The 56,666-nt window shown below is 71.9% G+C and carries 48 protein-coding genes and 1 pseudogene; 33 read left to right on the top strand and 16 right to left on the bottom strand.

Going from position 1 to position 56,666, the window contains the following annotated elements:
• The first annotated feature begins 989 nt into the window (after positions 1 to 989).
• Positions 990 to 1,733 carry a Sir2 family NAD-dependent protein deacetylase gene (locus AB0J87_RS36235; RefSeq protein WP_363972650.1) on the top strand — a complete coding sequence of 248 codons (744 nt, stop codon included), beginning with the start codon at positions 990 to 992 and terminating at the stop codon, positions 1,731 to 1,733.
• A gap of 98 nt (positions 1,734 to 1,831) precedes the next feature.
• On the opposite strand, the gene AB0J87_RS36230 is transcribed toward AB0J87_RS36235, so the two are convergent.
• Positions 1,832 to 3,217 carry an SPFH domain-containing protein gene (locus tag AB0J87_RS36230; RefSeq protein WP_363972647.1) on the bottom strand — a complete coding sequence of 462 codons (1,386 nt, stop codon included), beginning with the start codon at positions 3,215 to 3,217 and terminating at the stop codon, positions 1,832 to 1,834.
• Positions 3,218 to 3,360: 143 nt separating this feature from the next.
• Positions 3,361 to 4,584 carry an oxygenase MpaB family protein gene (locus AB0J87_RS36225; protein WP_363972644.1) on the bottom strand — a complete coding sequence of 408 codons (1,224 nt, stop codon included), beginning with the start codon at positions 4,582 to 4,584 and terminating at the stop codon, positions 3,361 to 3,363.
• Between the two features lie 166 nt (positions 4,585 to 4,750).
• Between AB0J87_RS36225 and AB0J87_RS36220 the strand changes: the two genes are divergently transcribed.
• Positions 4,751 to 5,413 carry a TetR family transcriptional regulator gene (locus AB0J87_RS36220; protein WP_363972938.1) on the top strand — a complete coding sequence of 221 codons (663 nt, stop codon included), beginning with the start codon at positions 4,751 to 4,753 and terminating at the stop codon, positions 5,411 to 5,413.
• A 187-nt stretch (positions 5,414 to 5,600) separates the two neighbouring features.
• Positions 5,601 to 6,446, top strand: a complete 846-nt coding sequence (locus AB0J87_RS36215) for an SMP-30/gluconolactonase/LRE family protein (RefSeq protein ID WP_363972641.1) — start codon at positions 5,601 to 5,603, stop codon at positions 6,444 to 6,446.
• A 217-nt stretch (positions 6,447 to 6,663) separates the two neighbouring features.
• Here AB0J87_RS36215 and AB0J87_RS36210 read toward each other — a convergent pair whose 3' ends face one another.
• A complete protein-coding gene (locus tag AB0J87_RS36210; protein ID WP_363972638.1) occupies positions 6,664 to 7,176 on the bottom strand; it encodes an NUDIX domain-containing protein in 513 nt (170 codons plus the stop codon).
• Positions 7,177 to 7,246: 70 nt separating this feature from the next.
• On the bottom strand, positions 7,247 to 7,669 hold the full coding sequence (locus tag AB0J87_RS36205) for a hypothetical protein (RefSeq protein ID WP_363972635.1): 423 nt from the start codon (positions 7,667 to 7,669) through the stop codon (positions 7,247 to 7,249).
• A 211-nt stretch (positions 7,670 to 7,880) separates the two neighbouring features.
• Here AB0J87_RS36205 and AB0J87_RS36200 point away from each other — a divergent pair, with 211 nt between their 5' ends.
• The 5 genes and pseudogenes from AB0J87_RS36200 (at position 7,881) to AB0J87_RS36180 (ending at position 11,874) form a co-directional block, all read left to right on the top strand.
• Entirely contained in the window at positions 7,881 to 8,258 is a 378-nt protein-coding gene (locus tag AB0J87_RS36200) for a ketosteroid isomerase family protein (RefSeq protein ID WP_363972632.1), read from the top strand.
• Positions 8,259 to 8,976: 718 nt separating this feature from the next.
• A complete protein-coding gene (locus AB0J87_RS36195) occupies positions 8,977 to 9,624 on the top strand; it encodes a hypothetical protein (protein WP_363972629.1) in 648 nt (215 codons plus the stop codon).
• A 669-nt stretch (positions 9,625 to 10,293) separates the two neighbouring features.
• Positions 10,294 to 10,413, top strand: a pseudogene (locus tag AB0J87_RS36190) (hypothetical protein); the annotation flags it as partial.
• Positions 10,414 to 10,493: 80 nt separating this feature from the next.
• Complete coding sequence (locus AB0J87_RS36185) at positions 10,494 to 10,655, top strand: BBE domain-containing protein (RefSeq protein ID WP_363972935.1); 162 nt, start codon at positions 10,494 to 10,496, stop codon at positions 10,653 to 10,655.
• Positions 10,656 to 10,668: 13 nt separating this feature from the next.
• Positions 10,669 to 11,874 (top strand): SGNH/GDSL hydrolase family protein, encoded by a 1,206-nt coding sequence (locus tag AB0J87_RS36180; protein WP_363972932.1) that lies wholly within the window; start codon positions 10,669 to 10,671, stop codon positions 11,872 to 11,874.
• An 11-nt stretch (positions 11,875 to 11,885) separates the two neighbouring features.
• Here AB0J87_RS36180 and AB0J87_RS36175 read toward each other — a convergent pair whose 3' ends face one another.
• Positions 11,886 to 12,575, bottom strand: a complete 690-nt coding sequence (locus AB0J87_RS36175; protein ID WP_363972626.1) for a hypothetical protein — start codon at positions 12,573 to 12,575, stop codon at positions 11,886 to 11,888.
• Between the two features lie 234 nt (positions 12,576 to 12,809).
• Between AB0J87_RS36175 and AB0J87_RS36170 the strand changes: the two genes are divergently transcribed.
• Both AB0J87_RS36170 and AB0J87_RS36165 read left to right on the top strand, forming a co-directional pair.
• A complete protein-coding gene (locus AB0J87_RS36170) occupies positions 12,810 to 14,009 on the top strand; it encodes a cytochrome P450 (protein ID WP_363972623.1) in 1,200 nt (399 codons plus the stop codon).
• An 81-nt stretch (positions 14,010 to 14,090) separates the two neighbouring features.
• On the top strand, positions 14,091 to 15,077 hold the full coding sequence (locus AB0J87_RS36165; protein ID WP_363972620.1) for an aldo/keto reductase: 987 nt from the start codon (positions 14,091 to 14,093) through the stop codon (positions 15,075 to 15,077).
• Positions 15,078 to 15,095: 18 nt separating this feature from the next.
• Here the strand turns inward: AB0J87_RS36165 and AB0J87_RS36160 are convergent, their stop codons facing one another.
• The 3 genes from AB0J87_RS36160 to AB0J87_RS36150 form a co-directional block, all read right to left on the bottom strand.
• On the bottom strand, positions 15,096 to 15,257 hold the full coding sequence (locus AB0J87_RS36160) for a hypothetical protein (RefSeq protein ID WP_363972618.1): 162 nt from the start codon (positions 15,255 to 15,257) through the stop codon (positions 15,096 to 15,098).
• Between the two features lie 86 nt (positions 15,258 to 15,343).
• Positions 15,344 to 15,748 (bottom strand): hypothetical protein, encoded by a 405-nt coding sequence (locus AB0J87_RS36155; RefSeq protein ID WP_363972615.1) that lies wholly within the window; start codon positions 15,746 to 15,748, stop codon positions 15,344 to 15,346.
• 372 nt (positions 15,749 to 16,120) lie between these two features.
• A complete protein-coding gene (locus AB0J87_RS36150; protein WP_363972612.1) occupies positions 16,121 to 16,837 on the bottom strand; it encodes a GntR family transcriptional regulator in 717 nt (238 codons plus the stop codon).
• Positions 16,838 to 17,145: 308 nt separating this feature from the next.
• Between AB0J87_RS36150 and AB0J87_RS36145 the strand changes: the two genes are divergently transcribed.
• From AB0J87_RS36145 to AB0J87_RS36130, 4 genes are read left to right on the top strand one after another with little or no spacing between them, the layout of a single operon-like run.
• Positions 17,146 to 19,452, top strand: a complete 2,307-nt coding sequence (locus AB0J87_RS36145) for a LuxR C-terminal-related transcriptional regulator (protein ID WP_363972609.1) — start codon at positions 17,146 to 17,148, stop codon at positions 19,450 to 19,452.
• Positions 19,442 to 20,971 (top strand): sugar ABC transporter ATP-binding protein, encoded by a 1,530-nt coding sequence (locus AB0J87_RS36140; RefSeq protein ID WP_363972606.1) that lies wholly within the window; start codon positions 19,442 to 19,444, stop codon positions 20,969 to 20,971. The genes AB0J87_RS36145 and AB0J87_RS36140 overlap by 11 nt, the downstream gene beginning before the upstream one ends.
• Positions 20,965 to 21,978 (top strand): ABC transporter permease, encoded by a 1,014-nt coding sequence (locus AB0J87_RS36135; protein ID WP_363972603.1) that lies wholly within the window; start codon positions 20,965 to 20,967, stop codon positions 21,976 to 21,978. The genes AB0J87_RS36140 and AB0J87_RS36135 overlap by 7 nt, the downstream gene beginning before the upstream one ends.
• Complete coding sequence (locus tag AB0J87_RS36130) at positions 21,975 to 23,078, top strand: substrate-binding domain-containing protein (protein WP_363972600.1); 1,104 nt, start codon at positions 21,975 to 21,977, stop codon at positions 23,076 to 23,078. Before AB0J87_RS36135 ends, AB0J87_RS36130 begins: the two co-directional genes overlap by 4 nt.
• 3 nt (positions 23,079 to 23,081) lie before the next feature.
• Here AB0J87_RS36130 and AB0J87_RS36125 read toward each other — a convergent pair whose 3' ends face one another.
• A complete protein-coding gene (locus AB0J87_RS36125; RefSeq protein WP_350726953.1) occupies positions 23,082 to 23,849 on the bottom strand; it encodes an alpha/beta hydrolase in 768 nt (255 codons plus the stop codon).
• Positions 23,850 to 23,923: 74 nt separating this feature from the next.
• Between AB0J87_RS36125 and AB0J87_RS36120 the strand changes: the two genes are divergently transcribed.
• From AB0J87_RS36120 to AB0J87_RS36105, 4 genes are read left to right on the top strand one after another with little or no spacing between them, the layout of a single operon-like run.
• Entirely contained in the window at positions 23,924 to 25,171 is a 1,248-nt protein-coding gene (locus AB0J87_RS36120) for a CoA transferase (protein WP_363972596.1), read from the top strand.
• On the top strand, positions 25,168 to 26,034 hold the full coding sequence (locus tag AB0J87_RS36115) for a MaoC family dehydratase N-terminal domain-containing protein (protein ID WP_363972593.1): 867 nt from the start codon (positions 25,168 to 25,170) through the stop codon (positions 26,032 to 26,034). The genes AB0J87_RS36120 and AB0J87_RS36115 overlap by 4 nt, the downstream gene beginning before the upstream one ends.
• Position 26,035: 1 nt before the next feature.
• Positions 26,036 to 27,652: an acyl-CoA dehydrogenase family protein gene (locus AB0J87_RS36110; RefSeq protein WP_363972929.1), complete on the top strand. Its 1,617-nt coding sequence runs from the start codon at positions 26,036 to 26,038 to the stop codon at positions 27,650 to 27,652.
• 50 nt (positions 27,653 to 27,702) lie between these two features.
• On the top strand, positions 27,703 to 28,155 hold the full coding sequence (locus tag AB0J87_RS36105) for a GNAT family N-acetyltransferase (protein WP_363972590.1): 453 nt from the start codon (positions 27,703 to 27,705) through the stop codon (positions 28,153 to 28,155).
• Here AB0J87_RS36105 and AB0J87_RS36100 read toward each other — a convergent pair whose 3' ends face one another.
• Positions 28,156 to 31,536, bottom strand: a complete 3,381-nt coding sequence (locus AB0J87_RS36100; protein ID WP_363972587.1) for a BTAD domain-containing putative transcriptional regulator — start codon at positions 31,534 to 31,536, stop codon at positions 28,156 to 28,158. It abuts the gene before it with no gap.
• 35 nt (positions 31,537 to 31,571) lie between these two features.
• Positions 31,572 to 32,240 carry a hypothetical protein gene (locus AB0J87_RS36095; protein WP_363972584.1) on the bottom strand — a complete coding sequence of 223 codons (669 nt, stop codon included), beginning with the start codon at positions 32,238 to 32,240 and terminating at the stop codon, positions 31,572 to 31,574.
• Positions 32,241 to 32,399: 159 nt separating this feature from the next.
• Between AB0J87_RS36095 and AB0J87_RS36090 the strand changes: the two genes are divergently transcribed.
• Both AB0J87_RS36090 and AB0J87_RS36085 read left to right on the top strand, forming a co-directional pair.
• Positions 32,400 to 34,439 (top strand): histidine kinase, encoded by a 2,040-nt coding sequence (locus AB0J87_RS36090; protein ID WP_363972581.1) that lies wholly within the window; start codon positions 32,400 to 32,402, stop codon positions 34,437 to 34,439.
• The gene (locus tag AB0J87_RS36085) at positions 34,429 to 35,076 is read left to right on the top strand and encodes a response regulator transcription factor (protein ID WP_350726960.1); all 648 of its coding nucleotides are present in this window, start codon (positions 34,429 to 34,431) and stop codon (positions 35,074 to 35,076) included. Before AB0J87_RS36090 ends, AB0J87_RS36085 begins: the two co-directional genes overlap by 11 nt.
• A gap of 38 nt (positions 35,077 to 35,114) precedes the next feature.
• On the opposite strand, the gene AB0J87_RS36080 is transcribed toward AB0J87_RS36085, so the two are convergent.
• Positions 35,115 to 35,792, bottom strand: a complete 678-nt coding sequence (locus AB0J87_RS36080; protein ID WP_350726961.1) for a TetR family transcriptional regulator — start codon at positions 35,790 to 35,792, stop codon at positions 35,115 to 35,117.
• Between the two features lie 99 nt (positions 35,793 to 35,891).
• Between AB0J87_RS36080 and AB0J87_RS36075 the strand changes: the two genes are divergently transcribed.
• Genes AB0J87_RS36075 through AB0J87_RS36065 form a run of 3 tightly spaced genes read left to right on the top strand, consistent with a single transcriptional unit; the run spans position 35,892 to position 39,369 of the window.
• Entirely contained in the window at positions 35,892 to 37,430 is a 1,539-nt protein-coding gene (locus AB0J87_RS36075; RefSeq protein ID WP_363972577.1) for an acyl-CoA carboxylase subunit beta, read from the top strand.
• A complete protein-coding gene (locus AB0J87_RS36070) occupies positions 37,427 to 37,615 on the top strand; it encodes an acyl-CoA carboxylase subunit epsilon (RefSeq protein WP_357735408.1) in 189 nt (62 codons plus the stop codon). The genes AB0J87_RS36075 and AB0J87_RS36070 overlap by 4 nt, the downstream gene beginning before the upstream one ends.
• Positions 37,616 to 37,623: 8 nt before the next feature.
• Positions 37,624 to 39,369 (top strand): biotin carboxylase N-terminal domain-containing protein, encoded by a 1,746-nt coding sequence (locus AB0J87_RS36065; RefSeq protein WP_363972926.1) that lies wholly within the window; start codon positions 37,624 to 37,626, stop codon positions 39,367 to 39,369.
• A gap of 21 nt (positions 39,370 to 39,390) precedes the next feature.
• Here the strand turns inward: AB0J87_RS36065 and AB0J87_RS36060 are convergent, their stop codons facing one another.
• Complete coding sequence (locus tag AB0J87_RS36060) at positions 39,391 to 40,749, bottom strand: cytochrome P450 (RefSeq protein WP_363972573.1); 1,359 nt, start codon at positions 40,747 to 40,749, stop codon at positions 39,391 to 39,393.
• 159 nt (positions 40,750 to 40,908) lie between these two features.
• On the opposite strand from AB0J87_RS36060, the gene AB0J87_RS36055 reads away from it, so the two are divergent.
• Both AB0J87_RS36055 and AB0J87_RS36050 read left to right on the top strand, forming a co-directional pair.
• Complete coding sequence (locus AB0J87_RS36055) at positions 40,909 to 42,396, top strand: serine/threonine-protein kinase (RefSeq protein ID WP_363972570.1); 1,488 nt, start codon at positions 40,909 to 40,911, stop codon at positions 42,394 to 42,396.
• 173 nt (positions 42,397 to 42,569) lie between these two features.
• On the top strand, positions 42,570 to 43,622 hold the full coding sequence (locus AB0J87_RS36050) for a TerC/Alx family metal homeostasis membrane protein (RefSeq protein WP_363972567.1): 1,053 nt from the start codon (positions 42,570 to 42,572) through the stop codon (positions 43,620 to 43,622).
• A gap of 9 nt (positions 43,623 to 43,631) precedes the next feature.
• On the opposite strand, the gene AB0J87_RS36045 is transcribed toward AB0J87_RS36050, so the two are convergent.
• A complete protein-coding gene (locus AB0J87_RS36045) occupies positions 43,632 to 44,192 on the bottom strand; it encodes a helix-turn-helix domain-containing protein (RefSeq protein WP_363972564.1) in 561 nt (186 codons plus the stop codon).
• A 77-nt stretch (positions 44,193 to 44,269) separates the two neighbouring features.
• On the opposite strand from AB0J87_RS36045, the gene AB0J87_RS36040 reads away from it, so the two are divergent.
• From AB0J87_RS36040 to AB0J87_RS36030, 3 genes are all read left to right on the top strand, one after another.
• Positions 44,270 to 45,142 carry an NmrA family NAD(P)-binding protein gene (locus AB0J87_RS36040; protein ID WP_363972562.1) on the top strand — a complete coding sequence of 291 codons (873 nt, stop codon included), beginning with the start codon at positions 44,270 to 44,272 and terminating at the stop codon, positions 45,140 to 45,142.
• A gap of 139 nt (positions 45,143 to 45,281) precedes the next feature.
• A complete protein-coding gene (locus tag AB0J87_RS36035; RefSeq protein WP_363972559.1) occupies positions 45,282 to 46,949 on the top strand; it encodes a sigma-70 family RNA polymerase sigma factor in 1,668 nt (555 codons plus the stop codon).
• A gap of 68 nt (positions 46,950 to 47,017) precedes the next feature.
• Positions 47,018 to 48,631 (top strand): AbfB domain-containing protein, encoded by a 1,614-nt coding sequence (locus AB0J87_RS36030; RefSeq protein ID WP_363972556.1) that lies wholly within the window; start codon positions 47,018 to 47,020, stop codon positions 48,629 to 48,631.
• Positions 48,632 to 48,784: 153 nt separating this feature from the next.
• On the opposite strand, the gene AB0J87_RS36025 is transcribed toward AB0J87_RS36030, so the two are convergent.
• Both AB0J87_RS36025 and AB0J87_RS36020 read right to left on the bottom strand, forming a co-directional pair.
• Positions 48,785 to 50,716: an ATP-binding cassette domain-containing protein gene (locus tag AB0J87_RS36025; protein WP_363972553.1), complete on the bottom strand. Its 1,932-nt coding sequence runs from the start codon at positions 50,714 to 50,716 to the stop codon at positions 48,785 to 48,787.
• Positions 50,716 to 51,351 carry a lanthionine synthetase LanC family protein gene (locus AB0J87_RS36020; RefSeq protein ID WP_363972550.1) on the bottom strand — a complete coding sequence of 212 codons (636 nt, stop codon included), beginning with the start codon at positions 51,349 to 51,351 and terminating at the stop codon, positions 50,716 to 50,718. Before AB0J87_RS36020 ends, AB0J87_RS36025 begins: the two co-directional genes overlap by 1 nt.
• A gap of 56 nt (positions 51,352 to 51,407) precedes the next feature.
• Here AB0J87_RS36020 and AB0J87_RS36015 point away from each other — a divergent pair, with 56 nt between their 5' ends.
• The 5 genes from AB0J87_RS36015 (at position 51,408) to AB0J87_RS35995 (ending at position 56,562) form a co-directional block, all read left to right on the top strand.
• Entirely contained in the window at positions 51,408 to 52,574 is a 1,167-nt protein-coding gene (locus AB0J87_RS36015) for a lanthionine synthetase C family protein (protein WP_363972547.1), read from the top strand.
• Positions 52,575 to 52,592: 18 nt separating this feature from the next.
• A complete protein-coding gene (locus AB0J87_RS36010; RefSeq protein WP_363972544.1) occupies positions 52,593 to 53,723 on the top strand; it encodes a cupin domain-containing protein in 1,131 nt (376 codons plus the stop codon).
• Positions 53,724 to 53,849: 126 nt separating this feature from the next.
• Entirely contained in the window at positions 53,850 to 55,061 is a 1,212-nt protein-coding gene (locus AB0J87_RS36005; protein ID WP_363972541.1) for a cytochrome P450, read from the top strand.
• A 75-nt stretch (positions 55,062 to 55,136) separates the two neighbouring features.
• Positions 55,137 to 56,165 (top strand): class I SAM-dependent methyltransferase, encoded by a 1,029-nt coding sequence (locus AB0J87_RS36000; RefSeq protein ID WP_363972538.1) that lies wholly within the window; start codon positions 55,137 to 55,139, stop codon positions 56,163 to 56,165.
• A 52-nt stretch (positions 56,166 to 56,217) separates the two neighbouring features.
• A complete protein-coding gene (locus tag AB0J87_RS35995; RefSeq protein ID WP_363972535.1) occupies positions 56,218 to 56,562 on the top strand; it encodes a hypothetical protein in 345 nt (114 codons plus the stop codon).
• Positions 56,563 to 56,666: the final 104 nt, after the last annotated feature.

Below are 56,666 nucleotides of genomic sequence, written 5' to 3'. Positions count from 1 at the left end.
CTCAATCCCTCATTTCGCCTGCCATTGTTTACTGCTCGGACATGGCAGTCGCGGCCCGGCTGAACCCGACCGCCGCCGGGGAGACCCGGCGCCTGCCAGAGGAAATCGGTGCAGGACGGCGCCGGGGCAGGGAGATCGCGGCGCTCCACGGGAGTCGTGCTCGCCCTCTGGGGGCAGTTCGATGGCACGACGGGGTGGGCCAGAGTGCCACCCGCGGGCCGGCCGTCGGCTGTCACGAAGCGGCCGGAAATCCACCCGAGCACCACGGTGGCCGGAGTCAGAGCCACACAGGCACGGTGCGGCGCGCGTGACCGGTCGCAGCCGAGCAGGACGGGCGGCCCAGAGAGGCGAACACACCGATCAGACGTCCGGTGATTCGGGCCTGACCGGCTCGGGTCGGCCCGACACGATCGAAGCAGCCGCGTCCATCAAGCGCCGCGCGGGCCGGGCACGCCGGGCTACCGCTGCCGGATCGGCAGGATCTCGATCGGAGGCGTTGTACGGGCTACTCGCCGATGGACTGGTCTTCATCGACCACAATCAGCAGCCTTCGCCCGCCAACTGAAGCGGCGGCTCGTGGGAGCAATTAGGCGCGCCAATCCATTATGGCTGGTAGTTGTCGTCGATGGTCGGCTCCTTGCACAGCCTGACTCCACTGTATGCGTCGGCTGTCATCGCCCAGTTTCCCGGGGAGGCGACTCCGGCAATCAGAGCCACTGTATGAAGCGAGTTTGCGAGGACGCCTTTTTCGAAGTCGATGCCACTCGCGGTTGCTGCCATTACCAGGTCATGCTGATCCATCACGGTCGGCCCACCTTCGAGGTAAGCGCTGCCGCAGGCGGCCAGCGTGCGCGACGGTGAGGCTGCTGAGGGTCGGGTTGTTGATGGTGATGGTGGCGCACAGGTGCACCGTACGGAAACCGGATTACTGCGTGCCGTAGGTCGGAAATGCGGTGGTATGAGACATTGCCAAGGCCGACAATGATCGTATGCCTGACGCTGCCATCGCTGAGCGCAAACCTCGGCTTGCGGTCCTCACGGGAGCCGGGATCTCCGCCCCCTCGGGGCTGCCCGTGTACCGAGGTGGCAACGGCATGTGGGATCGCAACCCTGACATCGCGAAGCTCACGACCGCCTCCCGCTGGCACGGCAAGGCCCAGCAGGCATGGGAGCACTGGAACGAACTACGCCGCGCCGCATCCATCGCCCGACCAAACCCGGCGCACGAGGCGTTGGTCGCCGCCGAATCCCACTTCGACGTGCACATCGCCACCCAGAACATCGACGGGCTCCACACCCGGGCCGGATCCGCGAACGTCACCGAACTCCACGGCAACGCATTCGCCACCCGCTGCTCCCGGAAGGCATGCCACGCTCGCAACGGCGCCTGGTTCGACGACGACATCCACGAAACCGTGCCCACCTGCCCGCACTGCGGACGCATCGCGCGCCTCGACGTCGTCCTTTTCGGAGAGCAACTCCCCGCCAAGAAGATGCGTGCCTCGATCGAGGCTTCCCGCCGCGCCGACGTGTGGATCGCCATCGGCACTTCCGGCACGGTGTTCCCTGCCGCCGGGCTCATCGAGTTCTGCCGACCCGGCACGGTCCGGGTGCTCGTCAACGCCCAGCCATGGAGCGACAGCGCTTCGACGTTCGAGAAGGAAGTGCTCGGCGACGCCGCCGCCGTTCTCGGTGATGTGCTCCGCGAACTGCACGTCGCAGCCCTGAGGTGACTGGCTGGTCGGCGTGCGCCCGCTCCCGGCGCCGAGCCGGTGCGGCGGTCGGCGGACCGGGGCCCGCCACAACAGCGAACAGCGGGGAACCTCGCCGATCAGGAAGCCGGCGTGTCCCGGTCGATCGCGGAGCGCAGCACTCCGACCATGGCGGCGAGCTCGGCCAGCAGGCCCGACACGGTGGTCCGGTCGCTGCCGTTGATCGACACCATGCGCAGCTCCTCCGGCTTGGGGAGTTGCGCCATGATCTCGGGCAGCAAGCCGATCAGCTTGGCCTGAAGGCTGGCCGGAGACTGCTGGTTGTCGATGTCGGCCCGCATCCGCAGCCGTTCCACGTCCAGCAGCGCCCGCTCATGGTCGGCCAGCGCCCGGGAACGCGCCAGCTCCAGCTCGCCGGCGAGCTCCAGGCTCTTGAGCTCCTGTTCCCGCTCGATCCGGAGCCTGCCGGTCTCGGCCTCCTCGGTGTGCCGTTCGCGCTCCATCCGCAGCGCGTGCAGGGTCGTCTGGGTCTCCAACTCCGCCACCGCCCTGGAGTCGTCGTGCCGGCGCTGGGTGCGCCGCAGCCGCTCGGCCACCTCGGTGTCGAACTGCCACGCCTCGTTACGGGCCCGCAGCCCGGCGAGCTCCCGCTCGTTCTCCAGGCGCTGGGTCTCCTTGAGGCGGTCGGCCGCCATCTCGCGCTGGGTGATCGCCTCTTCGGACTGCAGCTCGGCCAGGCGGGCGAGCTGCCCCTGCTCGGCCCGGTAGGGCTTCTGTAAGTTCTCCCAGAGCCGCGACGAGCTGACCACGGCCTCCTTGATCTGGACGGTGACGATGCGCAGGCCGAGCCCCTGGTCGCTGTCGTCCTCGCCCTCGGCCACCGCGCGCAGGCGGGCGGTCAGCTCCTCGATGATGGGCTGCTTGTCGCTGAGCACGTCGCGCACGCCCATGGTCGCGACCTTGTCCTTGATGGCCGCCTCCGCCTGCTCCCGCAGCTGGAGGTTGACCAGCCGCATCGGGTCCTGCGGATCGCTGAAGTCCAGCTTGCGGTACGCGACGGGGAAGGTCTGGATGATCCACTGCACGTACCCCTGCACCAGCACACCCTGGAGCTCGCGGCAGACGCAGTAGGCGTTGATCAGGATGGTCTGGGTGGCCCCCGGCACGACCAGGAAAGAGTCGGTGGACGGGTTGAAGCGGAACGACACGCCCAGGCCGACGTGCAGGGGCTTCTCGCGGCCACGCCGGGTGTGCACCACGAAGGCGTTGGGCGGGACGAGCACGTTCTTCCAGCGCCAGAACCCGGTGATCCGTACGTCCACCGGGCCCGCGGCCGCCGTGTCGGGCGCCGCCCCGCCGATGGCCCGCTCGCGCTTGGCCAGCGGCCCCGCCGGCGGCGCCGGCTCGCCGGGGGCGGCGCGGCGTGCCCTGAGGTCGTCCTCGAGCACCGCCTGCTGCGCGACGACCCGTTCCAGATAGGCGTTGCCCTTGTCAGCGGTGCTCATCGTCCCCTCCGCCCACCTCACGACTGCCGCCGAGTCTTGCCTACGCCGCCGAACCACCGCAACCCGCGATCCGCTCGCGATGCCCTACGCCGTTGCGGGCGGTGTGAGACCCGAGGGCCGCGCGGACGCGGCGACGGCCGTGATCAGCTGGGCCGGTTGCCCGTCGGAATCACGATCTTGGTCTGTGCCCCCTTGGTGAGGTAGTACGTGGTCCACTTCTTGACCGCCTCGTCGAGGAGCCAGGCGGCGGCGGGCACCAGCGGCAGCCCGATCAGACCCTCCCGGAACTGCACCAGCAGCGGCCAGGCGGTCTTGACCACCGGGTCCCACAGCGGCTCGCGTCGGATGCCGTTCCAGTCGGCCACCTGGTTGCCGGTGAGGTACCTGGAGAACGCGTTGACGAGAGGCTTGTCGACGCCGCCGGGGCTGGTCAGCTCCGCGAGCATGTCCCGCAGGATGGCGTTGAGTTCCACCCCCTCGGTGGTCGGCCCCATGTTCCTGGGCAGGACCAGGTCCGACTGGGTGTAGGAGGTGTCCCAGGTGGCGGGGAGGAACTCGTCCCTGATACCGAGCATGTGCCCCAGCATCTGCACCGAGTGCAGGTACCCCGCGGCCTCGGTGGAGGAGATGCGCACCTTCCACTCCCGCATCCCGCGCATGGAGTACGTCGCCAGGGTGTGCCACGTGACGAGCATGTCCTCCTGGCTGATCGGGATAGGGCCGGACCAGTGGGGAGACGACTTCAGCAGGTGCCGCACCGCCGCGTGCACCAGCCGGGTCTTCACGGCCTCGACCACGGCCGTGCCGCCGGCGCCCCAGGCGTTCTGGGGTCTGACCGCGTACGCCAGGATGTTCGTCTTGGCGATCCGGTCCTTCAGATCCGCACCACCCGCGGAGTAATAGACGGCGCGTGCCTCCTTGGGGATGGCGGTGGCCAGCATCCCGGCGCCGACGATGGTGAGGACGACGATGTAGTTCCCCTTGAGCGCGTGGAACCGCGCCCCGGCATCCAGCAGGGCGGGGTCGGCCCACGACGGCAGCTGACGCGCCTGCTCGATGAAGGCCCGCAGATCCTCCGGCAGTCCCGCGGGCAGGGGCTGGTCGTTGCGGTTCCAGTCGTACAGCAGCCGGTTGACCTCGGGTATGACGCCGCGGTCGAACAGTGAGGCGAGGAGCGGATCGGCCACGTCGTCCCACACCCATCGGGGGTCGGCGCCGCTGCCGGAGCCCGCGATCGAACCACTGGCCGGCCAGGTCCAGTCGCCGGCCAGGGAGGCCGCCTGGGCCGGGGAGATCATCCCTAACGCGCCGAGCGCTCCCATGGCGGTGCCCGAGATCAGCACCTTGCGCCTGCTCAACTCTGCCATGCTCTGCACTCCTTCGAGGTGGGGGGTTCCGCTCCGGGCATGCGAGAAATGGATGATACTGAGAAACAAATCATGAGTCTGTGTATCATCATCAGAGCACAGTGTGACGAGCATCACAAGACCCGCGTTTGAGGCAGAATCCCTACAGGAGGGGATCGTGGAATCGATGCTGTCCGGATTCATGGCGCTGTCGGACTCGGATTCGTTGCTCCAGCGCGCCTATGTCGATGCCGTCGAGCGCGTCGACGACAGCGACGAGCTACGGACGCGCATCCTTGACGCGGCGTACGAGCAGTTCTGCCGGATGGGCATCAGGCGCTCCACCATGGAGGACGTCGCCCGGCTGGCGAAGGTGTCGCGGATCACGGTCTACCGGCGGTTCGACACAAAGGACACGCTGATCGAACACGTGGTGCGCCGGGAGTTCCGCCGCTATTTCGACCAGTTTCTCATCGACATCGAACAAGCCGGCACCGCTGCCGACAGGGTGGTGCTGGGCTTCGTGAGCTCGTTGCGGGCAATTCGCGGCAACCCGCTGATCGGCGGACTCATCGCCACGGAACCGGACCTACTCGTCCCCTCCATGACGGCTGACGGGGGCCAGACCCTCGCCACCGTGCGGCATTTCGTCGCCGGCCAGCTCCGCAGCGAGCAACGCGCGGGTAACGTGTCGAGCGGTCTCGACGTCGACCTCGTGGCCGAGATGATGGTGCGGATCTCCACCTCTTTCCTGACGATCCCCAGTGCCGTCATCAACCTGGATGACGACGAGCAACTGGCCGCGGTGGCCCGGCGGTTCCTCGTCCCCATGCTGGAGCCATCAGCCTGAGCTTCAGTCCCGCGCCGGCTTCGACGCGACGGCTGGTCCGACGCGGCTGAACGGCCCGCCCGTCGGGCATCTGCCACAAACGTTCGCAGGTTTGAGGTCGTCGTGTCGATCGGGCAGGGGGTCGTTCGTGTAGAGGGCAGGAAAGCCGGGCTGCGGTCGGTGCAGTCGGGCGAAGTGAGGAGGCGTCATGTCCAAGCCGAAGGTTCTGCTGACGGGCCTGGGGATTCCCGAGTCGCCGCGGTGGCACGAGGACCGGCTGTGGTTCTGCAACTGGATCGACAGGGAAGTCGTGGCCGTCGACCTTGACGGCAAGTCGGAGGTCGCCTCCGTACGGGGCCCGGTGCCGATGGGGTACTCCATCGACTGGCTGCCCGACGGCAGGCTGCTGATGACCGGGGACAAGTTGCGCCGCCAGGAGCCGGACGGGTCGACGGTCACCGTCGCCGAACAGGGTGGCAACGAGATCGTCGTGGACGGGCGCGGCAACATCTACATCAATGGGGCGGACTTCGACTTCGCCGGTGGCGGCGCGCCCAAGCCCGGCTACATCAAGCTCGTCACGCCAGACGGCGAACTGCGCCAGGTCGCCGGCGACATCCAGTTTCCCAACGGCATGGTCATCACGCCCGACGGCCGGACGCTGATCGTTTCCGAGTCGTTCGCCGGGCGGCTCACCGCGTTCGACATCGATGCGGACGGAGGTCTGTCCAACCGGCGGATCTTCGCCGACGGCGTCGCCCCGGACGGCATCTGCCTGGACGCCGAAGGCGCGGTGTGGGTCTCCGCCGGCGGGTCCTCGATCGCCCGCGTCGCCGAGGGCGGCCACATCCTCGAGCGCATCGAACTGCCGGAGGAGCGGGCACCGTTCGCGTTGATGCTCGGCGGTCCGGACCGGCGTACGTTGTTCGTCCTGACCGCCGAGTGGCGCCAGTCCGATGGCGTCACGGACAACCTCCAGCGGCTGACCACCGGACCTCGTACCGGACAGATCCTGACCTTCTCCGTTTCTGTGCCTGGCGTCGGCAGGCCCTGATCAAGATCACGGAACGGCTCGAAGCAGCCGGTCTTCGGGTTGTGGTGGGCCGTAACGCCCGCGTTGGCACGCTCAAAGTCGAAGGACGCTGACGGAGCAGCACCGATCGCGCTGGGTCCGGACGGGAGGTAGCTACTCTCTCGCCGGACTCCGGTCCTCGCTCAAGGTGCTCTCCCGGCGTCACACGCGACACCGTCTGCGTTTCCCGCCTTACCGATCATCCCAGCAGGTGCCACGGCAGGACGATCGGCGAGGCCGGGAGGTCCCCGACCGCGAGCCGCGCCACCAGAGGGCCCAGATCCCGGGGCACGACCTCCTCTCCATCCGGGGGCGGCCCGGCCAGCTCGGCCTGGGGCCACCAGTGGAATCGGTCGGTCACCGCCCGCTCCTCCTCATCCATGCCGGAGGTATCCACCTCCAGCCCATTCACGCGCAGCACAAAGTAGAAGTCGCGGGAGAAGAAGCGCCTCCTGCCCTCGGACCACGGGCCCTCGCTCGTCGCCACCACCGGGCCGAGTGCTTCCGGGGCCACGACATGCCCGAGTTCCTCTCGCAGTTCCCTGGCGGCGGCCTGCTGCGCGCTCTCGCCAGGATCCACGCCTCCTCCTGGCGTGAACCAGGCGTAGCGTAGGCCCTCTACCTGCAGAAACCTGCCCCGGTAGAGCAGGATCCGGCCGGCAGGGTCGATCAGCAGAACCCGGGCTGACGCCCGAGAGATCACTTCGCTCATCGCGTCATCTCCATACGGATGCTCAGGATGGTGATATGAGGGAGAGAGAAGACCTCGGTCAGGGTGGGGATCAGCGCATTGCGCTCATGGCGCGTTCGATCTTCTCACTCGGGTACGGCGTTGTCCTGCGGGTGCCGTACAGGTCCCAGTAGAAGTCGTTCATGGCCGCCGCCACGGGTGCGTACCGGCGGATCACTGCGGCTACAGCCGGCGGGGCACCAGCGGGGTCCGTGCCGTCCGCGCACGCGCGGATGTATTCGTTACGTTCTGCCGGTATGCCGTTCTGCGGCACCTTCACCCCGCAGATATTGGTGACGAGCCAGTTGACCAGCCGCATCAGCGCGTAACCGATGTCGTGGGTACGGTTGCGTTCCAGGAACTCGATCTCCTGCGCGGACAGGTCGAACCGAGGGGAGGTCGCCAGCCCGAGGTCGGCGATGTACAGGCGTTCACCGTCGGTGAGGATGTTGCCGAAGTGGCCGTCGAAGTGCATCAACTCCTGGCCGAGTTCCCGACGCCGACCTTGCTGAGATGGTTTCGGGCCGGCGACGCCGGGCTGGTGCCAGGACAGCAGGGGTTGGGATGTCGAAGGTGATCATTACCATCGATAAGGGCGGAGCGACATCCAGCCGAGTCCGTGCTGTCAGAACTCTCCAGCCCTCAAGTATGAGGATCCGTACCGACACGCAATTGAATGGAAGACTGTGGACTACGAAACTCTTCAGGCCGTCCGCTTTTTCATCAAGGATCGCTATTTCCACACGCTTGATAACAACTTACCGGACGCCGGAAGACTGTTCAGGGAGAGCACTGTTATAACCTTTGATGGTGGGACGTTCGTAGGCGAAGACGCTCTCCCGGATTACCTGGCCAGCCTCGCCGAATCCAACTCGGGCTATTCCGCCCGCACTGTGGCCGTCGACGCGCATCTCCTGGCGGACGGCACCATACTCGCTTTGGCGAGAGGACGCTGCATGCAGAATGGCGAGATGGGGCATTTCGTTCAGACGTTCATCCTCGTACAGGATGGCGACTCATACTACGTCGCCCATGGCATCTACCAAGATATTGGTGATGAGTAACGGTGAAACCTGTGGGTCGGCCGGGAAAGAGTGCACCTTCCCGGATCATCCGATGACACTTTCGACATGAGGCGGATCTTGCGGCGTCCGCCTGCTCTTCGCTGATCAATCAGATCGTCGGTGAGGGCGCCCCAGGAAGTGCGTCGACCGCTACCGCGCCGGGTTCTGACTCCGCGACTCCATCCAGTACTACACCGGCGTAGCCGAGGCATACGCACTCTGGGGCAAGACCGACCGCGCAATACGAGCCTTGCTCATCGCCAAAAAATAGCGCCTTCTGAAGTACGACGCTCCGGTACCCGCCAGGTCATCACCGAGCTACTTCGCCGGGATCCCCACAGCAAGCTATCCGGCCTGCGAGGACTCGCCCGGCGCGTCGGCGCGGCGTCACCCTCTAAATTACTCCGGTGACACTTCGCGATCATAGCTCGGACCTGCGCTGGTAGCGGCAGAGCGCGGCCCTTCGCCTTGGGAGGGTTGCACCTTCATCAAGAAGAGTCGCTGGGTCATCGATTGAGCACTCCGTGCGATCCTCGATCAGACTGGACACGATCATGTAAGCCCTTGGGCATAAGAGAGAATGGCTCTTGCCGTTCGCGGAGCCTGGGGTTGGCTTCATCGGCATCGTCAGGCCTGTCTGGCACGGTCCAACGCCAGATGGGCCACTGGATGCCGACCGTAGGACGCGCTTCAGACGATTTCCTGATAGGAGAAACTCATGGCAGAGTCGAACGACCGGCAGAAACGTGTCACCATCACGCTGGAATACGTGGCCACCGAGGACACCGATTACGACTATGGCAGCGCGTTCTACGTTGCGGGCGGAGCGGCCACCGGCCCCCGGTCCGGCTCCAAGCGTAAGGCACTTCTGACCTGTCCGGTCACGCTTGACGACGTCGGTCGTGACACTGCGGGTTCTGGCCGTTTCGAAGGTGGAGATTGTATAATATTCGACGACGACGTATATGTCGATGACTTCGTCGAATTTGGCCTCCAATTCCGCACGTACACCACCGACTTTGGCGACGAAGACACGCTCCAGTCATTGGCTTCTACGCTTACTGCACACATCGAAACTGCGGTCGAATCCCTGACCTCCGTCGCCAACGGCGCGTTTGCCGGGGCTATTCTTGCCGCCACGCCACCGGCGCTGGCCATTCGGTCGACCCTCGGTGAGGGTGACACCATCTTTGGGACGGTGCAAAAGAGAGTGAACGTAGCCGACTGGCCGGATGGGGACAACGAATATATGTGGACGCTCGCAGATCAGAGTTGGAAGCACGATAAAGAAAGAGGGGAATTCGCGAGCCGTCAGTGGACCTACCACATCACCTACAAAGTCGATGTGCAACCTGTGCTGACGTGAGCCTCTGGCCCACTGGACTCGTCGTAGCCCTATGCAGACCATTAGGACCCGCCTCCGGGATGGCCATGATCGCTTAGTGCAGGTAGCCAAGTGGGTGCGGTGGGACCGCCTTCCCGTCAGCCATCACCCAGGGCTCAGCCAACCATGTCATGGCCAGGGGGAAAGATCGTTGTTCCAGTAGGGAGCTCCATCTCTCCCCCTGCCATGACATGCTTCCTTACCGTGGGCGACGACAGACGGGAAGGCTGGGAGGCGAACCCTTGTCGCCGGGAATCCCCTCCACACCACCCGAATAGCTTGGCCCGTGTATGGTCACCGACAGTGAGCGTCCGTGAGACTCTACGGGACACCCTGATTCCGCCTTTCCCGTCTTTTCCCAGTTCAGAGCCGCAACGCTCTCTTTCCAGCGTCCACAGACGACCTATGTTCTTCTGTGGACACGCTTACTTTGCGACATGTCCAGCCGTGTGTCTTGCAGGTCCAATGGCAGGCACCCTTCGTGATCAACTTCGCGTGTCAGACGCTATACCCGTCGGGATGGGCCTTCCGGATTCATTCCGCGGCGATCTTGAGTGGCCGGGATCCGCTTGAGTTTCCGGTACGTCTTCGGGCCGTCACCAGGCGGACGGGTTGACCTTCACGTATGGGTCAACCCCTACCGTCGTCGGCATGGACGCACCTTCGAAAAGCACGACATTCTCCCGCACCGGACTGGAGGTCCGGCTTGTCGCACGCCCGGAGGGCCTGCCCGATCCCGGCGACTTCGAGATCGCCGAGGTCGCTGTCCCTGATCCCGCAGTGGGTCAGGTACTGGTCCGCAATCTGTTCATGTCGCTCGAGCCCGGCATGCTCATGTTGATCGCGGGGATCTGGGCCAGGCGGTCAGCGGCCGCAAGCCGTACACCTTTCTCGCGCCGGCGGACGACGCCGCCCAAGCCTTCCCCGCCGACACCCTGGCCCGGCTGCGCGAGATCAAGCGCCGGCGCGATCCCTACGGCGTCTTCCGCGCCAACTTCCCCGTCCTGGACTGAAAAGAGCACCAACATGCTGAAAATCGCGACTGCCGCCGCGCTGGTGGCCGCCCTGGCGGCGGCACCGGCACCCGCCGACGCGGCGACCGGCAGGTGGGCGGCGGCCTGGGCGACCGGCGTCCAGCAGCCGTCGGCCGACGTCTGGTATCCCACCTGGGCGGAGAAGGGCTTCGCCGACCACTCCGTACGGCAGGCGGTCCGGGTCACCGCCGGCGGCTCGGCGGTCCGGATCCGGCTCTCCAACGCCTACGGCACCGCCCCGCTCCGGCTCACCGGCGCCAGCGTGGGCAAGGCCGGCGCGGGCGCCGCCGTACAGGCGGGCACGCTGCGCCCGCTGACCTTCGCGCACGCCGCCTCCGTCGCCGTCCCCACCGGCGGGCAGGCCGCCAGCGATCCCGTCCGGCTCGCGGTCGAGCCGGGAGAGCGGCTGACCGTGACGCTGTACTTCCGGGGCGCCACAGGACCGGCCACCTACCACAACCTGGCCATGGCCACCTCCTACCGGGCCTCCGGCGACCACACCCGCGACCTCGGCCCGGCCGCCTTCGGCGAGACCAACAGCTCCTGGTTCTACCTGTCCGGAGTGGACGTGTACGGCGGCGCGGCCGCGGTGGCGACCTTCGGCGACTCCATCACCGACGGATACGCCGCCACCCAGGACGCCGACGACCGCTACCCGGACGCGTTGGCCCGCAGGCTGAACGGCCGGCGGCCGGTGCTCAACCTCGGCATCGCCGGCAACCGCCTGCTCAACGACTCGGCATGCCTGGGCGAGCGCGGGCTGACGCGCTTCCGCTGGGACGTTCTGGGCCAACCTCGCGTCAAGACCGTGATCGTGCTGGAGGGCGTCAACGACATCCTCCTGGGCATGCAGGACCCCACCCCCTGCACCACCCCCGCGGTCAAGGTCAGCGCCGCCGACCTGATCGACGGCTACCGGCGGCTCATCCGCACCGCCCACGCGCGAGGCGTCCGGATCGTCGGCGGCACCCTCCTGCCGGCCGGTCTCCCCGGCGAGGCCGAGGCCGTCCGCGACGCGGTCAACGCGTGGATCCGGACCGGCGGCGAATTCGACGCGGTCGCCGACTTCGAGCGCGCGGTCGCCGACCCCGCCGACCCCGATCGGATTCGGCCGGCCTTCGACAGCGGAGACCACCTCCACCCGAACCCCGCCGGCTACCGGGCCATGGCCGACGCCGTCGACCTGCACATCCTTTGAGGGCTGGGTGATCAGCGCCGGGGATAATGCGCCTTGGCGTAGTCGTCCCGCGCCTTTTCGCACGCCTCGACCTCCGCCGCCGGTCGGCAGTCGATGTAGGCGGCCGTCACCGGCCGGCACATGTCGCTGCCCGAGCCGATGCTGTGCGCGTGCCGGCATCTCTGGTACTGGATGTCGCCTTCGATGCAGAAGCGACGAGCGATCTTCGCGCCGGCGACGCTCCGCGTCTGGCAGGCGCGGTAGACCGGGGCGGCATCGGCGCAGATTTTCCCGCCGCCCCGATAGAGGCAGGCGGCATACCTCGCGGATCTGTCGCACCGGAGCGCCGACCTGCCCAGGAACCGGCAGTACCGGTAGGCCTCCCCGACAGGCTCCGCGCCCTCGGCGCACGTGTGCGGCAACGGCCGGATCACGTCGGCACGGCTGCAGTCGGCCAGGAAAGCCTGCTGGTCGCGGTGGAGGGCGTCGCTGTCGCGGCACCGGCGGCCGGCGAAGCCGGACGCCGCGCAGCGCTCGTACGTCGCCTCTTCCTTCTCGCATCTCTTCTCGTCGGGGGCGTCCTCGCAGGACTTCACCAGCTCCGGGTCCTTGGTCTCCCGGGCGCTCGCGACCACGGGCGCCGCCGTGGTCCGGGACTCGCGTTCCGGGCTCACCACGTCCGTGCCGTGGCTGAGATATACGGAAGCCGTGGCCACTGCCATTACCGCGAGGACGCTGTATAAGCGGGCCCGCCTGCGACGGCTTTCGATTGTCATCGTCACGCTTTTTTCTGGATAGCCCGCTCGATTCCTTTGCAGATCATGCCATAAACGTTGCAGTGAGACCGAGCCCCTGGTTTCGGGCGGCCGAAAACAGGAGCCGGTAAACGGAAATAGACCAGGTCCGATCCCGAACATAAGGTGGACGCCTGCCATTCCGCGCGCGAAAGGGTGACGATGATCGAGACATTGTTCGATGAGGACTATTTCCGTGACCCGCATCCCGTATTCGCGCGGCTCCGCGAAGGGCGCCCCGTCTATCGCACCGCGACCCCGCAGGGCGTACGGGTCTGGGTGGTGAGCCGGTACGAGGACGTCAAGGCGGCCTGCACCGACCCGCGCCTCAGCAAGGACTTCACGAACAACCCGGACATGATCAAGTCGAACGAGCTGGAGGGCGGCGACAGCAGCGGCTACGAGGCCGTGGTGCCCCACAACATGCTCTTCGTCGACCCGCCCGACCACGCCCGCCTGCGGCGGCTGGTGGGCAAGGTGTTCACGGCGGGCCGCGTCCAGGCGTTGCGGCCCCGTGTCGAGCAGATCAGCGCGAGCCTCCTGGACAAGGTGGGCCCGGAGTTCGACCTGCTGCACGACTACGCCGTACCCCTGCCCGCCATGGTGATCGGGGAGCTGCTCGGCATCCCCGAGAACGACTGGCCGCAGCTCATCAAGTGGTCCAACACCACCATCGAGGGCGCCGTACTGGATCCGCAGGTGGTCGTGCGGGCCGCCACCGAGTTCATCACCTACCTCGGCGAGCTCTGCGAGGCCAGGCGGGCCGCGCCGGCCGATGACCTGTTCAGCGCGATGGTGCAGGCCCAGGACGAGGAGGGCGCGCTGAGCGGGCGGGAGCTCGTCGACACCGCGTTCCTGCTCACGGTCGCCGGCCACGAGACGACCGTGCACCTGATCTGCAACGGGGCGCTCGCGCTCCTGCGCCACCCCGACCAGCTCGCCAAGCTCCGCGCGGACCCCGGGCTGCTGCCGGCGGCGGTCGAGGAGTTCCTCCGTTACGACGGGCCGGTCAGCACGTCCACCCTCAGGTTCACCAAGGAGCCGGTCACCATCGGCGGCACGGAGATCCCGGCGGGACAGCTCGTGCTGGTGTCCTTCCTGTCGGCCAACCGGGACGCGGCGCAGTTCGCCGACGCCGACCGCCTCGACGTCACCCGCGCTCCGGGCCAGCACGTCGCGTTCGGCCACGGCATCCACTACTGCCTCGGCGCCCCGCTGGCCAGGACCGAAGGCGCGGTGGCCTTCCGCCACCTGCTGGAGCGTTTCCCCGGCCTGCGGCTCGCCGTCCCCGAGGAGCGGCTGGCCTGGCGTCCGGGGCTGCTCATGCACGGCCTGACCAGCCTCCCCGTACGGAGCTCATGAGGCGGGGTGAAGCACGCCGCATTCGACGCTTGTGTCCGGGTCGTGGATCATGGAGGGCCGAGTGGCTGAAAGGTGCTGTGCATGCGTTACCGTCTGCTGGGCCGGACCGGGCTCAGGGTCTCCGAGCTGTTCCTCGGCGCGATGACCTACCGCGAGGTGTCGCCGGAGGCGCGGCGCATCCTCGACCTGTACGCCGAGTCCGGCGGCAACGTCGTCGACACGGCCTCCATGTACGGTGAGAGCGAGAACGTCGTCGGCGAGCTGCTCCAAGGACGCCGTGACCGTTTCGTCCTGGCCACCAAGTACACCGGCACCCGCGACCGCACCGACCCCAACGCCGCCGGCAACCACCGCAAGAACCTCGTGCTGTCGCTGGAGCAGAGCCTGCGCCGGCTGCGTACCGACTACGTCGACCTCTTCTGGGTGCACGTCTGGGACCGGCACACCCCGATCGAGGAGACGATGCGCGCGCTGGACGACGCCGTCCGCGCCGGGAAGATCCTTTACGCCGGCATCTCGGACGCCCCGGCCTGGCTGGCCAGCCGGGCCAACACGCTGGCGGAGTGGCGCGGGTGGACGCCGTTCGCGGGGTTGCAGGTGCCGTACAGCCTGCTGCGGCGGGACGCGGAGCGGGAGCTGCTGCCGATGGCGCAGGCGTACGGGATGAGCGTGACGGCGTGGGGGACCCTCGAGCGCGGCGTGCTGTCGGGCAGGTACAACGAGCCCGGCGCGCCGGCCTCCCGCGTGTCGCCCGACTCCCTGAGCGAGCGGGACCGGACCGCGGCGCGCGCGGTCGTCGAGGTGGCCGGCGAGCTGGGTGTCACGGCCTCGCAGGTGGCGCTGGCCTGGGTGCTCGGGCGTGGGGTGCATCCGATCGTCGGGGCGAGCAGCGTGGACCAGCTCAAGGACAACCTGGGGGCCTCGGGGCTGGTGCTGCCTGAGGAGGCGGTGCGGCGGCTGGAGTCGGCGGTGGAGTTCGAGCTCGGCTTCCCGCGGGACTTCGTCGAGGAGGTGGATCGGAGCCCGGCCATCTACGGCGATGCCGTCCACCTGCTGGACGGCCGCTGACCGCCAGGCCCCCATGGCTCAGGGCGTCGGGGTGACGGTGGGGAGCAGGGTGCGGGCCAGGCGGTAGGCCTCGGTGAGGTCGTCGCCGCGGTAGTCCAGAGCGGCGAGGTCGGCGAGGTGGTGGTCGGCGTTGACGGCGACGGTGTGCGGCAGGTGGCGGAACAGCGGCGCGTCCGACATCGAGTCGCCGTAGGCCAGGCACTGCTCGCGGCCGAGCCCGAGCCGGGCGCGGGTGCTGTCGGCGATGCGGACCTTGTCGGCGGGCGTCAGGACGCCGCCGGGGTCCAGGGGCGCGGTGAAGGGCAGGGGCGGGAAACTGGAGGCGGCGACCTCGTCGAAGCCCAGCTCCAGCAGGTGGCGGGCGAAGAAGTCCGGGCCATGGTGATGACCAGGGAGTGTTCGCCGCGGGCCCGGATGTCGGCGCAGACCTCGGCGATGCCGCCGAGCCAGGGGGCGGCGGCATAGGCGGCGGCCACGACCTGAGGGGTGAGGTCGGCCCAGAGGCCGGGGAGGGCGGCGGAGAAGCCCCGGGTGTCGAGCTCGCCGGCGGCGAAGCGGGCCTCCATCTCGAGGAGCCGCGGCGTGGTGCCGGTGTGGCGGGCGATCTCGAGACTGGCGGTGGATCCGGCCAGGAGGGTGCCGTCCATGTCGAAGATATGCAGGATGCCCATGGTTGTCCGATTATGTCAGGGCACCCCGCTCGGAGATCAGACGGTGTTCAGCTTGCGGAGGGCTCGGCCACGCTTCGAGCTCGAGCGGGGTGAAGACGTCGGCAGACAACATGAGCGGCCCCGGAAGATCATGCTCCACCCGCGTGGAGAACTCCGGCCGATCCACAGCATCACCCCTCACTTGAAAGGTTGCCTGGTAAGTTGCCAGCCAGACTTTCTTGCCAAATCGAGTGTGTCAAGAGAGGGAAATGTAAATTACGTCGCACATGTCCTGTCGGACGTGCCGGAAACATGTCGGGCAACCTGACTTCACGCCGCCGCACGCGAGCACGACGAAGACCCGCCTGTCGCCAAGGCGGGTGCGGACGCGGGTCAGCCGTCGGTGGCGGCGGCCCTCAGGATCTCGTTGCGGTAGGTCAGAAGGTGCCGGCGCCACACCTCCGCCGCCTCGGCGGCATTGCCCTCCCGGATGTGCCTGATGACCGTGCGCGACTCCTCGACGTGGCCGTCGCGGGCACTGGCCTCGGCCGGCGCGCGGCGTCGCAGCTCCTGCCACAACGGCCCCGCGACATGCCGCAGCGCCTCTTCGAGGGCCTGTTCGAGCAGGGGGTTGCGGGCGGCGCGGGCGATGGCCCGGTGCACGGGCAGGTCGCTCGCGTAGGCGCCGGTCTCGGCGTACTCGGCCTCCAGCTTGGCCAGCGTGGTCTCGAGCAGCTCCAGGTCCTCCGGGTGGCGCTTCTCCGCGGCCAGCGCGGCCAGGGCGGGCTCGATCGCGAGCCTGGCCTCGAACACCTGCGGCGGCAGCACCTCCACGCCCCAGGTCGCCACGGTGGCCGCGGTGCCGGTGATCACCGTGCCCCTGCCCTTGTGGGACTTGGCCAGCCCGGCGAGCTCCAGGGCGGCGAGCGCCTCCCTGATGGTGGGCCTGCTCACCGCGAAGTTCTGCGCCAGCTCGCGCTCGGAAGGCAGCTTGTCACCGGGTTTGAGCTGCTCGTCGCGGATCGCCGCGACGAGCTGGTCGGCGACTTGGACGGCCGCGCTCCTCTTGACCACCGGAGTCACCGAGAACCCCGCGCTGCCACCTGTCACTACTCGATGCTCCTCATTTGTGACCATTTGTGCGCTCGTTGGCATCATATCAAGCGGCCAGGCAACCTGACATGCTGACCAGCGACCACTGTCATACGGAGCTCAGCACGGCGTCTCGCCAAGGTCAACCACCGTGGCCGTGGTCGGCATCCTGCCCAAGGACGCTTGGGACGGCTATGACCGGCCCGATCGCGGCTGGCACAGGGTTTGCGTCCGCACTGCCATGACGTTGCCCGCCACGGGTAGCAATAAGCCGAGGCCTGCGAGGGCGCGCACGGGTGACGAGGTTTGTGGAAGCTATGGGGGCGATGGCGCGGTCACGTGCGGGGAATCTGCCACTGGAGCTCACGAGCTTCGTCGGTCGCAGGAACGAGATCGCCGAAGGCAAGCGCCTGCTCACCTCCGGCCGGTTCCTGACGCTCACCGGAGTCGGCGGGGTGGGCAAGACGCGGCTGGCACGGCGGATCGCCGCCGAGATGTCACGCGAGTACGGCGACGGGGTCTGGCTGGTCGACCTGGCCCCGCTGGTGGCGGGTGCGCTGCTCACCGAGACGGTCGCCGACGCCGTCGGATGCCCCCGGCAGGATCCGGCCTCCCTCGCCGAGTACCTGCACGACAAACGGCTGCTGCTGGTGCTGGACAACTGCGAGCACCTGCTGCCCCAGGTCGCCGCGCTGGCCGGCGACCTGCTGGCGATGGCCCCCGAGCTGCGCGTCCTGGCCACCAGCCGGCAGGCGTTGCACGTCCCGGGGGAGCTGATCCTCGAGGTCCCGCCGCTGAACGTGCCGGGGACGGCCGAGATGTCGATGGACGGCGCCCTGGAGAACGAGGCGGTGCGCCTGTTCGAGGACCGGGCCGCCTCGGCCGTGCACGAGTTCAGGGTCACCGACGCCAACAGCGCGGCGGTGGCGCGGCTGTGCCGGCGGCTGGACGGCATCCCCCTGGCCATCGAGCTCGCGGCGGTGAGGGTGCTGGTCCTGTCCGTGGAGCAGATCCTGGAGCGCCTCGACGACCGGTTCCGGCTGCTGACGACCGGGCCCACCACCGCGCCGCCGCGCCAGAAGACGCTCCGGGCGCTGGTGGACTGGAGCTATGACCTCTGCTCCGAGGAGGAGCGGACGCTGTGGGAGCGGCTGTCGGTCTTCTCCGGCGGCTGCGGCCTGGACGCGATCGAGCACGTGTGCTCGGAGGGCGGGATCGCCCCGGAAAGCCTCATGGACCTGCTGACCCAGCTGGTGGACAAGTCGATCGTGCAGCGCCGCGGGCAGGCCTCCGACGTGCGCTTCGAGATGCTCGACACGCTGCGCCAGTACGGATGGAAGCGGCTCGTCGCCTCCGGCCAGGACCAGGCCCTGCGGCTGCGCCACCGCGACTGGTGCCGCCGGCTGGCGGCGCGGGCCGAGGACGAGTGGTTCGGCGAGCACCAGATGGACTGGCTCGGGCGCCTCATCCAGGAGCAGGGGAACGTGCGCTCCGCGCTGGAGTTCTGCCTGGGCGCGCCGGGCGAGGCGTGGGCCGCGCTCGAGATCGCCGCCGCGATGTGGAGCCACCGGCTCTCGTGGAGCTCCCCGAGCGAGGGCCACCACTGGCTGGAACGGGCGCTGGCGCAGGAGTCCGGCGCCAGCGCCGGGCGGGCCAAGGCCCTGTGGGTCGACGCGTGGCTCGTCCTGCTGCGGGGCGACCCGCAGGCCGCCAAGCCGCTGCTGGAGGAGTGCCAGGCGCTGGCGGAGCGGCTTCGGGACGAGGCCCAGCTCGCCGGCGCACTGCACATCACCGGGTTCGCCGCGTTGCTGGCCGGCGACTTCTCCCGGGCCATGAAGCTCCTCGACGAGGCGCTGACCCGCCGCCGCGCCCTCGGTCACCGGGGGCACGCGTGGGTGGCCCTCTTCCAGCTGGCCATGACCGCCGTCCTCATGGACGACCCGCGGTCCACGGCGCTCTGCGAGGAGGTGCTGGAGACGGCCGAGCGCGCGAACGCCGAATGGTCGATCTCGTACGCGCTGTGGGTAGCGGCCCTCGACCGGCGGCGCCAGGGCGCGCTCCGGGAGGCCGTGACCATGATGCGGGACGCCGTGCGGCTCAAGGTCCGCTGCAACGACCACCTCGGCCTGGCCCAGTGCCTGGAGGGGCTGGCCTGGATCCTGGCCGACGACGAGCGGTACGAGCAGGCCGCCCAGATGCTGGGCGCCGCCCACATGGTCTGGCAGTCGATCGGGACGTCGCTGCCCGGCCTCGGGCACCTGGTCGGCGCCCACGACCGGTGCGAGTCCGGCCTCCGGCGGAATCTCACGGAGCGGGCGTTCAAGGCGGCCTTCGACCGCGGCGCGGCGTTCACCCCCGAGCAGGCCGCCGCGTACGCGCTGGACGAGAAGCCCGCGCGGCGCGCGGAGAGCGCCCAGCCCGAGTCCGACGCCACGTCCCTCCTGACCCGCAGGGAGCGGGAGATCGCCGACCTGGTCGCGAAGGGCCTGAGCAACAAGCAGATCGCCGAGACGCTGGTCATCGCCCAGCGCACCGCGGAGTGCCACGTCGAGAACGTCCTGCGCAAGCTGAACTTCTCGTCCAGGTCGCAGATCGTCAAGGCGTGGGAATCGCGCCGCCCCGATGGCGAGTGACCCGCGTCCCCGGCCGGGATCGGCGGCGGACCCGGATCCGCTCGTCCGGATCCGGGGGCTGCGCAAGAGCTTCGGCGGCATCCACGCGCTGTGCGGAGTGGATCTCGACCTCCGCCGCGGCGACGTCCTCGCCCTGCTCGGCGCCAACGGCGCGGGCAAGTCGACGCTGATCAAGATCCTGGCCGGCGTCCACCACGCCGACGGGGGAGAGGTCGTCGTGGCCGGCCACCCCCTGGGCAGCCAGGCCGCCTCCGCCGGAATGGCGTTCATCCATCAGGACCTCGGCCTCGTGGAGTGGATGACCGTCGCGGAGAACATCGCCCTCGGCAGGGGATACGCCCGGCGCGGCGGCCTCATCTCCTGGCGCGCGGTACGCCGCAGCTGCGTGGACGCCCTCCGGATCGTCGCCGCCCGCCTCGACCCGGACGAGCCGATCGCCCACCTGACGCGGGCGGAGCGCTCGCTGGTCGCCATCGCCCGCGCGCTGGCCACGCACGCGCGGATCATCGTCCTGGACGAGCCGACCGCCTCCCTGCCCGCCGCCGAGTGCGAGCGCCTCTTCGACGTCCTGCGCACGCTCCGCGATCGGGGTCACGGGATCCTGTACGTCAGCCACCGGCTGGACGAGGTCTACCGGATCGCCGACCGGGTCGCCGTCCTGCGCGACGGACACCTCGTCAGCCAGGGGCCGCTCGCCGGTCGCGACCCGGCCGATCTGGTGCGCGAGATCGTGGGGCGCGAGGAAAGGGCCCGGCGGCGCCGGGTCCGCCGGCTGGGAGAGGTCCTGCTGAGCCTGGACGGCGTGCGCGCCGGCCGGGCGGGGCCGGTGGGGTTCGACCTGCGGTCCGGCGAGGCGCTCGGCCTGGTCGGGCTCACGGGAGCCGGGCACGTGGACCTCGGCCGCGCGCTGGCCGGCGCGTATCCCATGGCGGCGGGCCGCGTGCTGCTCGGCGGCGGCCCGTACCGGCCGGCCTCGGTCGCGGCGGCCGTCGGCGCGGGGGTCGGTTTCGTGTCCGGCGACCGGCACGAGGAAGGGGCCGCCGCCGACCTGAGCGTGCGGGAGAACCTGCTGGCCAACCCCGGCGTGCGCGGCCGATCGCCGCTGAGCCCGCTGAGCCCGCGCCGCGAGCGCGCCGAGACGGCGGCGATCGTCGAACGCCTGCGCGTCCGCCCGGCCGACCCGGAGACGCCGTTCGCCGCCCTGTCCGGCGGGAACCAGCAAAAGGTGCTGATCGGCCGCTGGCTCGGGGCCCGCCGCCGGCTCCTGATCCTGGAGGAGCCCACGGCCGGCGTCGACGTCGGCGCCAAACCCGAGATCCTCCGGCTGCTCGACGAGGCACTGGCGGCCGGGTCCGCCGCGCTCCTGGTCTCCGCCGACTTCGAGGAGGTCGCGAACCTGTGCGACCGGGCGCTCGTGTTCGCGCGCGGGGCGGTGACCGCCGAGCTGAGCGGCGACGCCCTCACCGTCGCCGCGCTCACCCGGGCGGCCACGGCCACCCCAGGGACGGGCCGTTGCTGACGGACGACCGCACGCCCCGGAGATGGCCCTCCGCCGGCAGGCTGATCGGCGGTTACGGGCTGCTCGCGCTGGCCGTCATCCTGTTCGCCGCGTTCGCGTTCGCCCTGCCGGACACGTTCCCCACCATGGCCAACCTGACCGCGATCGTCTCCGCCTACTCGATCATCGCGGTCCTGGCGCTGGGCTCGATGATCCCCATCATCACCGGGAACTTCGACCTGTCCCTCGGCTACGGCCTGGGCCTGTGGCACGTCATGACGCTGCTGCTGATCGTGAACGCCGGCTGGCCGTGGCCCGCGGCCTGCCTGGCCGTGCTCGCCGGCGCGCCGGCGGTCGGCGCGGTCAACGGCCTGCTGGTGGAGTTCGCGCGCATCGACTCGTTCATCGCGACCCTCGGCACCGGCAGCATCCTGTACGCCGTCACGGGCTGGGTGACCCACGGCGCCCGGATCTTCCCCGGCCCGCAGGGCCTGCCCGAGGGCCTGACCGGCCTGTACGACTCGACGCTCCTCGGCCTGCCGGCGCCCGCGTTCTACGTGCTCGCCCTGGCCGCCGCGCTGTGGCTCGTGCTGGAGCGGCTCGCCGTGGGCCGCTACCTCTACGTCATCGGCTCGAACCCGCGGGCGGCGGAGCTGGTCGGGATCCCGGTCCGCCGGTACGTCGTCCTCGCCTTCGCCGGATCCGGCCTGGTGACCGGCTTCGCGGGCGTGCTCCTCGCGGCCCAGCAGCAGATCGGCAACCCGAGCGTCGGGCTGGACTACCTGCTGCCGGCGTTCGTGGCCGCGCTGCTCGGCTCCACCACGATCAAGCCCGGACGGGCCAACCCCTGGGGCACGGTCGTCGCCATCGCGGTCCTGGCCATCGGGCTGTCGGGCATCAGCCAGCTCGGGGCGGACTTCTGGGTCACCCCGCTGTTCAACGGCGCCACCCTGCTCGTCGCCGTCGGGCTGGCCGGCTACTCCGCGCGGCGCCGGGCGCACGCCGGCCGGGTGCGGAGCCTTCCATGAACCTCGCTCGCCTCGTGGCGCTCGTCCTGGTCGCCGGCGGCTGCTCGCTCGGCACCCCGCCACCCGCCCCCGGAGGGGGGTGCCACGACGTGGTGCACACCGCCAGGCGGGCGGTCGCCCGCGCCGAGGCGACGGACGTGCCCTGGGGCGGTCCCACGAGCGGGCCGCGCGCCGTCCCCGGCAAGAGCATCGTCTTCGTGGCCTCGACCATGACCAACCCCGGTGTGGCCGGCACCGCCGACGCCGTACGGGCGGCCGCCCGGTCCGTACGGTGGAGCTTCCGCGTGATCGACGGCCAGGGCACCCCCGCCGGGATCCGGGTGGCCCTGGGCGAGGCGGTCGCGCTCCGGCCGTCGGGCATCGTCATCGGCGGGTTCGACCCGGGGTCCGTGGCGCAGCAGGTCAAGCAGGCCAACGCCGCCGGGATCCAGCTCGTGGGATGGCACGCGACCAAGTCGCCGGGCCCCAGCGCGAACCCCCGCCTCTTCACCAACGTCACCAGCCGGGTGGAGGACGTCGCGCGGATCAGCGCGTACTGGATCATCGCCCGGTCGAACGGCCGGGCGGGCGTGGTGATCTTCACCGACTCCTCGATCCCGTTCGCCGAGAACAAGTCCCGGCTCATCGAGCAGACCCTGGCGACCTGCTCCGGCGTCCGGCTCCTGTCCTACGAGAACATCCCGCTCCCCGACGCGGGCACCCGCACGCCGCAGGAGGTCTCGTCCCTGCTGTCCCGCTTCAGGGACCTGTGGACGTACTCGGTCGCCATCAACGACGTCTACTTCGCCGACGCCGCTCCCGCGTTGCGCGCCGCCGGCAAGCCCGGGGAGGGGCCTCCCTACTCCATCGGCGCCGGGGACGGGGACCCGTCGGCGTTCCAGCGGATCCGCGCCCGGCAGTTCCAGCACGCGACCGTCCCGGAGCCGCTGAACGCGCAGGGCAGCCAGATCGTCGACGAGCTCAACCGCGCGTTCGCCGGGCACCCGCCGAGCGGGTACGTGACGCCGGTGCACCTGACCACGACGGCGAACGTCGGCGATGCCACGTCCTGGGACCCGCGCGGCTACCGCGACGCCTACCTGCGGATCTGGCGCGGGTAGGCCCTACCAGCCCCGGGACCGCAGGAAGGCGGCGCAGCGGCCGGTCCAGTCGCCCACGACGGGATCGGCCTCGGCCAGTCCCAGCCCGTGCCGGCCGCTGGGATAGACGTGCACCTCCAGGGGGATCCGGTGGCGGGCGAGCGACCGGGCCACCTGGAAGGTGTTCTCGACGGGGACCGCCTCGTCGTCGGCCGTGTGCCACAGGAACATGGGCGGCGTGGCCGGGCCGACGCGGTCGCCGAGCGACAGCTCGGAGCGTACGGACTCGGGCGCGTCCGGGCCGAGCAGGTTGGCGGCCGAGCCCTGGTGGGCGGCCGGTCCGGTGAGCGCGGCGACGGGATAGCAGAGCACGGCGAGCCCGGGGCGGGGATCGGCCCGGTCGACGGCGTCGTGCGGGCCTTCCGGCAGCATGGAGCCCGCCTCGGTGGCGAGCAGCCCGGCCAGGTGGCCGCCCGCCGAGAAGCCGAGCACCCCCACGCGGGCCGGGTCCACGCCGGTCGAGGCGGCGTGGTGCCGCACCCAGCGCACCGCCCTGGCGGCGTCGAGCAGGGGCAGCGGGTGGCGGTGCGGCGCGATCCGGTAGCGCACGACGAACGCCGCGATGCCCAGCGAGTTGAGCCAGCGCGCGACCGGCGCGCCCTCGTGGTCGGCGAGGTGGTGGTAGGCGCCGCCCGGGAGGACCACGACGGCCGGGCTGGGGCCGTCGTGCCGTACGGGGAAGGCGGTGATGGTCGCCTCGCCGGTCGTGGGCCACAGGGGGTGCTCGCTCATGCCGTGCCTTTCTGGGTTGTCCGAGACGGATGTTAGCGAGGGCCCGATGTGAGCGGTTCGGTTAGGTTGGTCGGGTGCGTGATCGGGACCACCCGTTGAGCAAGGATGCCGCGCGGCCGCTGAGCGGGCTGCGGATCGTCGAGCTCTCCAGCTACGTGGCCACGCCGCTGTGCGGGATGACGCTGGCGCAGCTGGGCGCCGACGTGATCAGGGTCGAGCCGATCGGCGGGGCTCCCGACCGTACGCGCTGGCCGCTGGCCGAGAGCGGGACGAGCCTGTACTGGTCGGGCCTCAACAAGGGCAAACGCGCCGTCGAGGTGGACCTGTCCGCCGAGGACGGGCGCCGGCTCGTCGCCGACCTGGTCGTCGGCGGGGGACGGCGCGGCGGGATCGTGATCAGCAACGCCGACCGGCACCCGGAGCTGACCTTCGAGGCGCTGCGGGCCCGCCGCCCCGACGTGATCCACGTGCTGCTCACCGGCCGCCGCGACGGCGGGACCGCGGTGGACTACACGGTCCAGGCGGCGACCGGGTTCCCGCTGCTGACCGGCCCGGAGGACGCCGGGCGGCCGGTGAACGGCGTGGTGCCCGCCTGGGACCTGGCCGCCGGCCTCTACCTGGCGGTCGGGCTGCTGGCCGCGGAGCGGCACCGCGTACTCACGGGGGAGGGGCAGCAGGTGCGGGTGGCGCTGGAGGACGTCGCCCTGGCGGTCGCCGGAAGCCTCGGCTACCTCGCCGAGGCGCAGCTGAACGGCACCTCGCGCGAGCGGGTCGGCAACCACGTCTACGGCACCTTCGGCCGGGACTTCGCCACCGCCGACGGCGGGCGGCTGATGGTCGTGGCGCTCACCGACCGGCACTGGCGCGACCTCCTCGCCGCCACCGGCCTCACCGGCGTGGTCTCCGCGCTGGCCGCCGCCCTCGGGGTGGACTTCGGCGCGGAGTCCGAGCGCTACCGGCACCGCAGGGTGCTCGGCGACCTGATCGCGAGCTGGTTCGAGACCCGTACGCTCGCCGAGGCGTGCGAGGCGCTGCGGGCCACCCGCGTGCTGTGGTCGACGTACCGGAGCTTCACGGAGCTGGCCGCGACGCTGCCCGGGAACCCGCTGATGGGGAAGATCGCCCAGCCCGGGGTCGGCGAGCACTGGGCGCCGGGCTCGCCGCTGGTGATGGACGGCGAGCAGGCCCCTCCTGAGGCGTCGCCCGAGGTCGGCGGGCACACCGAGGAGGTGCTGCGGGCCGAGCTCGGCCTGTCGGGTGCGGAGCTGGCGGCGCTGCGGAGCAACGGCGTCATCCGGACGAGGCGGGGAAGGTCCACGTGAGCTGGGAACCGCACACCCTCACCACCCGGGAGACGGTGGACCCTGGCCCGGTCGCCGCGCTGTCGGCGCTGTTCGACGACGGCACGCCCGTGGTCGGCCCGGGAGACGCGCTGCCGCCGCTGTGGCACTGGCTCGCCCTGGCCCGCTGGCCCGTCTCGTCCGTGCTCGGCGCGGACGGCCATCCGGCGCGCGGGTCGTTCCTGCCCCCGGTGGAGCTGCCGCGGCGGATGTTCGCGGGCGGCGAGGTCGCCTTCCACGCCCCGCTCGCGGTGGGGAGCACGGTACGCCGCGAGGCGCGCGTGGAGTCGGTCACCGAGAAGCCGGGGCGCTCGGGCCGGCTGGTCGTCGTGGTCGTCACCATCCGGCTGTACGACGAGCACGACCGGCTCGCCGTCGAGGAACGGCAGGACCTCATCTACCGGGAGGCCGGGGCCGTCCCGGAAGAGGCCGCTCCGGCCGGGCCCGCGGCGGCCCTGGCGCCCGCCGGCGCGCCTTTCGCCCGGGAGGGGGAGGGTTCCTGGCGGTTCGCCACGGACCCGACGCTGCTGATGCGGTTCAGCGCGGCGACGTCCAACCCTCACCGGATCCACTACGACTGGCCGTACGCCACCTGCGTCGAGGGGTACCCCGGCCTGGTGGTGCACGGGCCCCTGATGACGCTCGCCCTGGCGGAGGTCCTGCGCCTGGAGGGGCACGGCGCGCCCGTGGCGCGCATGCGGCACCGGAACCGCAAGCCCCTGTTCTGCGGCCGGCCGGCGCTGCTGCGGCGGATCGACGCGGCCACGCTGGGCGTGTTCGGCCAGGACGAGGAGCCCCACAGCACCTTGGCGATCGAGTTCGGGGGAGGCGCCGGCCGTGCGTGAGATGACCGAGCCCGGCCGCGCGCGTGCCGTCGTGGAGGCGCTGCGGGGCGTCGTCGGCAGGGCCGCCGCCCACGTCGCCTCCGCGGACCGGGACCAGGCCGTGGCCTACGACGTGGCGTCCATGTCGGCGGCGGTCGCGGCGGCCGGGGCACTCCTCGACCACGTCGCGGACCCCGACGCGGGCTCCGGCGCAGGCCCTGGAGCCGGCCACGGCGCAGACTCCCGCCCTGGCCACGGCGCGGACCTGGCGCTGCTTTATGCCGCCGACGTCGCCGCCGACCTGGCCGGTCGCCTGACCGGCAGGGAGTCGCTGTGGGGCGTGGACGGGACGGCCCTGGACGGCGTCGCCGCCCACGTCGCCGCGGGACGCGACCCGGCGTTCCTGGAACGCGTCGCCGAACGCGTGCTGGCCACCCGCGAAGCGGGGCCCCGGCACCTGTCCGCCGAGCTGCAGCTGGTCCGCGCCGCCTTCCGCGAGTTCGCCGCCGACCGCATCGCCCCCGTCGCCGACCGGATCCACCGCGAGGACGAGGACATCCCCGCCGACATCATCGACGGGCTCGCCGGCATGGGCTGCTTCGGGCTGTCGATCCCGGCCGAGTACGGCGGCGCCGCCGAGGGCGACGAACTGGCCGCCATGGTGGTCGTGACCGAGGAACTGTCCCGGGCCTCGCTGGGGGCCGCCGGCTCGCTCATCACACGTCCCGAGATCATCGCCACCGCGATCGCCCGCGGCGGCACCGAGGAGCAGAAACGGCGCTGGCTGCCGATGATCGCCTCGGGGGAGCGGCTGTGCGCCGTGGCGGTCACCGAGCCCGACTTCGGCTCCGACGTCGCCCGGATCACCACGAGCGCGACCCGCGACGGCGACGAATGGGTGCTGAACGGCGTCAAGACCTGGTGCACCTTCGCCGGCCGCGCCCACTACCTCCTCGTCCTGGCCCGCACCGACCCGGCCGGGCATCGGGGCCTTTCGCTCTTCGTGGTGGACAAGCCCTCCTTCACCGGCCATGAATGGCGCCTCACCCAGGAGGGCGGCGGGTCCGTCGAGGGGCGTGCCATCCGTACGCTCGGCTATCGGGGCATGCACTCGTTCGAGGTGCGCTTCGACGGCTGGCGCGTCCCCGCGGCCGACCTGATCGGCGGGGAGGGCGGTCTCGGGCGCGGGTTCTACCTGCAGATGCAGGCGTTCGCGAACGCGCGGCTGCAGACCGCGGCCAGGGCCGTCGGGGTCATGCAGTCGGCGCTGGAGCTGGCCGTGGACTACGCGGGGCAGCGGTCGGTCTTCGGCCGGCCGCTCGCGGACTACCAGCTGACCCGCGCCAAGATCGCCAGGATGGCCGGGATGATCGCCGCGTGCCGGGCTTTCACGTTTGCCGCAGCCCGGGCCGTGACGGCCGGGGACGGCCAGCTGGAGGCCGCGCAGGTGAAGCAGCTCGCCTGCCGGGCGGCCGAATGGGTCACCAGGGAGGCCCAGCAGCTGCACGGCGGCTACGGGTACGCGGAGGAGTACGGCATCTCGCGGCTGTTCGTGGACGCGCGCGTGCTGTCCATCTTCGAGGGCGCCGACGAGGTCCTCGCCCTGCGGGTGATCGCCCGCAGGCTGATGAAGCCCTGACGACGAAATCGGTTGGCGGAGGCCGCGGATCGGCCGAGATCATGGCCCTCATGTCGATCCGTACGGCCCGTGAAGCCGATCTGCCCGCCCTGCTCGCCCTCGCCGTCGCCTTCTACGAGGAGGACGGCTTCACCACGCCGGAAGGCGACCTCGGCGCCAACCTCACCACCTTGGTCACCTCGCCCGCGGCCCGGGTCGCGGTGCGCGAGGAGCACGGCCGGATCATCGCGTTCGCGATCACCACGACCTCGTTCGGGCTCGAGTCCGGCCTGATCGCCGAGCTCGAAGATCTCTACGTCGCCCCGGAGGCGCGCAGGCGCGGCGAGGCCAACGGGCTGATCGAGGACAGCCGGAGCTGGGCCGCGGAGCTGGGATGTTCCCTCCTGGAGATCGTGATCGCCCCCAACGGCAACGACGTGAGCCATCTCTTCGACTTCTACGGCAAGCGTGGATTCCAGGACGAGGGGCGCCGCCTGCTCAGCCAACCGCTGTCCAGGACGTGATCACGCTCTGGTGGCGACCTGGAGAGGCCGGCGGACACCGGTGGCGGCGGCGCGGTCGCGCCACCAGTGCAGGCCGGCGGCGTCGGCCTGCTGTTCGAGGGTGGTGAGGTGGGCGGTGGCGGTGTCGTGATGGCCGGTGGCGGTGGCGAGCAGGGCGAGGTACCAGTCGACGGGGCCCAGGCAGAGCACGGCTGACAGGGCAGAGATGCGGCCGCTGTAGGGGAGCAGGGCGGTGTAGGCCGTACGGCATTCGTGGGTGCGGCCGAGCGCGGCGACGGCGGCGGCGCGCAGGCAGGTGGCCGACAGCCAGGACCAGTCCCGGGGAGGGGCTTGACGGGGGCCGCCGTTGAGGCGCCGCGCGTGGTCGAGGTGGCCCTGGGCGCACAGGTGCAGGGTGGTGGCGTCGTGGTGCAGGGTGGGATGGACGCCGTGGACGGCGGCGATGAGGGGCGCGGCGTCGGCGATGGCGCCGCGGTGGTAGCTGAGCGCGACGCGGCCGGTGGCGACGGTCTGGCGGGCGTGCCAGAGGTTGAGGTGGCGGGCCTGGTCGCCGGCGTCGTCGTAGAGGCGGCCGGCCTCGTCGAAGCGGCCGTCGAGGGTGAGCCGGTTGGCGTGCCAGAGGGTGTGCTGGAAGCGGGGCCAGGGCAGCGGGTGGAGTTCCAGGAGGGCATCGCAGCGGGCGGCGGCCCGGTCGGCGCCGGCCACGTCGAACGCCTCCAGGCGGCCACAGGCGTCCACCATGCCGGCGAGCAGCTCGACCTGAGGGTTGTCGGTGTGTTCCGCCAGGTCGTGTAACTCGCCGGTGAGGTCCGTCAACCCGGTGAGGGCCCGGGGCCGGGGCACGGTGAGACGGCGGTCGTCGCGAGCGCGGGTGCGGGTGAGCGGGCGGGGGTCGTCCACCGGGTGCCGGCCCACCTGGTGCTGGCCCACGTGGTGCTGGCCCGCCGGGTGCTGGCCTGCCGGGTGTCGGCCCGTCAGGGGCCGGCTCGCTTGGTACGGGTCGCGTAGCAGCGACAGGGAGGGCTTGCCGAGCGCGGTGAGGGCGCGTACCACCAGGCCGGCGCCCGCGTCGGCGCGGTCGGCGGCGCGCAGGGCGGCGGCTCCGGCGCGGCGGGCGGCGTCCCGGTCGCCGGCCGCCTCCAGGGCCTGGACGTGGTGGAGGAGCAGCTCCACGTGCTGGGCGGGGTCGCCGCCCGAGGCGTCGTGGGCGGCCACCGCATGGCCCCACCACCTGGCCGCCTCCGCGTACGCCAGGCGCAGGCCGGCCTGCTCAGCGGCGGCCACGGCCCAGCGCACGGCCTCGCCGTGCGAGCCCGCCTGGACGGCGTGCCAGGCGATGGCGGCCACGTCGGCGGACGGGCGGGCGGCCAGGGCGGCGGCCAGGTCCCGGTGGACGGCGGCCCTGCGCCGTGGCGGCAGGCCCCCGGCCAGCGCCTCCCGCACCAGATCGTGCACGAACACCAGCCGCCCATCCCCGGCGACGGCCGGCTCCACGCGAAACGCGCGCCCGCCCCCGACGGGCAACCCCGCGCCGACGGCCCGACCGGGCACATCCTGCGCACTGGGCAGCCCCATATCGGTGGGGAGGTCGAATGCGTCGCCGGAGACGGGTAGTGCCGCGTCGGTGGTGAGGTCGAGCGCGTCGCCGGAGAGGGGCAGTCCCGTGCCGGTCGCGAGGTCGAGGGCGGTGTTCGGGACGGGCAGTCCCGTGCGGGCCGTTAGGTCGGCGCTGGGGGCGAGCAGGCCCGCGTGGGTTGCGCGGTCGAGCAGGTCGGCCGCCTCGGGGCCCGCGACCTGCGTCACGATCGCCGGGTCGAACTCCCTGCCGAGCACCGCCGCGACCGCCAGCACGTCCGCGACCTCGGCATCGAGCTGCGACCGCACCAGCCCGGCGACCGTCTCCGGGACGGCGTCCACGGCGTGGCCGCCGGCCCGCAGCCGGAGGCATTCCCGCACGAAGAAGGGGTTGCCGCCGGTCCGGTCGGCCAGCCGCGCCGCGGCCTCGGCGTCGAGCTCAACGCCCATGCCGGCCGCCATGGACCGTACGGCCTCCGGCGCCAGGCCGCGGACGCGCAGGCGGACGAGGTCGTAGCGGGCCAGCCGGCTCAGCGGGTCGTCGAAACCCGGGCGGAACGCGGCGACCAGCGTGACGGCGGCGCCGTCCAGCCGCATGACCAGGTCCCTGAGCAGCTCCAGCGACGCGGAGTCGGCCCGCTGCAGGTCGTCCAGGACGATCACCAGCGGCCGGACGCGCGCGGCCGCGGTCAGCCACCGCGCGACGGCGTGCGCGTCGGCCGGGCGGTCCGCGTCGAGCAGGCCGGCCAGGGTCTGCCGGTCGCCGGGCGGGCAGTGCTGTTCGAGCGTCCGCAGCACCTGGACCCACGGCCACAGCGGCGGCAACCCTTCGGCGTCGTGGCAGCGCCCCCAGAGCACGAGCTGCCCGAGCGCGGCCGAGCAGTGCTCGCCGAACTCCTCCAGCAGGAACGTCTTGCCGATCCCCGCCTCGCCGCTCACCGCCGCCAGCCGCAGGCCGGTGCGGGCGGCCCGCTCGGGCAGCGCCAGCAGCTCGGCGAGCCGGTCGTCCCGGCGAGCCGGCCGGGGCTGGGTCGGCACGACCAGGGTGGCCGGGGCCGGCTCCAGAGAGTCGGCCTGGCGGAGGATGTCCTGTTCGAGGGAGCGCAGCTCGGGGCCGGGGTCGAGGCCGAGCTGGTCGGCCAGCTGCCGGGCCGCGCGGCGCAGTACGGCCAGCGCCTCCGCCTGCCGCCCGGTGCGGTACAGGGACAGGGCGAGCAGGCACCACAGCCGCTCGCGCAGCGGGTTCTCGGCCGTCTCCGCCTCCAGGTCCGTGATCACGGCCTGCGGGCGGCCCAGGTCGAGCAGCGCCCGGGCGCGCCGCTCGAGCGCGACCAGGCGCAGCTCGCGCAGCCGGCTCACCTCGGTGAGGGCCCAGGTCTCGTCCCCGAACTCCCCGTACGGCACGCCCCGCCACAGCCCGAACGCGGCGTCCAGACAGGTCAGCGCCTCCCCCGGCGACTGGAACTCCGACCGGCCCACCAGCTCCTCGAACCGCGACGCGTCCACGTCATCGGCGGCCAGCAGGTAGCCGGGCGGCCGGCCGATCAGCACCTTGGGCTTGGCCCACGGGCCGCGGTCCGGCTCGATCGCCCGGCGCAGGTTCGACACGTACGAGTGCAGCGACGACAGCGCGCTGGGCGGCGGCGTGTCCCCGTACATGTCATGGATCAGGGTGTCGGTGGAGACCACGACCCCCCGTGCGATGAGGAGCCGGGCCAGCACCGCGCGCGGGCGGGCCCCGCCCAGGCCGACGGGCTCCCCGCCGTCGGCACGGACCTCGAGAGGTCCCAGAACTCGAAATTCCACAGCACGTCCGGTTCGCTCAGGCGGATCTGGAGAAGTCAGGCGGATCTGGAGAAGAGGGTGGCCGCGGGCCGCAGGGCCATCAGCAGGCCGAGCGCGGCGTACCCGATGACCAGGTGGGTGCCGCCGACCCAGCGGGCCAGCTGCTCGCCGACCAGCAGGTAGCAGGGGACGGTCACGACCGCCCAGCTCTCCGCGATGAGCGGCCACCAGCGCAGCACCCCGCGCCACCGCGCGGTGACGGCGAGCTTGACGCTGATCGCGGCCATGCCCAGCATCGACAGCGGCCAGCAGATGTCGAGGAAGGCCAGCCAGGTCTCGTCCTTGACGCCGTCCGGCAGGACGCCGTGCAGCAGCGACCAGACGCCGGCGAGGCCGAGCACCGCGGCCTCGAGCTTGAGCGCCACCGCGGCGCCTCGCGAGGCGCCGATCGCCCGCGTCTTCATCTGCACCCAGAGCAGGCAGAAGATGCCGAGCTGGAACACCAGCCCGGTCAGGTCGATGATCCGCTCGCCCACGCCGACGCCTTGCGTGCCGTGGATGTAGATGGCCGTCGCCCAGGTCAGCGAGCCGACCATCAGCCCGATCCCGGCGCGGCGGACGGCGTTCTCGCTCACGGCCGGGGCGGCGCCGGTGTAGGGGGTGGAGTTGAGCACCTGGGTGTCCGTACGGGCCCGGGCGGGCTCGTTGCGGATGTGGGCGTCCATGGGGTTCCTTCCGGTTTGTTGCGATGCCCCCAACGATGTCCGCCCGCTGTCCCGGGCCGGCAGAGCCGCCCGTCCCTGATCCGGTCCCGAGGCGCCCCGCCGTGTCCCGGGACAGGCTGTCCCGGGACAACGGGACACATATCCGGCGACAATGCTCAGGTGACAAAAGCCAGCCGCCTGTCCGCGGTCCCGGCGGCGCTCGCGGTCGTGCTCACGGTCGGCACGGTGCTGCTGGACGTCCGCAACTCCGGGATCTCGTTGCCGCCCGGCGCGGGCCTCGAAGCCGTGAGCTGGCCGGCCGCGGTGTCGGGCCTGGCCCAGGCGGTGCCCGGCGCGCTGCTGCTGCGGCGGCTGCCCCGGCATCCCGTCGCCTGGGTGCTGACCCTGTCGGGCGTGCACTGGGCGCTGAACGGCTTCTCCGGCGCCTGGTCGGTGTACGCGATCTACACCTCGCCCGGGGCCTTCGCGGCCGCGCCGGCCTACTGGTTCTACGCCCGGTTCGGCGCGGCGCTGCTGGTCGGGCTGCCGCTGCTGATCCTGCTCTTCCCCGACGGGCGGCTGCCCGCCGCCAAGGGCTGGCGGCGGCTGTCGATCGCCGGACTGGGGCTGGCCGGCTACCTGCCGCTGGTGTGGATATTCGTGCCGGCGTCCGCGATGATGCGGTTCGAGAACGCCCCGTTGCCCCCGGAGATCCTGCGGCTCGGCCTCGACGCCGTCAGCCTGGAGCTGCCGTACGAGGCGTGGGCGGCCCTGCTCGGCCTCGCCCGAGCGGGGGCGGCGGTGAGCCTGATCATCCCCTGCGCGGTCATGGTGCACCGCTACCGGCGGGCGGACGCGGAGCGGCGCGCCCAGATCCGCTGGCTGACCTGGGCCGCGCTGGCCGACATGTTCGTGCTCCTGGTGCCCCTGGAGCAGCTGTCGTCGGTGCTCATGTGCGTCGGGATCGCGCTCACCTCCGCCGCGGTGCTGATCGCGGTGACCGAATACCGCCTGTACGACATCGACCGGCTGCTGCCGGCGACCTTCCTGTACGGGATGCTCGCGGTCCTGGTGGTCGCGATCGACGTGGCCGTGTTCACCGTCGCGGGCAGCGTGCTGGGCGAGCGCGACTCCGCGCTGGCCGCGATCGCGATCGTCTCGGTGGCCTACGCGCCGCTGCGGACGTGGTTGTGGCGGGCGGCGCGGCGGCTGGTGCGCGGCGCGCGCGACGACCCGTACGCGATGGTCTCGACGCTCGCCGAGCGGCTCGAGGTCACCACCGAGCCCGACGCGCAGCTCGCCGCGCTGGCCCACACGGTGTCCGAGGCGTTCCGGCTGCCGTACGTACGGGTGGAGATCGAGCGGCCGGGCGGCGTGCGTACGGTGGTCGAGCACGGCGCCCCGGACGGGCCGCAGCTGTCGCTGCCGGTCGCCTACCGCGACGAGGCCGTGGGCCGGCTGGTCCTGTGCCGGGCCGACCTGACCGAGCGCGACCAGCGGCTGCTCGGCGACCTCGTCCGGCAGGCCGCGCAGGCGGCGCGGGCCAGCGAGCTCAGCGCCGACCTGCAGCGCATCCGTGCCAGGCTCGTGACCGCGCGCGAGGAGGAGCGCCGCCGGATCCGCCGCGACCTGCACGACGGCCTCGGGCCCAGCCTCGGCGCCGTCGCGCTGCGCATAGAGACCGCCCGCAACCTGGCCGCCACCGCGCCCGCCGAGTCCGATCGCATCCTGGAGCAGACCGCGGCCGAGGTCTCCGTCGTGCTGGCCGACGTCCGCCGCCTGGTGCACGACCTGCGCCCGCCGGCGCTCGACGAGCTCGGCGTGCTCCGGGCCGTGGAGCAGCAGGCCGACCGGGTCCGCTCCGGCGGCCTGCAGGTCGCCGTGACCGGCGACGACGCGCTCGGCTCGCTGCCCGCCGCGGTGGAGGTGGCCGCGTACCGCATCGTGTCGGAGGCGCTGGCCAACGTGGTGCGGCACGCCGCGGCGACGCACTGCGAGATCATGCTCGGTGTGCGCGGGCGGACCCTGGAGATCACGGTACGCGACGACGGCCGCGGCATCGGCCGCGATGTCGAGGCCGGGGTCGGTATGTTGTCCCTGCGCGAGCGGGCGGCCGAGCTCGGCGGGGAGTGCCAGGTCACCTGCCCGCCCGGCGGCGGGACGCTCGTCCGCGCGCGACTTCCCCTCGAACAGACCACGGAGGTGGCCGGTGTCCGATGAGACGATCCGAGTGCTGCTCGCCGACGACCATCCGGTCTACCGCGACGGGCTGGCGGCGCTGCTGGCCTCCCTGCCCGGCATCGACGTCGTGGGCACCGCCGCGGACGGCCGGCAGGCCGTCGCGCTGGCCGCCGACCTGCAGCCGGACATCGTGGTCATGGACGTCAGCATGCCGGAGCTGGACGGCATCGAGGCCACCCGCCGGGTCGTCGCCGACAGCCCGCACATCGGGGTGGTCATGCTGACCATGTCGGAGCAGGACGCCACCCTGTTCGCGGCGATGCGCGCCGGAGCCCGCGGCTACCTGCTCAAAGGCGCGAACCAGGCCGAGATCGTCCGCGCCATCCAGGCCGTCGCCCACGGCGAGGCCATCTTCGGGCCGTCGATCGCCCGGCGGGTGACCGAGTTCTTCACCGCGCCGCCCACCGAGGACTCGGCGTTCCCGCAGCTCACGCCCCGCGAGCTGGAGATCCTCACGCTCATCGCGGCCGGCCGGTCGAATCCGCAGATCGCCTCGGAGCTGTTCCTGTCGCCCAAGACCGTGCGCAACAACGTGTCCAACATCTTCGCCAAGCTGCACGTGGCCGACCGCACCGAGGCCATCATCCGCGCCCGCGACGCGGGCCTCGCCCGCTGAGCCCCTTCGAAAAGAGGGGGTTGTCAGGGGTTGCGTTTCTACGTGGACGACTCCAGGTGCTGCTGGATGACGGCCATGACGTCCTGGGGCGAGGCCGCGCGGCTGAAGGTGGCGACGACGATCTGGTCGCCCTTGTCCTGCGGCTGCTCCAGGTGGCGGAAGGTGGCGATCACGTACCGGAGCGCGTGGTCGAGGGGGCCGGACGGGTCGTACGTGCCGCCCGCGCGCAGCCATCCCCGCAGCACCTGGTTGTGCGCGGCCACCACGGAGGCGGCCATGAGCTCGGCGCGCAGGCCGGCGTCGGGGGAGTCGCCCAGCCACTCGCCGACGAACTCGCGGAACAGCCGCTGGTAGCGGGCCACGCTGGCGATCTCCCTGTCGCGTAGCGCCGGCACGCGGCGGACCAGGCGATATCGGCGCAGCGACACCTCGGCGTCGTCGACGTAGTGGGCGAGCACGATGCGCACCGCGTCGGTGATGGCCACGATCGCGGTGTCCGCGGTCGAGGCCCGCAGCCGCGCGGCGATCCTGTCCAGCAGGGTGTCGTGGTCGGGGAAGATCGCGTCTTCCTTGGAGCGGTAGTAGCGGAAGAACGTGCTGCGGCTCACGCCTGCTCGCGCGGCGATGTCGTCGACGGTGGTCTCGTCGTAGCCGCGCTCGTCGAACAGCGCCACGGCGGCTTCGGCGAGGCGCTGGCTGATGGGCGGTTTCGGCACGTGGTCATTCTCCCGAAAGTTAGGGGTATCCAAGCGTGCGAAACTGAGTATCGTCAATATGAAACTGAGTCTTATCGTGGGTCTTATCGGCGGTGGTGCATGTCAGCGCAAGGCACAGCGGGCAGCCTGGCCCGCCTCAAGGAGCGGTTGGATGAGGCAGTTCACGTGGGCGAGGCCCGGGCGGCGGCCAAGCAGCACGCGAAGGGCAGGCTGACCGCGCGGGAGCGGATCGAGCGGCTGCTGGACGCGGGCTCTTTCGTCGAGCTGGACGCGCTGGCCCGCGGCGGGCTCGTGTACGGCGACGGCGTGGTGACCGGTTACGGGACGGTCGACGGCCGCCAGGTGTGCGTCTTCTCGCAGGATTTCACGGTGTCCGGCGGCAGCCTGGGGGAGGTGTACGGGCAGAAGATCTGCAAGGTCATGGACCTGGCCATGAAGAACGGCGTGCCGATCATCGGCATCAACGAGGGCGCCGGGGCGCGCATCCAGGAGGGCGTCGTCTCGCTCGGCCTCTACGGCGAGATCTTCCGCCGCAACATCCGGGCCTCCGGCGTGATCCCGCAGATCTCCCTGATCATGGGCGCCTGCGCGGGCGGCCACGTCTACTCGCCGGCTCTCACGGATTTCACGATCATGGTGGACGAGTCGTCGCACATGTTCGTGACGGGCCCGGACGTCATCAAGACCGTCACCGGTGAGGACGTCACCTTCGAGGAGCTGGGCGGCGGCCGGGTGCACAACAGCCGCAGCGGCATCGCCCACTACCTGGCCCATGACGAGGACGACGCGCTCGACTACGCCCGGGCGCTGCTGTCGTACCTGCCGCAGAACAACCTGGACGACGCGCCGCACCCCGAGTTCGAGGCCGACCTGGAGCTCGGCGCCGACGACCTGGCGCTGGACGAGCTGGTGCCGGACTCGCCGAACCAGCCGTACGACATGCACGAGGTCATCGCGGCCCTGCTGGACGACGGCGAGTTCCTGGAGGTGCAGCCGCTGTTCGCGCCGAACATCGTGGTCGGCTTCGGGCGCGTGGAGGGCCGGTCGGTGGGTGTGGTGGCCAACCAGCCGATGCGGCTGGCGGGCACGCTCGACATCGACGCCTCCGAGAAGGCCGCCCGGTTCGTGCGCACGTGTGACGCGTTCAGCGTCCCGGTGCTCACGCTCGTGGACGTGCCCGGCTTCCTGCCCGGCACCGAGCAGGAGTGGAACGGCATCATCCGGCGCGGCGCCAAGCTCCTGTACGCCTACGGCGAGGCCACGGTCCCGCTGGTCACGGTGATCACCCGCAAGGCGTACGGCGGGGCGTACGACGTGATGGGCTCCAAGCACCTGGGCGCGGACGTGAACCTGGCCTGGTCGACCGCGCAGATCGCGGTGATGGGCGCCCAGGGCGCGGTCAACATCCTGCACCGCAAGCGGCTGGCCGCCGCCGACGACCCGGACGCGCTGCGGGCCGAGCTGGTGCGCGAGTACGAGGACACCCTCGCCACCCCCTACCTGGCGGCCGAGCGCGGCTACGTGGACGCGGTGATCGCGCCGAGCGAGACCCGGCGCGAGGTCACCCGCGCGCTGCGGCTGCTGCGCGGCAAGCGCGACGCTCTGCCGCCCAAGAAGCACGGGAACATCCCGCTATGAACGTGATCAAGGGCGATCCTTCGCCGGAAGAGCTGGCCGCGCTGGTCGTGGCGCTGCGCGCTCTCGCAGATGACGACGTTCCCGAGCCGCCACGGCCTCCCCGCCGCCGTGTGCTGCGCCGCCCGTTGGTGACCGGCCCCCGCGGATGGCGGGAGTCGAGCTGGAGTCTTGGAGGATCCCTGTGAGCACGACCTTGCGCAAGGTGCTCGTCGCCAACCGCGGCGAGATCGCCGTCCGGATCGTCCGGGCCTGCCGCGACGCGGGGATCGCCTGCGTGGCGGTCTACGCCGACCAGGACCGCGACGCGCTCTTCGTCCGGATGGCCGACGAGGCGTACGCGCTGGGCGGCGCCACGCCGGGGGAGACGTACCTGTCGATCGAGAAGGTCATCGAGGTGGCCGCGCGGTCGGGCGCCGACGCGGTGCACCCCGGGTACGGCTTCCTGGCCGAGAACTCCGGCTTCGCCCAGGCGGTCATCGACGCCGGGCTGGTGTGGATCGGGCCGCCGCCCGCGGCGATCACCGCGCTCGGCGACAAGGTGCAGGCCCGGCACATCGCCCAGAAGGTCGGCGCGCCCCTGGTGGCCGGGACCCCCGACCCGGTGTCCGGCGTGGACGAGGTCCTGCGCTTCGCCGAGCAGCACGGCCTGCCGATCGCGATCAAGGCGGCCTTCGGCGGCGGCGGGCGCGGGCTCAAGGTCGCCCGCACCCTGGAGGAGATCCCCGACCTGTACGACAGCGCCGTGCGCGAGGCCGTGACCGCGTTCGGGCGGGGCGAGTGCTTCGTGGAGCGCTACCTGGACCGGCCCCGCCACGTGGAGACCCAGTGCCTGGCCGACGCGTACGGCAACGTGGTCGTGGTCTCCACCCGCGACTGCTCGCTGCAGCGCCGCCACCAGAAGCTCGTCGAGGAGGCGCCCGCCCCGTTCCTCACCGGAGAGCAGGAGGCCCTGCTGCGCCGGAGCTCCAAGGCGATCCTCCGCGAGGCCGGCTACGTCGGCGCCGGGACGTGCGAGTTCCTCGTCGGCCAGGACGGCACGATCTCCTTCCTGGAGGTCAACACCCGCCTTCAGGTGGAGCACCCGGTCACCGAGGAGGTCACCGGCATCGACCTGGTGCGCGAGATGTTCCGGATCGCGGCGGGGGAGGAGCTCGGCTACGACGATCCCGAGCCGCGCGGCCACTCGATCGAGTTCCGGATCAACGCCGAGGACGCCGGGCGCAACTTCCTGCCCGCCCCCGGCACCATCACCGGCTGGCGGGCCCCCTCCGGCCCTGGCGTGCGTCTCGACGCCGGGTACGAGCAGGGCGAGACCGTGCCGGGCGCCTTCGACTCGCTGATCGCCAAGCTGGTCGTCACCGGCGCCACCCGCGAGCAGGCCCTCCAGCGGGCCGGCCGGGCGCTGGCGGAGTTCGGGATCGACGGCATGCCGACCGTGCTGCCGTTCCACCGGGCCGTGGTGGCGGAGGAGGCGTTCACCGCCGTCCCCTTCACCGTGCACACCAGGTGGATCGAGACCGAGTTCGACAACCTGATCGCTCCCTACGACGGCGTGCCCGGCGAGGCCCCGGAGCAGGGCGAGCGCGAGCGGATCACCGTCGAGGTGGCGGGCAAGCGGCTGGAGGTCGTGCTTCCCGCCGGCACCGCGAAGCCGCGCGCGGCCGCCAAGGCCGCTCCCCGGCGCGAGAAGAGAGGCGCGGCCAAGGCCGCAGCCGGTGGGAACGCCCTGGTCAGCCCGATGCAGGGCACCATCGTCAAGGTGATGGCCACCGACGGCGACGACGTGACCGCCGGGGCCACCATCGTGGTGCTGGAGGCCATGAAGATGGAGCAGCCGCTCACCGCCCACAAGGCCGGGACCATCGTCGGGATGTCCGCCCAGGTCGGAGCCACGGTGGCGGCCGGGACCGTGATCTGCGAGATCAAGGACCCGGCCTGACGCCGAGGCGGACCCGGCCGGTCAGCGCTTGAGGCGCAGGCCGCGCAGGAAGCCCCACAACCCGCCGGACCGGGACGAGTCCGGCCCGGCCTGGGCCTCGCCCGCCGCGGACGGCTGCGTCGCGGGCGCGTCGGCGCCGTCGCCGGCGCGCTCGCCCGCCGGTACGTAGCCCTCGGCGAGCTCGAACTGGACCGGCAGGGACCGCAGGGCGCGCATGAAGGGTGAGGGGCGCCAGGGCAGCTGGTCGGCCGGGAGCGCGAGCTTGATCTTGGTGAGCCGGCTGAACAGCCGTCGCACGGCGATCGTCGTCATCTGGGTCGCCAGCCGGTGCCCCAGGCAGCTGTGCGGCCCCGCCCCCCACGCCAGGTGCGCGCGGGTGCTGCGGATGGCCTCGTGGTCGAGCGCCCCGGCGAAGCGCGGATCGGCGTGGGCGCCCGCGACGGAGAGCATCACCGGGTCGCCGGCGGCGATCGTGTAGTGGCCCATCTTCACGTCGGTCTTGGGGAAGCGGAAGGTCAGGTTGGCCATCGGCGGGTTGAGCAGCGCGACCCGGTTGACCGTCTCGTCGATCGCGCCCACCGACAGGCTCGCCCGCACGTCCCGGTTGGAGACGACCTCGACGACGACGTTGCAGACGAGGCTGGCGGTGAAGTCGAGCAGGCCGGGCAGCATGAGCAGCTCGCGGGCCAGCTCGTCCAGCGTGAGGTCCGGAGCGGCCGCGATCATGTAGGAGGGCAGGTCCTCGCCGGGCCGCTCCCGCTTGGCGGCCGCGAGCTCCGTCATGGCCGCGTACAGCCGCTCGAACGCCGCGGCCGCGTCGGGCCCGGCGTCGATCATCCGCCAGATGTCCATCACGACCTCTTCGCCGCGTGCCGCGGAGAAGCCGAGCATGCGGTTGGCGACCATGAGCGGGAGCGGCCGGGCGTACTGGGCGGCCAGGTCGGCCCACCCCGTGGAGCCGCCCTCGGCCAGCACGCCGATGAGGTCGTCGGCGTACTGCACGACGGCCTGTTCGAGCAGCTGGGCCTGCGGCTGGGTGTGGTCCTGGAACGGCGCCAGCGCCTGCGTCCACGCGTTGCGGAACCGGCGCTGCGCGGCGCCCTCGGAGAAGGCCGAGTTGTTGATCTGGAAGACGGGCAGCAGCGGCCAGTCCGCGGGGATCCGGCCCTCGACGTTCATCCGCCATCTGTCCACGCTCTTGGTCCAGATGCCGCCCGAGTTCTGCAGGACGCGGAGCACCTCCTCGTAGCCGAGGACGAACCAGACCGGCACGCCGAGGACGTCGACCGGAGCGACCGGGCCGTACCTCTTGCGCAGGCGTTCGTGGACGAAGGCGGGGTCCGCGTCGTAGTCCCTGGTCAGCAGCGGTTCTACGGACATCGACAGCAAGGGTTCTGCGGGCTGCTGGGCCCATGGGCCGTGGGTCACGGGGATGAACTACCTCTCTGGGAGCTTTGGGCCGGTTCGCTCAAGAGATCTGAAAGCATCACGCAAAGCGCCCGTCATGGCAAGAGGAAAGTGTACGGCCTGTCTTGAATCATGGACGCAGCGTGGTCTCCGGCGGTCTTTCAAGCGATCTGCTATCGAATGTCATGCATCGACGATCACAATCCTCTGGTGAGCCCTGAACCCCAGCAAATAGGCCCATACACCATCATCCGCCCCTTGGGTCAGGGCGGTATGGGGGTCGTCTACCTGGCCCGGGACCAGGGATCCCGGCTCGTCGCGCTGAAGAGGCTGCGCGAGGGACCGGCCGGCGACGCGGGCTTCCGCCGCCGGTTCACCAGGGAGGTCGAGGCGGCGCGCAGCGTGGCCCGCTTCTGCACGGCGCCGGTGCTGGACGCGGGCATCGACGGCGAGAGCGCGTACATCGTCACCGAGTACGTGGACGGCCCCGACCTGGCCACCGCCATCAGGAAACGCGGTCCGATGGCCGGGGCCGACCTGGAGGCCCTGTCCGTCGGCGTGGCGACCGCGCTCACCGCCATCCACCAGGCCGGGGTCGTGCACCGCGACCTGAAGCCGCAGAACATCCTGCTCAGCCCCGTCGGCCCGCGGGTGATCGACTTCGGCATCGCGCAGCTCGTGGAGCCGGACGCGAGCCGGTCCACCGGGATCGTGGGGACTCCCGCGTACATGTCGCCGGAGCAGGCCACCGAAGGCCGGATCACGGCCGCGAGCGACGTGTTCGCCTGGGGCGGCGTCGTGGCGTACGCGGCGACCGGCCGGCCGCCGTTCGGGTCGGGCGGCGCGCCCGAGGTGCTGTTCAGGGTGGTGCACTACGCGCCCGAGCTGACGGGCCTGGACGAGCGGCTCAGGCCCCTGGTGGAGCAGGCGCTGGACAAGGACCCGGCGCGGCGGCCCACGGCCCAGCAGCTCCTCGACCGCCTGCTCGGCCGGGAGTCGGTGTCGGTGGACACCGGGGTCCGCAAGGTGAGCAACTCGTGGGCGGCCTCGCCGGCCCGCCGCCGGGACCCGCGCCCCCCGGGCCGCTGGAAGGCCCCCGTGGCGATCGCCACCGCGCTCCTGGTGACCGGGGCCACGGTCGCGGCGACCTGGCGCCCCTGGGAGACGCCGGCGCGGTCCCAGGTCACCGGCACGACGCCGCGGCAGAGCGGCCCCGTGCTGGCCCAGCGGAGCGGGTACGTGTACAACCTGGACAACGAGTACATGCCCGTCCACGTCGCGATCGAGAAGCTCTACCGCGTGGGGGACCACGTGCGGCTCGAGTGGACGGTCAGGAACGACGCCGGACATGGCGAGGCCGCGGACCTGCCCATGATCCTCGGTACGGATGCCACCGACGCCTCGGGCATCACCCTGAACTACAAGGGAGCGCCCCGGCCACTCAACCCCCACATCGAGGAGAACGGCTCCTGCTCGTGCTCCGGCTGGGGCTATCACAGCCTCGCCCCGTCCGGATCCATCCGCCTCAACGCGGAGTTCAGCGGTGTGCCAGGGAAAACGTCGAAGGCCGACGTCAACCTGCTGGGGCTGGGCTTCTTCAGGGACCTCCCCATCACCTGATCCGGGCAGCATAGTGGAGCCTTGGCGGGATATGTCCTACTCTGGGGCTGCGAGGGGAGTACTTCCCAAGTGCCGATCCGGTCAGTACGGACGTACCATGCGTCCCCGGACGGCCGCCCGCTACCCCCGGGTGAAGGAGACCTCGAACGGCTGAGCACGTTCGAGGAGGTTTCATGTCCGCGGGGACATTTCTGGCTGCGCCCGAACAGGGCAGCATCGCGTCCGTCACCCTGTGGGCGGTCACTGTGGCCGCCCTGGTCCTGCTGTTGGTGATCGACATCCTGCTGACCCGGCGCCCGCACGAGGTCCACATGCGCGAGGCCCTGGCTTGGTCCGCGTTCTACCTGGTGCTCCCGCTGGGCTTCGGCGCGTACCTGTGGGGCTCCTTCGGCACCGGGGTGGCCGTGGAGTTCTTCACCGGGTACGTGGTGGAGAAGTCGTTGTCGGTCGACAACCTGTTCGTGTTCATGCTGCTGCTGACGGCCTTCGCCGTGCCGAACGAGCTGACCCAGCGAGTGCTGCTGTACGGCATCATCGGGGCGCTCGTGCTGCGCGTGATCTTCATCGCGCTGGGAGCGGCCGCGCTGCAGAGCGGCACGTGGGCGTTCCTGCTGTTCGGGGCGGTCCTGATCGTCACCGCGGGCAAGGTGCTCAAGGAGGCGCTGAAGGGGGACGAGCAGCACGTCGACGTCTCCTCCATGCGCAGCGTCCGGCTGCTGCGCCGGTTCGTCCAGGTCACCCCCGACTACCGCGGCTTCCGCCTGATGGTGCGCGAGCACGGCCGCCTGGCGATCACCCCGCTGGCCCTGGCCACCGTGGCGGTGTTCGCCACCGACATCGTCTTCGCCGTCGACTCGGTGCCCGCCGTCTACGGGGTGACCGAGGACCCCTTCCTCGTCTTCGCCACCAACGCCTTCGCGCTGCTGGGCCTGCGGGCGCTGTACTTCGTGCTGCGGGACGCGCTGGCCAAGCTGCGGCACCTCAACCACGGCCTGGCCGTCATCCTGGCCTTCATCGGCGTCAAGCTGGTCCTGCACTGGGCGCACGGCATCTGGGCGTGGGTGCCCGAGATCCCCACCCTAGCCTCGCTCGGCGTCATCGTCGCGGTCCTGGTCACCGTCACGCTCACCAGCCTGTACGCCGGCCGGCGCGCCGATTCGGCGCCCGAGCCCGGCGAGGACGCCGAGCGCCCCAAGGCGCTGCAGCACGACCCGATGGACCCGTGAGATCGGTCGTCAGGGGGAGGCGGCGAGGCCGTCCAGGGTGACGGTGATGTGGCGGTCGGCGGCGGCGGGCGACACCTGCTCGTGGAGCCAGGCGGCGGCGGACGTGAGGGCGGTCACGTCCGCGCCGGTCGCGTCGGCGCGCAGGGCGCCCGATTCGCGCCCCCGCGCGACGAGCCGCTCGCCGATCTCGGCCATGCGCACGCACGAGGCGTGCAGCTCCGACGCCTCGTCGTCCAGGCCGCCGGCGATCAACGCGGCCAGCCCGCGATAGGTGGCGGCGTGCGCCGTGGCCGCGCGGACCCAGGCGGCGAGCGCGTCCGGCGCCGGGCCGGTCAGGAGCCGCTCGCCGAGCTCGAACAGGGCCGCGTTGCGGTCCCTGAGCAGCGCGCCGATCAGGGCGCGGCGGCTGGGGAAGTGGCCGTAGAGCGTGCCGATGGCCACCCCGGCGCGCCGGGCGATGCCTTCCAGGCTGGACTCCACGCCCTGCTCCTTGAAGGCGGCGTCGGCCTCGGCGAGCAGGCGCTCGTAGTTGCGGCGGGCGTCGGCGCGGGGCCGTCGGGTCGTGGTCATGCGGGCTTCCCTAGTAATTCGAGGCTGCCTCGATATAGCCTTAGTCGAGGTTGCCTCAGTTTAGCGGAAGGCTTGTCATGATCTTGGTTACCGGAGCCACCGGATCCATCGGCACGCACCTCGTGCGGCTCCTGGGGGAGAAGGGGGTGGCGTTCAGGGCGCTTGTCCGCGACGAGGACAAGGGGCAGGCCCTGGGCTGCGACGTCGTGATCGGGGACTTCGACGACCCCGGCTCGCTCACCGCCGCCATGGAGGGCGTCGACCGGCTCTTCCTCAACGCCGGCGGCGCCCAGCCGGTGGACGGCGAGCAGCCGATGGTCCGCCAGCAGAGGGCGGCCATTGACGCGGCGCGGGCCGCCGGGGTGTCGAGCGTGGTGAAGGTGTCGGTCTCAGGAGCCCAGCGGGGCGGCCGCCTGGCCCAGGGCGCGCACTGGGAGATCGAGGAGTACCTCAAGGCGTCGGGGCTCGGCTGGTCGATGCTGCGGCCCGGCGGATTCATGCAGAACTTCATCACCGGGACGGCGGCCTTCACCGCCGACGGCAAGCTCCTCGACGTTTACGGAGGCGCGCCGGTCTCGTACATCGACTGCCACGACATCGCCGCCTGCGCCGCCGCCCTGCTCACCGGATCGGGCGGCCTCGGCGAGACGTACGAGCTCACGGGCCCCCGGGCGCTCACCTACGCCGAGCTCGCGCAGGAGTTCTCGGCCGCGCTGGGCCGGAGGGTCGAGCACGCCGAGCTGTCCCCGGACGAGCTGGCCGCCGGGGTGCGCGCGCAGGGGCTGCCCGTGCGGTTCGCCGACGACCTGGCCGAGCTCTGCCGGCAGGTGGCGGGCGGCTCGCTGGCCGCCACGACGACCGCGGTCAGGGACCTGACGGGTCGCGAGCCCCGGACGTTCGGGGAGTTCCTGGCGGCCAACGCGGAGGCACTGCGAACCACGGTGGGCTGAGCCGCGGTTGTACGCCAGGTTGACGCGAGCATTGACACCTCGTAGGCGATAAGTGGAACAATGCGCGTTTTGTGTTATCGGAACGGTGACACTCCTGTCTCCTGATCGGAGCAGCGGAGGCTCCGGATCGAGGTGCTGGATGTACGCGCGGCCGACGTACGAGGTCGAAACGGTGCTCGCCGCCATGGCGGGCGACCGTGACGCGATCGACGAACTGGTCAGGAGCCACCTGCCGCTCGTGTACAACATCGTGGGCCGCGCCATGAACGGCCACGCGGACGTGGACGACGTCGTTCAGGAGACGATGGCCAGGGTCGTGACCGGCGTGTCCGGGCTGCGCGACCCGGGCAGCTTCCGCTCCTGGCTCGTCGCCATCGCCCTGAACCAGGTACGCGAGTGGCGGCAGGCGCCGGGCGCCGCGCTCGCCGCCATCGACGAGGCGATGGGCCTGGCCGACGCGGCCTCCGACTTCGCCGCGCTCACCGTCACCCGGCTCGGCCTGTCCGGGCAGCGCAAGGAGGCCACCGAGGCGGCCCGCTGGCTCGACGCCGACGACCGCGAGGTGCTCGCGCTGTGGTGGATGGAGGTGGCCGGCGAGCTGGCCAGGACCGAGCTGGCCGCCGCGCTGGGGACGAACGAGCAGCACGCCGCCGTACGCGTCCAGCGCACCAAAGGCCGCCTGGAGACCGCCCGCGCGGTGGTGCGCGCGCTGGCCGCCCGCCCGCCCTGCCCCGAGCTGGCCGCCGTGGCGCAGACCTGGAACGGCGCCCCGTCCGACCTGTGGCGCAAGCGGCTGTCCCGGCACGTGCGCGACTGCCCGGTCTGCGGCGGGCACGTCTCCGACCTGGTGCCGGCCGAGCGGCTGCTGGCCGGGCTCGGCCTGGTGGCCGTCCCCGCCGGCATCGCCGCCGGTCTGCTGGAGATCGCGCGTACGGCCGCCGCGCCGGTCGTCAAGGGCGGCCTGCTGGCCAAGGGCAAGGCGGCGGCGGGCTCGGCGCTGGCCGCCAAGCCGATCGCGGTCACCGCGGCCGGCGTCACGCTGATCGCCGGGGGAGCGGTGGTCGTCCAGACCCTCCTGCCCGAGCCCGCGCCGCCCCGGCGGGCCACACCGGTGGTGGTGTCGTCCTCGCCCGCCTCTTCGCGCCGTCCGGTGAGGCCCGCGCGGAGCCCGTACGGACTGACGGTCGACACCGTGGACCAGGCCCCGCCGAAGAACCGGCCGCCCGCCCCGCTGCCCCGGCGCCCCGCCGGCACGGTCGCCATCGGCGGCAAGCACGGATACTCCAGGTACGGCGGAGCCCCGTCGATCACCCACAGGGGCGACTACGTCACCGTCACCGGCCGCGGCTACGTCCAGGTCCGCTGGGGCATCCTCTACCGCAACCGCGTCGGCCCCTTCCCGCCCGCGACCTGGACCGGGCTCAAGGGCAAGCTGTTCCACGTCGCGTCGGGCGGCGGCCGGCGGATGGACGACGAGCAGGCGCCCGGCGTCACCTGGATGGGCTCGCCCGAGACCGGCTTCGCCCGGCTGCCGCGCGGCCAGCAGCAGATGTGGCAGAACGAGTTCTACTACCTCGACGGCCGCGTCACCTTCCACAACAACGAGAGCGGCACGGACATCGACCTCACCGTCGCGCCCAAGTCCTGGCAGGAGGTCTGGGCCGACCTCTCGGCCAGGCCCGACCCGGCCAAGGGCATCGTCCGGTACGGCCTGACCCGCGACACCGGCGACGACCGCGCCCCCGTCCCCCAGTACGTCACCAGGGCCGCGAACCCGGAGCGGGTCCCGCAGCGAAGCCGGGTCTGAGATTTGTGTTATCCGGGCCGAGCCCGGGGGTCTCCTGTGACGAGAGTGACCCCTGAGGAAGGATTCACATGACCACGCAGCCCTCCCGCCGGAGCGTGCTGAAGGCGGCCGCGACCGCGGGCGCCGCCGCCGCACTGCCCGCCGCGCTCCCCATCGGGCCCGCGGCCGCGGCGGCCTTCAAGCACCCCGGCCTGCTGCACACGCAGGCCGACTTCGACCGGATGCGGGCCCAGGTGAACGCCGGCGCCCAGCCCTGGAAGGCCGGCTGGGACAAGCTGACGGCCAACGGCCGCTCCAGGAGCACCTGGAAGCCGCGCCCGCTTGAGACGGTGGTCAGGGGCGGCACGGGCGCGAACCACGTCCAGCTCGCCATCGACGTGGCCGCCGCCTACCAGAACGCGCTGCGCTGGAAGATCAGCGGGGAGAAGGCGCACGGCGACGCCGCCCGCGACATCCTCAATGCCTGGTCGGCCGCGCTCAAGGCGGTGACCGGCAACGCCGACCGCTACCTGGCGGCCGGGATCCTGGGCTGGCAGCTCGCCAACGTCGCCGAGATCATGCGCGGCTACCCCGGCTTCGACTTCGAGCGCTTCACGAAGATGATGCTGACGGTCTTCTACCCGATGAACGACCGGTTCCTGAAGGAGCACAACGGTGCCTGCATCACCAACTACTGGGCCAACTGGGACCTGTGCGCCATGGCCTCCGTGCTCGCCATCGGCGTCCTGTGCGACGACCGCGCCAAGGTCGACCAGGCCGTCGACTACTTCAAACACGGCAAGGGCAACGGCTCCATCATGAACGCGGTGCCGTTCCTGCATCCCGGCGGGCTCGGGCAGTGGCAGGAGAGCGGCCGCGACCAGGGACACACCAGCGTCGGCGTCGGGTGGATGGGCGTGCTCTGCGAGATGGCCTGGAACCAGGGCATCGACCTGTACGGCTACGCGGACGACCGGTTCATGAAGGGCGCCGAGTACGTGGCCAAGTACAACCTGGGCGAATCGGTGCCGTTCACGACGTACAAGTGGGGACAGGGCACGACCTGCGTCCAGCGGCAGCAGACCGAGATCTCCGCCGCCGGGCGCGGGGCCGCCGACCCGATCTGGGCGCTGCTCCTCAACCACTACGGCGTGCGGCGGGGGCTGGCGGTGCCGTACATCGAGGCGTACGGCAAGCGCGTCGCGCCGGAAGGGGGCGGCGGGGACTACGGCGGCTCCAAGTACGACCACCTCGGCTTCGGCACCCTGACCTTCACCCGCGCCACGGCCGGGAGTGGTGGCGGGCTGCTCGCGACGGGGGTGTCGAGGGTGTTCCGGCCGGTCAACCGCCCGGGGACGTACCTCCAGGCCACGGGCCGGATCGGGGCGGAGCCGGTCACCCTCCGCGTCGTGCCCGGTCTGGACGACGCGAAGGCCTACTCCTTCGTCGACCCTGAGGGGCGTTACCTGCGGCATCGCGACTTCCTGATCCGGTTCGAGACCAACGACGGGACCGCCCTGTTCCGGCGCGACGCCACCTTCCACGCCCGGCCCGGCACGGCCGAGGGCTCGGTCCGCCTGGAGTCCCTCAACTACCCGGGCCGCTTCGTCCGCCACCGCGCCGAGCTGCTGCGCCTGGACAAGACCGACAACACACCCCTGTTCCGCGCCGACTCCTCCTTCCACCCCACCCCACCCGCCTAACCCCCACCCACCAGCACGCACGCGTTCCACCGCCCGGCCCGGCCCGCCGTCCGTCCCCCCGAGGGACCTCAGCCGAAGTGCGGCCTGTACTTCGGCTGGGGTCCTTTAGGGGAGCCGCCCGGTGGTCTCGGCGGCCGCCCGAAGGGCCGGGGGTCAGTCGGCGTGGGCGTATTGGGCGGCCTGGAGGCGGTACATCGCCGCGTAGGAGCCGCCCACGCGCATCAGGCTCTCGTGGGTGCCCTGTTCCACGACCTTCCCGGCCTCGAACACGTAGATGCGGTCCGCGCGCGTCACCGATGTGAGGCGGTGGGTGATGAGGATGACCGTGCGCCCGACGGCGGCCAGTCCCGCGACCTTGTCGAAGATCTCGATCTCCGCCCTGGGGTCGAGCGCCGAGGTGGGTTCGTCGAAGACCAGTACGGACGCGTCCCGGAACCACGCCCGGCCCAGCCCGATGCGCTGCCACTGCCCTCCCGACAGCTCGGTCCCGCCCATGAACTCCCGGGCCAGCAGCGTCTCCCAGCCGTCGGGGAGGGACGCCACCACGGTGTCCGCGCCGCTGGCCGCCCCGGCCCGCCTCAGTCGTTCGCGGTCATCGGCCCGGTCGGCGCGGCCGAGGGCCAGGTTGACGCGGGCCGTGGCGGGCCAGCGGGCGAAGTCCTGGGCGACGAGGGCGATCCGGTCGAAGACGCTGCGGCGGTTCAGGAGCTCGATGGGCACGCCGCCCCAGCTGACGCTGCCGCCGGTCGGCAGGTAGAGGCCGGCCAGCAGCTTGGCCAGGGTGCTCTTGCCGGAGCCGTTGGCGCCGACGAGGGCCACGATCTCGCCGGGCAGGATCCGGACGCTGACGCCGTCGAGCGCGGGCCGGGTCTGCCCGGAGTAGGTGAAGGTGAGGTTGTCGGCCCGGATCTCGACGGGGTGCGGCGGAAGGGGGATGGGTCCGCTGCGCAGGCGCTGCCTGGCGGCCTCCGCGCAGGCCCGTTCCCATTCCAGGACGAACAGGCCCTGCTCGTACACCTGGTTGATCGACAGCACCAGGCTGGTCAGCCCGGCCTTCGCGGTGCGGATGGCGATGACGGCGGCACCGGCGGCGGCGAGCGGGATGGCGTCGGTGATCAGCAGCCCCGCGAGGGTGGCGTACGTGATCGCGGTCGCGACGCCGGAGACGGCGTCCCCGGCCAGCGCGAGGCGGGCCTCGTCCTGGCCCAGCCGGGCCTGTTCGCCCTCGGCCAGCGAGGAGAGCCGGCCGTAATGCCCGAGCAGGAACGGGCCTGCGCCGTGGGCGCGGATCTCCGGCGCGACGTCGGGACGGGTGAGCAGCCCGCTGAGCACGTCGAGCTGCCGGGTGAGCTCCAGTTGCCGCTTGACGGAGGCGAAGCGGGCGCGGGCCGAGCGTACGGCGCTCCAGCCCTTCGGGACGACCGTGGCCAGCAGGAGCGGCAGGAGCAGCGGATGGAGCACCCCGAGCACGCTTCCGACGGCGAGCAGGGTGGTGAGCCCGGCGAGCAGCTGGGCCGCCTCCGTGATCACGATGCGCGCCGAGCGGGTGCCCTGCCGGGCGGCTTCCAGGAGGTTGTGGAACCCCGCCTCCTCCAGCGCCCCCAGCTCCGCGCCTGCGGCCCCCTCCAGCAGGCGCGTGTAGGCCAGGCGCTCGATCCTGGGCCCCAGGCGGCTGACCGCCGCCTTGCTGATCGCCCGCATGACGCTGCCGGTCGCGGCCGCGCCGGCCATCGCGGCGAGCGCGGGGATGCCCGTCGCGATCCGCTCCGCCGTCGGGCCGCCGGTCATGAGGGGTACGAGCACCCGGTACGTGGCCAGCAGCGTGACCACCGTCGCCACCCCGCCGAGGAACTCCGCGACCAGCACGGCGACGAGGGCTCTCGGCGCCGCCTGCCGCGCCAGCCGCACCGAGACGGAGATCAGGCCGGGCAGCTCGCGCAGCATCGACAAGAAGCCGGTACGCAGTCCCGCCCCTTCGTGCCTGAGCTGGCCGAACGACAGGCGGATGCCCCGGCCGAACAGCGGGTCGCGCCCGGGGACCCCGCGGACCGAGGCGTCGTGCGCGCCCGCGCGATGCCGCCCCATCAAGCCGCCAGGAACATGGACGCGGCCTCCAGGTCATCCGTCACGGCCAGCAGTGCCAGGGCGATCCCCGCCGCGCCGTTGAGCAGTCCGGGCCCGGATACGTCGAAGCCGAGCGGCAGGCGGCTGTCGTAGGCGGCGCACAGCCGATCGAACAGCCCCTCCACCGCCGACCCGAATTCGGCGCCCGCGAAGGTCGCCGTCATCAGCATCAGCCCGGCGAGCCCGTGGCACACGCCCAGCGAGTCCAGCCCCCACCCGTCCGGGGCTTCGAGGAGCCCGGCCATCGCGTCGCGGGCGGCGCGGCGGTAACGGGGCTCGTCCAGCGCCTCCCCGGCCAGCCACAGCGCCCGCGCCACGGCGAGCGGCCCGGCGACCCCGTGGGCCAGGCCGCAGTCGGCGTATCCGTCCCCGACGGACCAGCCCGGCGGGATCCGGCGAATGGGGAACGGCGGGCACGCCGAGGCGCCCCGCACGAGCTCGCGGGCCACGGCCTCCAGGCCGGGGGACGGAGGTCTCATGAGCAGGTACACAGCGGCGCCCGCCGTCCCGTCGATGAGATCGTGGCCCGCCACGGGCCCCACCGCCGCGTCCAGCCGCCCGAGCACCTTCCCGTAACGGCCCGCGCGCCGCCCCATCAGAGCGGCCGCGACCCCGAATCCGGGTCGCGCGGCGGCTGGCCGACCCCGTGGAGGTGGCCCGGGTCGCCTCGGCCAACAAGGACCGGCTCGCCGACGGCCGGCAGCCACTGGTCTGGCACGCGATGTCGCTGAACGAGGGCTATCTAGGCGTCGCGCTCCTGCACAGCGAGCTCGGCCGCCGCGAGAGCGCCCACGCGTTCCTCGCCGCGGCCGCCAGGTCCCAGGCGGGGCGGCACGGGCTGATCGACGGGCTGCCGGCGCTGCTGTTCGCGATCAGGGCGGCGGTCACCCGGCCGGGCGACTACGCCGGGCTGCTGGCCCGTGCGGAGCCGGCCGTGCGGGAGCTGATCAAGCGGCGCGCCGAGGAGGAGACGAGCCGGGGCGAGGTGAGCTTCAGCGCGTACGACGTCATCGAAGGGCTCACCGGCCTGGGCCGCCTGGCGCTGTCGTACGGCGACACGGAGCCGCTGGCGTACCTCATCGCGCTGACCGAGCCGCGCTCGGAGCACGTCCCCGGCTGGCTGGTGCCGCATGCCTCCGTCAGGGGCGCGCCCGCCGGCGAGGGCCACTTCAACCTCGGGCTCGCCCACGGGATCCCCGGCCCGCTGGCCCTGCTCTCCATCGCCCAGCGCGACGGCTTCCGGCTGCCGGGCCACGAGGAGGCGATGGAACGCATCGCGACCTGGCTGCTCGAATGGGAACACGACGGCTCCTGGCCGCCCACCGTCCCCCTGCGGCACCAGCTCGAACGGGCCGTCCCCGCCGGGCCGCCCATCCGGCCCGCATGGTGCTACGGCGCCGCGGGCGTCGCCCGGGCCCTCTTCCTGGCGGGACAGGCGCTCGACCGGCCGGAGTGGCGGGAGGCCGCCCTGCGCGGGCTCCGTACGGCGCTCGCCCGACCCTGGGACGACTGGGGCATGGTCGACGCGGGCCTGTGCCACGGCTGGGCCGGGATGCTCCACGTCACCTGCCGCGTGGCGCGGGAGACCGGCGACGAGGCGCTGCTCGAAGCGGCCGACGGGCTGGCCGCGCGGGTCGCCGGCGAGTTCCGCCCCGAGGCTCCGTTCGGCTTCCGGTACTCCGCGACGGGAGGCACCGAGGTGGCTCCGGACCGCGTGGGACTGCTCGAAGGAGCGGCCGGGATCGCGCTCGCGCTGCACCACTACGCGACCGGCCGGCCACCCGCGACGGGCTGGGACGCCGCCCTGCTGCTCGACTGACATTTGAGGAGATGGACCATGCTGAGCCTCGCGGACCTCGTGGGCGACGAATTCCCGGCCAGGCGGGCGGTCTTCCGTCCGGGCGCGGTGCCGGATCCCGGCGAGATCGCCTCCGTGGCGGACATCGACCGCGTCCTGACCGGCAGCGGCCTGCGGGCGCCCGGGATCCGCGTGGTCAAGGACGGGTCCGTCCTCCCGTCGGCCCACTACACCTCGCCGTCCACCTTCGGCTACGCCGGTCTCGACGACGTGGTCGATCCCGGCAAGGTGGTCGGGCTCTACCGCGAGGGCGCGACCCTGGTCCTGGGCACCGTGAACCTCCTGCTCCCGCGCCTGCACGAGCTCTGCAAGACCGTCGAGCGGGACGTCGGGCACCCCGTGGACGCCAACGTCTACGTCGCGCCGCCGGGCGCGCGGGCGTTCGACGTCCACTGCGACGCCCAGGACATCATCGTGATCCAGGCGCACGGCGCCAAGCAGTGGACGTTGTTCGACGGCATCGTGCCGAACCCCGGCGGCGGGAAGCTCGTCGCCCCCGAGGGGGACGGCTCCACCTACGAGCTGTGCGCGGGCGACGTGCTCCACGTCCCCCGCGGGATGCCGCACCTGGTGCGGACGGCCGCCTCCGCCTCCGCCCACGTCACGATCAGCGTCAACACCCTGACCTGGGCGGACCTGCTGAAGGGGTTCGTCACCGACCTGCTGCGCTCCGACGAGTACGCCGCGGCGCTGCCCATGGGCGCCGGCCTCGCCGAGCGCGTCCAGCCCATGGTCAGGCAGTACGCCGACCGCCTCGCGGCGGCGCTGACCGAGGCCGCCACCGCGCCCGCAGTCCACGAGATGATCTACAGCCGGACCGCCTTCGGGGAGGCGCACCAGGGCGGGCTCTTCAGCCAGGTGCTGCTCGGTGCCCCGATCGGGCCCTCCGACCGGATCTCGCTGCGTCCCGGCACGTGGCCGCTGGTCGGCGAGGCGCGGATCAAGGCCGGCCACCGGACCTTCCGCGTGCCCGGCGCGGTCGCGGTGGCCTGCGAACTCCTCATGAGTGGCCCGGTGAAGGTCGGCGAGTTCTCCGGGGACCCCGGCGAGGCCGTCAAGATCGCTCAGGCTCTGGTCGAGCTCGGCCTGTGCGCGCCGCCCGCCCCCTGAGCGCTCTCCCGGCGCTGGACAGCGGGCGGCGTGGGTGTCAGCTTGGGTGCAAGCGATGAGGAGTGCCGCGATGGCCGAGTCTCATGCACCACCTGTGTTCCCGCTCGCCACCGGGCCAGGGCGGCCATGAGCGATCCCGAGGCGCGGTCCTACCCGCTCGGCCCGCCGGACCGGCTGGAGCTCGACGCCGGGTACGCCTGGCTGCGCGAGCACGAGCCGCTGGCCAGGATCGCCATGCCGTACGGCGAACCCGCCTGGCTGGTGACCCGTTACGAGGACGTCCGCACGGTCCTCGGCGACTCCCGCTTCGGCCGCGCGGCCGCGGCCACGCGGGACCCGCCGCGCATGTACCCCGAGCCGGTGCCCGGCGGGATCACCGACCTCGACCCGCCCGAGCACACCAGGATGCGGCGGCTGATCGGCACGGCCTTCACCGCCCGCCGGGTGGAGCTGCTGCGCCCGCGGGCCGAGGGGATCGCCGACGAGCTCCTGGACCGGATGGTGCGCGAGGGGCCGCCCGCCGACCTCGTCGAGGCGTACGCCGTGCCGCTGCCCGCCGTCATCATCTGCGAGCTGCTCGGCGTTCCGTACGAGGACCGCCCGACGTTCCAGACCTGGGCCGACGCGTACATGACGACGACGGCGATCCCCCTGAAGGAGAAGACGGCGCGGCTGGGCGAGCTCGGCGCCTACTTCGCCGGGCTGGTGGCGCGGCGGCGCGAGACCCCGTCGGACGACCTGATCAGCGCGCTGACGCAGGCGCGCGACGAGCGGGACGGCCTGTCGGAGGAGGAGCTGATCGGGTTCCTGATGACGCTGCTCGCGGCCGGGTACGAGACGACCGCCGGCCAGATCGCCAACTTCGCCTACGCGCTGGTGTCCGACCTCGCCCAGCTTCTGCTGGTCAGGGGTGGGAAGGTGGACGTGGCGGGGGCGGTGGAGGAGCTGTTGCGATACGTCCCGGTGATGGCGACCGGATCGACGTTCATCCCCCGGTACGCGACGGAGGATGTCGAGCTGAGCGGCGGGACCGTGCGGGCCGGGGAGCCGGTGTTCGCCGCGTTCTACGCCGCCAACCGGGATCCGCGCGTGTACGCCGACCCGGAGCGGCTCGACCTGACCCGCCCGCCTCGGCCCCACCTCTCCTTCGGCCACGGAGCGCACTTCTGCGCCGGTGCCGCGCTGGCACGGATGGAGCTCCAGGTGGCGCTCGCCGCCCTGCTACGGCGTCTCCCCGGGTTGCGGGCGGCGGTCCCGGACGAGGAACTGGTCTGGAAGAGCGGGATGGTCGTACGGGGGCCGGTGGCGCTGCCGGTGACCTGGGAGCTCTCCATGTGAGCTGTCGCCGCAGGACGCATCGGTGCCGGGGATAATCCGTGGAGCCGTCCGGAGCCGGGTCGTTATCGTCGGGCGGTGACCTATCTGAGCCCGTTGGGCTACCTGCTGGGCCTGGAGGGTGTGGCCTTGCTGCGGGCCTTCAGGGAGGGCCGCTCGGACCGCGCGTTCGTGCGGGCCCGGATCGCCGAGGTCCGCGCGCTGCTCGACGCGCCCGCCCTGGCCGACGCGGACGGGGTGACGGCCGAGGTCGGCGCGATCGGTTCGCGGGAGGTGTACCGGACGTGGGCGCCGCACTATGACGCGGGCGGCAACCAGATGATCGACTCCGAGCAGCCCGTCGTCCGCCGCATCCTCGACGGCCTCCCGGTCGGCATCGCGCTGGACGCCGCCTGCGGCACCGGCAGGCACGCCGCGTACCTGGCCGAGCTCGGCCACCGCGTCATCGGCGTCGACACCTCACCCGAGATGCTCGCCCAGGCCCGGCGGCGCCCGGAAGCGGATGTTTCGCCCGCGCGGAGCCGGTGGGGCCCGGAAGCGGATGTTTCGCCCGCGCGGAGCCGGTGGGGCTCGGAAGCGGACATTTCGGCTGAGCGGTCGGGTCAGGTCGTGCGCGGCCTGCCCGCCGTGGGGCTGGCCATGGGTGATCTGCATCGGCTGCCGTTGCCCGACGACGCGGTCGACACCGTCGTGTGCGCCCTCGCGCTGGTGCACGTGCCGGATCTGGCGCCGGTGCTGGCGGAGTTCGCGCGGGTGCTGCGTACGGGCGGTCACCTGATCATCACCGACCCGCACCCGATGGCGACCTACCTGGCCCCGGCCGCGCCCAGCCCGGGTCCGGACGGCAGCCCCGCGCTGCCGGCCGACCGGCCCCGCTCGCTCAGCGACTACCTCGCCGCCGCGCTCCCGCTCGGCTTCCAGGTGCGCCACTGCGAGGAGCCGCGCCGCCCGCCCCTGCCGCTGGTCCCCGGCACCCGCCCGCCGGACCCGCTCCCGCCGCAGGGCTCCTACGAGATCATGTACTGGTGCCCGGAGGCCGCGGACGCGGCCATGAGCGGCATGCCGGTCGCGGTCGTCTGGCACTTCCAGCTCAGCCCTCGTCCTTGACCCGGTGACGCCTTTCCTGGGCTAGGTTGAGGCTCGAGGAGAAGGAGGCGACATGCGCACGACACTGCCTGCCGCGTTGCTTCTTCTCCTGTCGTGGTTCCTGCCGGCCTCCGCCCATGCCCAGGTCGCCTCGCACGTCGTGGCGGTGCACGCCAGGGTCCAGGAACAGCCGGGGCTCCAGCGGGAGCCGTACCGGGAGACTGTGGGCCAGGCCCGGCACGGCCTGCTCGGCACCGCCCCGCCCGCGGGGCCGGCCGTGCTGCCGTCGGTCCTGCCGCAGCCGCGGCGGGGCTGGGCGGCCGTGGTCGCGAGCCCGGCCGCCGACGTCCCCGCCGACCGCCGGCCGGCGGCGGCCCCCCCCCCGGGGGGCCCCACCCCACCCCGCCACTCGGCTTGACCCCCCCCCCCCCGCCTTGACGGGGACCCCCCGTTCCGCCCGCGTCAATGGTGACCGTGGTGACCACCAGCCCACCCTGCACGGCGAAGCGCCCCGTGAGCTCC

It is taken from the genome of Nonomuraea sp. NPDC049625 (assembly GCF_040675285.1).
GTDB lineage: Bacteria > Actinomycetota > Actinomycetes > Streptosporangiales > Streptosporangiaceae > Nonomuraea > Nonomuraea angiospora_A.
Note: the sequence above shows the minus strand (reverse complement) of the source record. Positions and strands in the feature narration are given on the sequence as shown.

Excerpts from the sequence above, each read along its gene's own strand:
- AB0J87_RS36235 (WP_363972650.1), top strand. The coding sequence starts at position 990 with ATGCCTGACGCTGCCATCGCTGAGCGCAAACCTCGGCTTGCGGTCCTC.
- AB0J87_RS36230 (WP_363972647.1), bottom strand. The coding sequence starts at position 3,217 with ATGAGCACCGCTGACAAGGGCAACGCCTATCTGGAACGGGTCGTCGCG.
- AB0J87_RS36225 (WP_363972644.1), bottom strand. The coding sequence starts at position 4,584 with ATGGCAGAGTTGAGCAGGCGCAAGGTGCTGATCTCGGGCACCGCCATG.
- AB0J87_RS36220 (WP_363972938.1), top strand. The coding sequence starts at position 4,751 with ATGCTGTCCGGATTCATGGCGCTGTCGGACTCGGATTCGTTGCTCCAG.
- AB0J87_RS36215 (WP_363972641.1), top strand. The coding sequence starts at position 5,601 with ATGTCCAAGCCGAAGGTTCTGCTGACGGGCCTGGGGATTCCCGAGTCG.
- AB0J87_RS36210 (WP_363972638.1), bottom strand. The coding sequence starts at position 7,176 with ATGAGCGAAGTGATCTCTCGGGCGTCAGCCCGGGTTCTGCTGATCGAC.
- AB0J87_RS36205 (WP_363972635.1), bottom strand. The coding sequence starts at position 7,669 with ATGCACTTCGACGGCCACTTCGGCAACATCCTCACCGACGGTGAACGC.
- AB0J87_RS36195 (WP_363972629.1), top strand. The coding sequence starts at position 8,977 with ATGGCAGAGTCGAACGACCGGCAGAAACGTGTCACCATCACGCTGGAA.
- AB0J87_RS36180 (WP_363972932.1), top strand. The coding sequence starts at position 10,669 with ATGCTGAAAATCGCGACTGCCGCCGCGCTGGTGGCCGCCCTGGCGGCG.
- AB0J87_RS36175 (WP_363972626.1), bottom strand. The coding sequence starts at position 12,575 with ATGGCAGTGGCCACGGCTTCCGTATATCTCAGCCACGGCACGGACGTG.
- AB0J87_RS36170 (WP_363972623.1), top strand. The coding sequence starts at position 12,810 with ATGATCGAGACATTGTTCGATGAGGACTATTTCCGTGACCCGCATCCC.
- AB0J87_RS36165 (WP_363972620.1), top strand. The coding sequence starts at position 14,091 with ATGCGTTACCGTCTGCTGGGCCGGACCGGGCTCAGGGTCTCCGAGCTG.
- AB0J87_RS36160 (WP_363972618.1), bottom strand. The coding sequence starts at position 15,257 with ATGTCGGACGCGCCGCTGTTCCGCCACCTGCCGCACACCGTCGCCGTC.
- AB0J87_RS36155 (WP_363972615.1), bottom strand. The coding sequence starts at position 15,748 with ATGGGCATCCTGCATATCTTCGACATGGACGGCACCCTCCTGGCCGGA.
- AB0J87_RS36145 (WP_363972609.1), top strand. The coding sequence starts at position 17,146 with ATGGCGCGGTCACGTGCGGGGAATCTGCCACTGGAGCTCACGAGCTTC.
- AB0J87_RS36140 (WP_363972606.1), top strand. The coding sequence starts at position 19,442 with ATGGCGAGTGACCCGCGTCCCCGGCCGGGATCGGCGGCGGACCCGGAT.
- AB0J87_RS36130 (WP_363972600.1), top strand. The coding sequence starts at position 21,975 with ATGAACCTCGCTCGCCTCGTGGCGCTCGTCCTGGTCGCCGGCGGCTGC.
- AB0J87_RS36125 (WP_350726953.1), bottom strand. The coding sequence starts at position 23,849 with ATGAGCGAGCACCCCCTGTGGCCCACGACCGGCGAGGCGACCATCACC.
- AB0J87_RS36110 (WP_363972929.1), top strand. The coding sequence starts at position 26,036 with ATGACCGAGCCCGGCCGCGCGCGTGCCGTCGTGGAGGCGCTGCGGGGC.
- AB0J87_RS36105 (WP_363972590.1), top strand. The coding sequence starts at position 27,703 with ATGTCGATCCGTACGGCCCGTGAAGCCGATCTGCCCGCCCTGCTCGCC.
- AB0J87_RS36095 (WP_363972584.1), bottom strand. The coding sequence starts at position 32,240 with ATGGACGCCCACATCCGCAACGAGCCCGCCCGGGCCCGTACGGACACC.
- AB0J87_RS36075 (WP_363972577.1), top strand. The coding sequence starts at position 35,892 with ATGTCAGCGCAAGGCACAGCGGGCAGCCTGGCCCGCCTCAAGGAGCGG.
- AB0J87_RS36070 (WP_357735408.1), top strand. The coding sequence starts at position 37,427 with ATGAACGTGATCAAGGGCGATCCTTCGCCGGAAGAGCTGGCCGCGCTG.
- AB0J87_RS36060 (WP_363972573.1), bottom strand. The coding sequence starts at position 40,749 with ATGTCCGTAGAACCGCTGCTGACCAGGGACTACGACGCGGACCCCGCC.
- AB0J87_RS36055 (WP_363972570.1), top strand. The coding sequence starts at position 40,909 with ATGGACGCAGCGTGGTCTCCGGCGGTCTTTCAAGCGATCTGCTATCGA.
- AB0J87_RS36050 (WP_363972567.1), top strand. The coding sequence starts at position 42,570 with ATGTCCGCGGGGACATTTCTGGCTGCGCCCGAACAGGGCAGCATCGCG.
- AB0J87_RS36045 (WP_363972564.1), bottom strand. The coding sequence starts at position 44,192 with ATGACCACGACCCGACGGCCCCGCGCCGACGCCCGCCGCAACTACGAG.
- AB0J87_RS36040 (WP_363972562.1), top strand. The coding sequence starts at position 44,270 with ATGATCTTGGTTACCGGAGCCACCGGATCCATCGGCACGCACCTCGTG.
- AB0J87_RS36035 (WP_363972559.1), top strand. The coding sequence starts at position 45,282 with ATGTACGCGCGGCCGACGTACGAGGTCGAAACGGTGCTCGCCGCCATG.
- AB0J87_RS36030 (WP_363972556.1), top strand. The coding sequence starts at position 47,018 with ATGACCACGCAGCCCTCCCGCCGGAGCGTGCTGAAGGCGGCCGCGACC.
- AB0J87_RS36025 (WP_363972553.1), bottom strand. The coding sequence starts at position 50,716 with ATGGGGCGGCATCGCGCGGGCGCGCACGACGCCTCGGTCCGCGGGGTC.
- AB0J87_RS36020 (WP_363972550.1), bottom strand. The coding sequence starts at position 51,351 with ATGGGGCGGCGCGCGGGCCGTTACGGGAAGGTGCTCGGGCGGCTGGAC.
- AB0J87_RS36010 (WP_363972544.1), top strand. The coding sequence starts at position 52,593 with ATGCTGAGCCTCGCGGACCTCGTGGGCGACGAATTCCCGGCCAGGCGG.
- AB0J87_RS36005 (WP_363972541.1), top strand. The coding sequence starts at position 53,850 with ATGAGCGATCCCGAGGCGCGGTCCTACCCGCTCGGCCCGCCGGACCGG.
- AB0J87_RS35995 (WP_363972535.1), top strand. The coding sequence starts at position 56,218 with ATGCGCACGACACTGCCTGCCGCGTTGCTTCTTCTCCTGTCGTGGTTC.